The organism is Paenibacillus sp. sgz302190, assembly GCF_059820445.1.
The window spans coordinates 1-53123 of sequence record NZ_JBZYAO010000051.1 but is presented as its reverse complement, the minus strand read 5'-3'; the positions used below and the strand labels follow the sequence as shown (position 1 = coordinate 53123).

At 50.9% G+C, this 53123-nt stretch carries 49 protein-coding genes; 15 read left to right on the top strand and 34 right to left on the bottom strand.

Annotated features, from left to right (window positions below):
* Positions 1–335 precede the first annotated feature (335 nt).
* Positions 336–1085: a YwmB family TATA-box binding protein gene (locus AC6RNO_RS33490; RefSeq protein WP_497108082.1), complete on the bottom strand. Its 750-nt coding sequence runs from the start codon at positions 1083–1085 to the stop codon at positions 336–338.
* A 76-nt stretch (positions 1086–1161) separates the two neighbouring features.
* Entirely contained in the window at positions 1162–1551 is a 390-nt protein-coding gene (locus AC6RNO_RS33485) for a VOC family protein (protein ID WP_474686573.1), read from the bottom strand.
* A 160-nt stretch (positions 1552–1711) separates the two neighbouring features.
* Between AC6RNO_RS33485 and AC6RNO_RS33480 the strand changes: the two genes are divergently transcribed.
* On the top strand, positions 1712–1990 hold the full coding sequence (locus AC6RNO_RS33480; RefSeq protein ID WP_488436927.1) for a hypothetical protein: 279 nt from the start codon (positions 1712–1714) through the stop codon (positions 1988–1990).
* A gap of 124 nt (positions 1991–2114) precedes the next feature.
* Positions 2115–4265, top strand: a complete 2151-nt coding sequence (locus AC6RNO_RS33475) for a 5'-nucleotidase C-terminal domain-containing protein (RefSeq protein ID WP_497108081.1) — start codon at positions 2115–2117, stop codon at positions 4263–4265.
* Positions 4266–4298: 33 nt separating this feature from the next.
* Here AC6RNO_RS33475 and AC6RNO_RS33470 read toward each other — a convergent pair whose 3' ends face one another.
* Together AC6RNO_RS33470 and AC6RNO_RS33465 are read right to left on the bottom strand one after the other, a co-directional pair.
* On the bottom strand, positions 4299–5156 hold the full coding sequence (locus AC6RNO_RS33470) for a CheR family methyltransferase (protein WP_497108080.1): 858 nt from the start codon (positions 5154–5156) through the stop codon (positions 4299–4301).
* 28 nt (positions 5157–5184) lie between these two features.
* Positions 5185–7908: a CHASE3 domain-containing protein gene (locus AC6RNO_RS33465; RefSeq protein WP_497108079.1), complete on the bottom strand. Its 2724-nt coding sequence runs from the start codon at positions 7906–7908 to the stop codon at positions 5185–5187.
* A gap of 151 nt (positions 7909–8059) precedes the next feature.
* On the opposite strand from AC6RNO_RS33465, the gene hisC reads away from it, so the two are divergent.
* Together hisC and AC6RNO_RS33455 are read left to right on the top strand one after the other, a co-directional pair.
* On the top strand, positions 8060–9178 hold the full coding sequence (hisC, locus tag AC6RNO_RS33460; RefSeq protein WP_474686567.1) for a histidinol-phosphate transaminase: 1119 nt from the start codon (positions 8060–8062) through the stop codon (positions 9176–9178).
* A 141-nt stretch (positions 9179–9319) separates the two neighbouring features.
* Complete coding sequence (locus AC6RNO_RS33455; protein WP_497108078.1) at positions 9320–10270, top strand: alpha/beta fold hydrolase; 951 nt, start codon at positions 9320–9322, stop codon at positions 10268–10270.
* Positions 10271–10334: 64 nt separating this feature from the next.
* Here AC6RNO_RS33455 and AC6RNO_RS33450 read toward each other — a convergent pair whose 3' ends face one another.
* Positions 10335–11444, bottom strand: a complete 1110-nt coding sequence (locus AC6RNO_RS33450) for a LacI family DNA-binding transcriptional regulator (protein ID WP_474686563.1) — start codon at positions 11442–11444, stop codon at positions 10335–10337.
* Between the two features lie 127 nt (positions 11445–11571).
* Here AC6RNO_RS33450 and AC6RNO_RS33445 point away from each other — a divergent pair, with 127 nt between their 5' ends.
* Positions 11572–12780: an AGE family epimerase/isomerase gene (locus tag AC6RNO_RS33445; protein WP_497108077.1), complete on the top strand. Its 1209-nt coding sequence runs from the start codon at positions 11572–11574 to the stop codon at positions 12778–12780.
* 798 nt (positions 12781–13578) lie between these two features.
* Positions 13579–14286: a DNA/RNA non-specific endonuclease gene (locus tag AC6RNO_RS33440; RefSeq protein WP_497108076.1), complete on the top strand. Its 708-nt coding sequence runs from the start codon at positions 13579–13581 to the stop codon at positions 14284–14286.
* 126 nt (positions 14287–14412) lie between these two features.
* Here the strand turns inward: AC6RNO_RS33440 and AC6RNO_RS33435 are convergent, their stop codons facing one another.
* From AC6RNO_RS33435 to AC6RNO_RS33410, 6 genes are all read right to left on the bottom strand, one after another.
* The gene (locus tag AC6RNO_RS33435) at positions 14413–15321 is read right to left on the bottom strand and encodes a glycoside hydrolase family 113 (protein ID WP_497108086.1); all 909 of its coding nucleotides are present in this window, start codon (positions 15319–15321) and stop codon (positions 14413–14415) included.
* Positions 15322–15383: 62 nt separating this feature from the next.
* On the bottom strand, positions 15384–16223 hold the full coding sequence (locus tag AC6RNO_RS33430; protein ID WP_488436935.1) for a carbohydrate ABC transporter permease: 840 nt from the start codon (positions 16221–16223) through the stop codon (positions 15384–15386).
* A 3-nt stretch (positions 16224–16226) separates the two neighbouring features.
* The gene (locus AC6RNO_RS33425) at positions 16227–17105 is read right to left on the bottom strand and encodes a carbohydrate ABC transporter permease (RefSeq protein ID WP_474686555.1); all 879 of its coding nucleotides are present in this window, start codon (positions 17103–17105) and stop codon (positions 16227–16229) included.
* A 108-nt stretch (positions 17106–17213) separates the two neighbouring features.
* Positions 17214–18536, bottom strand: coding sequence for an ABC transporter substrate-binding protein (locus AC6RNO_RS33420; protein WP_474686553.1), 1323 nt, complete (start codon positions 18534–18536; stop codon positions 17214–17216).
* Between the two features lie 143 nt (positions 18537–18679).
* Positions 18680–20185, bottom strand: a complete 1506-nt coding sequence (locus AC6RNO_RS33415; protein WP_497108075.1) for a response regulator — start codon at positions 20183–20185, stop codon at positions 18680–18682.
* Positions 20186–20199: 14 nt separating this feature from the next.
* Positions 20200–22065, bottom strand: a complete 1866-nt coding sequence (locus AC6RNO_RS33410; RefSeq protein ID WP_497108074.1) for a histidine kinase — start codon at positions 22063–22065, stop codon at positions 20200–20202.
* A 187-nt stretch (positions 22066–22252) separates the two neighbouring features.
* On the opposite strand from AC6RNO_RS33410, the gene mscL reads away from it, so the two are divergent.
* The 3 genes from mscL to AC6RNO_RS33395 all read left to right on the top strand — a co-directional run bounded on the left by mscL (position 22253) and on the right by AC6RNO_RS33395 (position 23877).
* Positions 22253–22720, top strand: a complete 468-nt coding sequence (gene mscL, locus AC6RNO_RS33405; RefSeq protein WP_474686579.1) for a large conductance mechanosensitive channel protein MscL — start codon at positions 22253–22255, stop codon at positions 22718–22720.
* A gap of 379 nt (positions 22721–23099) precedes the next feature.
* On the top strand, positions 23100–23363 hold the full coding sequence (locus AC6RNO_RS33400) for a hypothetical protein (RefSeq protein ID WP_474686547.1): 264 nt from the start codon (positions 23100–23102) through the stop codon (positions 23361–23363).
* Between the two features lie 40 nt (positions 23364–23403).
* Positions 23404–23877 carry a YjcN family protein gene (locus AC6RNO_RS33395; RefSeq protein WP_497108073.1) on the top strand — a complete coding sequence of 158 codons (474 nt, stop codon included), beginning with the start codon at positions 23404–23406 and terminating at the stop codon, positions 23875–23877.
* 40 nt (positions 23878–23917) lie between these two features.
* Here AC6RNO_RS33395 and AC6RNO_RS33390 read toward each other — a convergent pair whose 3' ends face one another.
* The 4 genes from AC6RNO_RS33390 to AC6RNO_RS33375 form a co-directional block, all read right to left on the bottom strand.
* Positions 23918–24121, bottom strand: a complete 204-nt coding sequence (locus AC6RNO_RS33390) for a copper ion binding protein (protein WP_474686543.1) — start codon at positions 24119–24121, stop codon at positions 23918–23920.
* A 28-nt stretch (positions 24122–24149) separates the two neighbouring features.
* Positions 24150–24482, bottom strand: a complete 333-nt coding sequence (locus tag AC6RNO_RS33385; RefSeq protein ID WP_474686541.1) for a metal-sensitive transcriptional regulator — start codon at positions 24480–24482, stop codon at positions 24150–24152.
* Positions 24483–24624: 142 nt separating this feature from the next.
* The gene (locus tag AC6RNO_RS33380) at positions 24625–27048 is read right to left on the bottom strand and encodes a heavy metal translocating P-type ATPase (protein WP_497108072.1); all 2424 of its coding nucleotides are present in this window, start codon (positions 27046–27048) and stop codon (positions 24625–24627) included.
* 281 nt (positions 27049–27329) lie between these two features.
* Positions 27330–28523: an MFS transporter gene (locus AC6RNO_RS33375; protein ID WP_497108071.1), complete on the bottom strand. Its 1194-nt coding sequence runs from the start codon at positions 28521–28523 to the stop codon at positions 27330–27332.
* A 200-nt stretch (positions 28524–28723) separates the two neighbouring features.
* Here AC6RNO_RS33375 and AC6RNO_RS33370 point away from each other — a divergent pair, with 200 nt between their 5' ends.
* Positions 28724–29332, top strand: a complete 609-nt coding sequence (locus AC6RNO_RS33370) for a transglutaminase-like domain-containing protein (RefSeq protein ID WP_488436939.1) — start codon at positions 28724–28726, stop codon at positions 29330–29332.
* Between the two features lie 52 nt (positions 29333–29384).
* On the opposite strand, the gene add is transcribed toward AC6RNO_RS33370, so the two are convergent.
* Entirely contained in the window at positions 29385–30434 is a 1050-nt protein-coding gene (add, locus tag AC6RNO_RS33365) for an adenosine deaminase (RefSeq protein WP_497108070.1), read from the bottom strand.
* A gap of 650 nt (positions 30435–31084) precedes the next feature.
* Complete coding sequence (locus AC6RNO_RS33360) at positions 31085–31870, bottom strand: DNA alkylation repair protein (RefSeq protein WP_497108069.1); 786 nt, start codon at positions 31868–31870, stop codon at positions 31085–31087.
* Between the two features lie 124 nt (positions 31871–31994).
* Here AC6RNO_RS33360 and AC6RNO_RS33355 point away from each other — a divergent pair, with 124 nt between their 5' ends.
* Complete coding sequence (locus AC6RNO_RS33355) at positions 31995–32792, top strand: Cof-type HAD-IIB family hydrolase (protein WP_497108068.1); 798 nt, start codon at positions 31995–31997, stop codon at positions 32790–32792.
* Positions 32793–32879: 87 nt separating this feature from the next.
* Here the strand turns inward: AC6RNO_RS33355 and mglC are convergent, their stop codons facing one another.
* From mglC to AC6RNO_RS33325, 6 genes are all read right to left on the bottom strand, one after another.
* Positions 32880–33911, bottom strand: coding sequence for a galactose/methyl galactoside ABC transporter permease MglC (mglC, locus tag AC6RNO_RS33350; protein ID WP_474686527.1), 1032 nt, complete (start codon positions 33909–33911; stop codon positions 32880–32882).
* A gap of 25 nt (positions 33912–33936) precedes the next feature.
* Positions 33937–35448 (bottom strand): ATP-binding cassette domain-containing protein, encoded by a 1512-nt coding sequence (locus AC6RNO_RS33345; RefSeq protein ID WP_497108085.1) that lies wholly within the window; start codon positions 35446–35448, stop codon positions 33937–33939.
* Positions 35449–35613: 165 nt separating this feature from the next.
* Entirely contained in the window at positions 35614–36708 is a 1095-nt protein-coding gene (locus tag AC6RNO_RS33340) for a galactose ABC transporter substrate-binding protein (protein ID WP_488436941.1), read from the bottom strand.
* Positions 36709–36813: 105 nt separating this feature from the next.
* Positions 36814–37797 carry a substrate-binding domain-containing protein gene (locus AC6RNO_RS33335; protein WP_497108067.1) on the bottom strand — a complete coding sequence of 328 codons (984 nt, stop codon included), beginning with the start codon at positions 37795–37797 and terminating at the stop codon, positions 36814–36816.
* A gap of 11 nt (positions 37798–37808) precedes the next feature.
* The gene (locus AC6RNO_RS33330; protein ID WP_497108084.1) at positions 37809–39560 is read right to left on the bottom strand and encodes a histidine kinase; all 1752 of its coding nucleotides are present in this window, start codon (positions 39558–39560) and stop codon (positions 37809–37811) included.
* A gap of 36 nt (positions 39561–39596) precedes the next feature.
* A complete protein-coding gene (locus AC6RNO_RS33325) occupies positions 39597–41252 on the bottom strand; it encodes a response regulator (RefSeq protein ID WP_497108066.1) in 1656 nt (551 codons plus the stop codon).
* Between the two features lie 260 nt (positions 41253–41512).
* Between AC6RNO_RS33325 and brnQ the strand changes: the two genes are divergently transcribed.
* Positions 41513–42832 (top strand): branched-chain amino acid transport system II carrier protein, encoded by a 1320-nt coding sequence (gene brnQ, locus AC6RNO_RS33320; RefSeq protein ID WP_488437013.1) that lies wholly within the window; start codon positions 41513–41515, stop codon positions 42830–42832.
* A gap of 10 nt (positions 42833–42842) precedes the next feature.
* On the opposite strand, the gene bluB is transcribed toward brnQ, so the two are convergent.
* Both bluB and AC6RNO_RS33310 read right to left on the bottom strand, forming a co-directional pair.
* Positions 42843–43496 (bottom strand): 5,6-dimethylbenzimidazole synthase, encoded by a 654-nt coding sequence (gene bluB / locus AC6RNO_RS33315; RefSeq protein ID WP_497108065.1) that lies wholly within the window; start codon positions 43494–43496, stop codon positions 42843–42845.
* 40 nt (positions 43497–43536) lie between these two features.
* The gene (locus AC6RNO_RS33310; protein WP_474686517.1) at positions 43537–43665 is read right to left on the bottom strand and encodes a hypothetical protein; all 129 of its coding nucleotides are present in this window, start codon (positions 43663–43665) and stop codon (positions 43537–43539) included.
* A gap of 78 nt (positions 43666–43743) precedes the next feature.
* On the opposite strand from AC6RNO_RS33310, the gene AC6RNO_RS33305 reads away from it, so the two are divergent.
* The 3 genes from AC6RNO_RS33305 to AC6RNO_RS33295 are packed head-to-tail and all read left to right on the top strand — an operon-like array spanning position 43744 to position 47164.
* The gene (locus AC6RNO_RS33305; protein ID WP_497108064.1) at positions 43744–44700 is read left to right on the top strand and encodes an AAA family ATPase; all 957 of its coding nucleotides are present in this window, start codon (positions 43744–43746) and stop codon (positions 44698–44700) included.
* Between the two features lie 3 nt (positions 44701–44703).
* Complete coding sequence (locus AC6RNO_RS33300) at positions 44704–45837, top strand: DUF58 domain-containing protein (RefSeq protein WP_497108063.1); 1134 nt, start codon at positions 44704–44706, stop codon at positions 45835–45837.
* Positions 45824–47164: a DUF4129 domain-containing protein gene (locus AC6RNO_RS33295; RefSeq protein ID WP_497108062.1), complete on the top strand. Its 1341-nt coding sequence runs from the start codon at positions 45824–45826 to the stop codon at positions 47162–47164. Before AC6RNO_RS33300 ends, AC6RNO_RS33295 begins: the two co-directional genes overlap by 14 nt.
* A 530-nt stretch (positions 47165–47694) precedes the next feature.
* Here AC6RNO_RS33295 and AC6RNO_RS33290 read toward each other — a convergent pair.
* The 9 genes from AC6RNO_RS33290 to AC6RNO_RS33250 all read right to left on the bottom strand — a co-directional run bounded on the left by AC6RNO_RS33290 (position 47695) and on the right by AC6RNO_RS33250 (position 52276).
* The gene (locus tag AC6RNO_RS33290) at positions 47695–48195 is read right to left on the bottom strand and encodes a hypothetical protein (RefSeq protein WP_488436949.1); all 501 of its coding nucleotides are present in this window, start codon (positions 48193–48195) and stop codon (positions 47695–47697) included.
* A gap of 118 nt (positions 48196–48313) precedes the next feature.
* Positions 48314–48751 carry an HAD domain-containing protein gene (locus AC6RNO_RS33285; protein WP_497108083.1) on the bottom strand — a complete coding sequence of 146 codons (438 nt, stop codon included), beginning with the start codon at positions 48749–48751 and terminating at the stop codon, positions 48314–48316.
* Positions 48752–48849: 98 nt separating this feature from the next.
* The gene (locus tag AC6RNO_RS33280) at positions 48850–49101 is read right to left on the bottom strand and encodes a hypothetical protein (RefSeq protein ID WP_497108061.1); all 252 of its coding nucleotides are present in this window, start codon (positions 49099–49101) and stop codon (positions 48850–48852) included.
* A 275-nt stretch (positions 49102–49376) separates the two neighbouring features.
* On the bottom strand, positions 49377–49883 hold the full coding sequence (locus tag AC6RNO_RS33275; RefSeq protein ID WP_497108060.1) for a hypothetical protein: 507 nt from the start codon (positions 49881–49883) through the stop codon (positions 49377–49379).
* A gap of 172 nt (positions 49884–50055) precedes the next feature.
* Positions 50056–50550, bottom strand: a complete 495-nt coding sequence (locus AC6RNO_RS33270; RefSeq protein ID WP_497108059.1) for a hypothetical protein — start codon at positions 50548–50550, stop codon at positions 50056–50058.
* Positions 50551–50747: 197 nt separating this feature from the next.
* Positions 50748–51272 carry a hypothetical protein gene (locus tag AC6RNO_RS33265; RefSeq protein ID WP_497108058.1) on the bottom strand — a complete coding sequence of 175 codons (525 nt, stop codon included), beginning with the start codon at positions 51270–51272 and terminating at the stop codon, positions 50748–50750.
* An 84-nt stretch (positions 51273–51356) separates the two neighbouring features.
* Complete coding sequence (locus AC6RNO_RS33260; protein ID WP_497108057.1) at positions 51357–51563, bottom strand: hypothetical protein; 207 nt, start codon at positions 51561–51563, stop codon at positions 51357–51359.
* Between the two features lie 298 nt (positions 51564–51861).
* On the bottom strand, positions 51862–52140 hold the full coding sequence (locus AC6RNO_RS33255) for a hypothetical protein (protein WP_497108056.1): 279 nt from the start codon (positions 52138–52140) through the stop codon (positions 51862–51864).
* A 1-nt stretch (position 52141) separates the two neighbouring features.
* Complete coding sequence (locus tag AC6RNO_RS33250; protein ID WP_497108055.1) at positions 52142–52276, bottom strand: hypothetical protein; 135 nt, start codon at positions 52274–52276, stop codon at positions 52142–52144.
* Positions 52277–53123: the final 847 nt, after the last annotated feature.

The window sequence follows — 53123 nt, the reverse complement described above, 5'->3', positions numbered from 1 at the left end:
TTTCAAAGCTGACGAGATTTTGCAATCTCTTGTTTTGGTTGATTGCTCAACCTTGCTTCTTCACTCGTTGTTCAGTTTTCAAAGAACAATTTCTTTCGTTCGCTGCCGTGTTACCGAAGCAGCGAGATGTAATATACCATGTCTAAATCTCTTTTGCAAGCATTTTTTTTATCCATCCATGAAGATAATCAACAAGTCCAGATCATATTCGTGCTTGTCCGTTTCAGACAGGAATTACAATATAGCACAGATATTTTGATCGCGCAACTATAAATATGAAATCGCCTCTGAAACGAAAAAAAGCCGTCATATCCGACGGCGGGATTCGCTGCTATTTAATATTCCATCGTGATTACCGGCGTGCCGACCGTTAGCCTCCAGCTTCCCGTTGTCGATTCTTGATGAAGGGCGGCTTGCAGATTGATCGTCTTGCTGCCGCTTTTAATAGACGCTTGCAATTGATTGGTCGCCATTGACACGCTTAGCGTATTCGGGTCTTCGTATCGCTCTACTTCTGTCGCTTTAAAAGTTCGCGCCAACCGCGCGGCAAGCTGCTGCGGATCGCCTTGAATCATTTGCTGATCGACATGGCCCTGAATCATTACATTCCATTGGCCTTTGATATTCAGCTCTTTAAGCTTTCCCGACGCTTGCTCCTGCCAAACGAGAAGACTTGCCGGGTCCGTGAGCTTGGCGGATTCAAGACGAAGAACGACATAGCAAGCCGGCTGGTTGGCCGGTGCCGCGACGGTCAGGATGGATTGCGCTTCCTCCGCAACCTCGCTTTTCGAAGAATAGACCGGATGCCCGTTGGATTCTCCGAGAGCGGCCGATTGCGGGAGATCAAAAGCTTGGGACAGCTTTTTCCCCACTTGCAGCTGCTGCTCCTCGCCGCCGAATGTGCAATCTCCATAGTAACCCGTATACTTAAAGGTCATTCGCCCTTCGCTGGCCATGTAAGGGCTGACTGCTTCCAGCAGCCGCTGCGCATCGTTGTCCCCTTGTGCGTTCACATGGCGAACCCATCCAAATATAAAACTGGTAATCGCGATCCATATCATAGAGAACAACCATAATTTTTTCATATAAAAAGGGCACCTCTTTACTGAAATCTAAGATTCTAGTAAATAGAATGCCCAAATCTATCAACTTTTAAACCGGTTATCTCGTAGATTGGAAAAATTCAATGCGCTCCCCGTCGAGCCCGTTGAAGAAAAAGTATCTGGAACCGTTGGGAAGAGTGGTGATTTCCGCATCCACCTGCTCGAGATTAAGACCTTTGATTCTTTCATACTCAGCTTCAACATCATCGACCGAAAAGGCCAAGTGGTGAACTTTGCCTTCTTGAGGCAGTCCCGCATTGTAGCCTTCGACCAGTTCGACTTCCGATTCATTGTGCGCCCCAAAACCGAGGAACGCAAGCTTGACCACGCCATTCGAATGCAGCAGAGTGTCCTTAAGCTTCAATCCTACGACTTCCTCATAGAAGCGGATCGATTTTTCCATATTTGCGACCATGACGCCAACGTGTTCTATTTTCAAAACAGCCATTGTCCTAACCTCCATTTGCAATTTTGTCTCTATTTTAATCATTTTATAGAAAAAGCGCCAGACATGCCGGATAGCCGCCAATGCACGCCGTGCAGTGCACATTTCGCCATTTGAGGCAAGACGGTGTATACTGGAGAAAAGAACAAGGAGGCGAGGGTGCATGAGGTTGTTAAAGCTGCTTCAAATTTATGAAGTCGATGGCGTCACACCCAAACATCGTTCCGACAAGTTCAATTTTGACGAAATTCAAGGCCAGACGTTTACGGAAATCAAGCCGACCGAGATCGGCTCCCCGATGGTTTTATCCGGAATCGACAAATATATACCGTTCAAAACGACCCGCGTGCAGGCGATTGACTGGGACGGGATTGAGTTTCGGGTGCTGACGCGCAATACGATTTATCACTTCGAAATCCATACGGACAAAAGAGCCACTTAACCTTTGGTTAATAAGCGGCTTTTTTTGTGCAATCTTATAATAAAATTTACTTCTCTTATTCTATCAAATTCCCTTATACTAGTGGGTGGATTTCCCATTTTGCAAGAGTATAAGGAGGATATTCATGAAACGTACGTTTAAGACTCGTTTAACTGCTCTGACATTAGCTGCAATTCTATCAAGTTCGATTACCGGAAGTTTGGCATTCGCCGCAGAAACAAACGCATCCAAGGACGTCAAGTTAAAAAGCGATATGCAGCTGGCTGTCGAGCAGGGTGCGATCGAAGGCTACGGCGACGCCGATTACCGCGGCACGCGCACGGCGACAAGAGCCGAAGTAGTGACCATGATCGACCGCGCGGCAAAATTGAGCAAAGCGGACGCCGGAGCGGCATCCTTCTCGGACCTTGCGGGCTGGCAAAAGCAAGCGGTCGCCAACGCCGTCGCCGCCAAGCTGATCAGTGGATTCGCCGACGGAACGTTCCATCCGAACGCGCCTGTCACCCGTCAGGAATTGGCCGAGCTGGTCGTCAAAGTGCTGACCGGCGGCAAAACTCCCCAAGTCAATGAAAATGTATTGAACTATTTTGCGGATCAAGACACCATCGCCAAGCAATCCCGCCCATATGTCGCCTATGCGGTTTTGAGCGGTATTTTTGCGCCTACGCTGGACGGCAAGTTTAACCCGGATGCGGAAATTACGCGCGACGAAGCGGTTAAAGCGCTCAAACCGCTCTTGTTCCAAGTGGTCGATATTTTATCCACGAACGATATTCACGGCAAAATCGAAGTTGGCTTCGATAAAAAACGCAACCAAGGCCAAGGCGGCATCGAAACGCTCGGCGGCATCGTCTCCGATTTCCGGGCCGTCAATTCGAAAGGAACTGTCGTTGTCGACGGCGGGGACGCATGGCAGGGAACGCTGATTTCCAACACGACGAACGGGCAATCCGTTATGGACACGATGGCTGAGGTGGAATACGATGCCGCGGCAATCGGAAATCATGAGTTCGACTTCGGCCGCGATACCCTGATCGGCAATATCAAAAAAGCGAAATTCCCTATTCTCGGCGCCAACATCATCGAAGATTCGACCGGGAAGCGCGTGGATTGGACACAGCCTTACGTCATCGTCGAAAAAGACGGCTTGAAAATCGGCATCATCGGATTCGCTACGCCGCAAACCAAATCGACTACCAAATCGACGAACATTCAGGGGCTGACTTTTGCCGACCCTGTTCCGCTCGCTAAACAGCTGTCCGCCGAGCTTCGCCAAAAAGGCTGCGACATCATTCTCGTGACGTCTCACCTTCCGGGAGAGCAGGACAAAGAATCGGCCAAAATTATGAGCGAGATGGCCGATCTGGCGAACGGTACCGGCAACGGTACGCTGGATGCGATTGTCGGAGGACACTCTCATATGCGCGTAGCCGGAATTGTCAACGGAATTCCGGTCGTCGAGGCTCAAAGCTGGCTGTACGCGGTCGGCCACATCCAACTGTTCGTCGACAAAAAAACGAAGAAAGTCGTTTCCTCCAGTGCGGGTCTGCTTGAAACTTACACCAACCTGACGACCGCAGACGCCGAAATTCAAAAAACGGTCAAAGAATATCAAAGTAAAATTTCCGCGAAATCGGGCGAAGTTGAAGTTGTCGCCGCCGACGCGCTTACCCGCAAATCGTTCCGCTTTGCCGCAAATGGCGGTGTGGAACGCGACGGCACGACCCAGCTCGGCAACAGCATCACGGACGCGATGCGCGCATCCGAACAATCCGACATCGCCTTCACTAATATTGGAGGCATTCGCGCCGACGTTGACAAAGGCAATCTGACTTACGGCAAAATGTTCGAGATTTTGCCCTTCGGCAATTACAACGTTACAGGCACGATGACGGCGGAACAGATCAAAAAAGCGCTGGAAGTGACCGACAAATACTCCAAGCTTCCCGCCATTCAGTTCTCCGGGCTCAAAGTGGAATGGGATAACACCAAGCCAGACGGGCAAAAATATTCGAATATTACCCTCGTAGACGGAACGCCTGTCTATGTAGACGGCAAATTCAATACGGGCCGTAAATTCAAAGTTACGACCAATGATTTTATGGCGACCGGCAGCGGCGACGGCTTTACCGTGTTCGGTGAAGTCAAAGACTGGAAAGACGGAGCGATCATGTTGGACGCCTGGGTGAAATACGCAAACAACCTGAAATCGGCCGGCAAAGAACTGACCGTCCAAGACGACGGACGCGACGTCCGGTTGGATTTGAAGAAGTAAATACATCGAGCCCGCCGGACCAGGCGGGCTTTTTCATCTGATTTTTCGATATATTTTTTCCATAGAGTCGATGATTTCGTAGTTCGGAGCCTTGCCGGTATACAGCAGCGATTCTTTGCTCCCCAGCCCCAAAAAGCCCGATGTGCCCAAACTCTCGTAAAACAACTCCAAGGTCCGGTTTTGCAAGGCCATATCAAAATAAATGAGCACATTGCGGCAGATGATCACATGAAATTCGTTGAAGGAGCAGTCCGTTACAAGATTATGCTGAAAAAAAGTAACCTGCTGCATTAGCGCCGGCGCAAAATAAGCATATTCGTGATCGGCCGAATAGTAAGCGGAAAACTCGCGGTTGCCCCCTGCGTGAAGATAATTTTTGGTATACGCCTGCATGCGCGATAGCGGATACGCCCCTAACCGGGCTTTGTCAATGACAATGCCGTTCATATCCGTCGCATAGATTCGCGCTCTGCCGAGCAGCCCCTCTTCTTCAAGAAGAATCGCCATGGACAGCACTTCTTCCCCTGTCGAGCAGCCGGCATGCCATATTCTTATACCCGGCAGTTCTTTCAAATAAGGTACAACTTTGCTGCGAAAAGCCCGAAAGAAGCCGGGATCGCGAAACATCTCCGTAACATTGATGGAGAAATCTTTGATCAGGCGTTCCCCCATTCGGCGGTCATGGAGCGTTTTTTCCAACAGCGCGGTAACGGTCGGCATTTTTTCCAGGCGCATGCGGTTCTGAATCCGGCGGCGTATGGAGCTTCTCACATAACCTCGAAAATCGTACCCGTAAAACCGGTGAATGCCTTCCAGCAGCAAATCGATTTCTATCGCTTCCCTCTCGTCTTCCATAAAAACATCCCACTCATCCGAATAAAAGTCATCCATCTCTCTAGTTATCACCTGCTGTTCTGTTCTAGTTTGTCAGCCACACCCGCATCAAGGAAAACAACTGGTTTAAATGAAGCGGCTTGCTGATATAATCCGACGCCCCCGCCTCCAGGCAAATGTCCCGATCCTGCTTCATCGCCTTGGCGGTCAGCGCAATAATCGGAGTTTGCTCGTATTTCGGATGCCTTCTGATGGCCCTCATCGCATCGTAGCCATCCATAACCGGCATCATAATGTCCATCAGCACGAGATCGATAGGGATATGCTGCTCCAGAAGCTCCAGACACTCTTGTCCGTCATGCGCGACAGTAACGATCATCCCTTCGTTCTCCAGCGCATTCGTCAGCGCAAAAACGTTGCGCACGTCATCGTCTACGACAAGCACTCTTTTTCCTTGAAAAGAGCTCGTCTCCGACGAGACCGCAGGCGCCGCCTGAATAACGGTCTCCACGGCCGGATGCGGAACGGGCTGGACAACGGTTCGTTCGGTTGCCGCCACTTCTCTGCGCACTGCGGCGAAATCGCGTAATTCCGATCTCAATGAAGGAATATAGACGGTGAATATGCTGCCCTTTCCTTCGACGCTTTCGAGCGCAATGCAGCCGCCCAGCAGATGCACCAGCTCACGGCAAATGGAAAGTCCGAGGCCGGTGCCGCCGTATTGGCGGTTCGTCGTTCCGTCGGCCTGCTGGAACGCTTCGAAGATCAGCTTCCGCTTGTCTTCCGGTATGCCGATCCCCGTATCGGCAACCGAGATCGCGACGACCTCGGTATCCTCGAATGCCGGCAGCAGCAATGCGGCCCGCTCAGGCTCGCATAACCCGATATTCATGCGGATCGAGCCCTGATGCGTGAATTTGATCGCGTTGGAAAGCAAATTTTTGATAATTTGCTGAAGCCTCTGTTCATCCGTGTAAAAGACGCCCGGCACGACCGGGTCCAGCTCCAGGATGAACGCCAAATTTTTCCGTTCGGCCAGCGCGGCAAATTGGGTGTGGATAACGTCCGCAAACACGGCCGGAAGAACGCTGTCGACATGAATATCGAGCATGCCCGCCTCAACCTTGGACAAATCGAGAATGTCGTTGATCAAGACGAGCAGATCCTGGCCGGAGGAATGAATGACGCGGGCGTATTCCTGCTCCTCCGGCGTCAGCCGGCCTTGCCCGTTATCGGCGAGCATTTGCGATAAAATAAGCATGCTGTTCAGCGGTGTCCGAAGCTCATGCGACATATTGGCCAAAAATTCCGACTTGTACTGCGAGCTTTGCTGAAGCTGCTTGGCGTACTCCTCGAGCTCCGACTTGATCTGTTCCAGCTCCATCGTTCTTTCGTCCGCATAGCGGATCTGCTCTTCCAACTGTTCATTCGTAATCCGCAGCTCTTCTTGCTGCGTCTGCAGCTCTTCCGCCTGTGTTTGCAGCTCCTCGGTCAATACTTGCGACTCTCTGAGCAGCCGTTCGATCTCCGCCCGGCTTTCCACGCTATGTACGGTAGTGCCGAATTCCTCCAAAATGTCGTCAAGCAGGCTCAATTGCTCCGTTGTAAACGCCTGAAAAGAAGCCAGTTCGATCACGGCAACGACTTCATTGTTGTATTCCACCGGTGCGATTAAAATGCTCCGCGGCCTGCCCGAACCGAGCCCCGAGGCAATGGATATGTAGCCGTCCGGAACTTGCGTCAGGTGGAAAAAGCGGTTTTCCAGCGCACTTTGGCCGACGAGCCCTTCTCCCAGTTGAATGACCTCCGCCCCGACCGACTCGGCCGCAGCCGCAAAAGAGGCCAATTTGACCATCTGCGCTTTGTTGCCCTTGAAGGACCGAATGTAGAAAACACCGTAGGATGCATCCAACAATCCGGCCGTTTTATTGATGAACAATTGCCCCATCGTCCGCATATCGGAAACGCCCTGCATCATGCTGATCACTTCCGTCAGTCTGATTTGATGCCAGCGGCCCTCTTCCTGATTGTCCAAGAGAAGATTCGTCGCCTCGGCCAAATCCCTGACTTCATCATTGGTGCCCACTTGTATTCTTTGGGAAAAATCCCCTTTGGACCGGGCGATTTTGGCGATCGTTCGAGCCACCTGCCTGATGGTCCCGACAATCGAATGTGAGATCAGCAAAACGATCGTGATGGAAATCAGCACCATGGCTGCAATGATCGCGAATATCCAGAACGTTAAAATCTGGTTTCTCGTATCCAAACGGTTAGCCCGATCTTTGGTCGTTTCTTTCTCCTTGTTGCGAAAATCTTCCAACTGGTCGCGAATTTGCTGCGTATTTTTTTTGCCTGAGTCCTGTTTATAGAAATTAAGCACTTCCTCGTTTTTATCCGCTTTTTTGAGAGCGATCAGCGGTTCCGCCGATTCGCGAATCCAGTGCTCGATCAATATCCGAATGGATGACAGGTGCTGAAGCTGGTTCGGATTGTCGGACACAAGCTTGGCAAGCTTGGCGTAAGATTCCCGCCATCCGCGCGCGCCTTCGCTGTAGAAGTTTAAATAGTCCGCGTCGCCGGTAAGCAAATACCCCTGCTGGCCGGCCTCCATATCCATGACGAATTTCTCGATCCGGTTCGTTTCGTCATGGATGGCAAGATCGTGATCGATGACAAAATTTCTGTCAGACTGCATCGACAGGACCTGATTGTTCACCAAGACAAACGAAACGGATATGCTGGCGATGATAAATATGTATCCGAGAAGTATTTTCAAACGTATACCCAGCCTTATTTTGCTCAACACCATGACATCCCTGCCCTTCCATGTCTATCCAATCAAATTATACTACCATTCCCATTGAATTCGCAGCTTGTTCATCGCCTAACTTTACTTAGGTAACGCGTTGATGTATTATTAAATTGTCGTATTAAAGTATTCTTTACTAAGGAGTGTTCCCATGTCCGAGTCTTTCCTTTCTCAACAAGTACAGCCTCGCAAAGCTTTGCAACGCATGAAACCTTATTCGCCCGGCAAGCCGATCTGGGAAGTGCAGCGGGAATTGGGCATTGAAAAGGTGATCAAGCTGGCATCCAACGAAAATCCGCTGGGCCCTTCGCCCAAGGCCGTGGAGGCGATCCAGGCGTGCCTCGCCGACATTCACCGGTACCCGGACGCGGATGCGGCGGATTTGCGCCAAGCGATCGCCGGCAAACTGAATGTAACGAGCGAGCAGGTCATTGTGACCAATGGCGGCGACGAGCTCATTACCTTGGTTTCCGAAACGTTCCTGGAGCCCGACGATGAGATCGTCATCCCTTCCCCTACTTTCAGCGAATACGAATTCGGCGCCGATCTGATGAATACCCGCGTCGTCTCCGTGCCTTTGCGTGAAAACTATCAATACGATGTTGACGATATCCTTGCCGCGGTGTCGGAGCGCACGAAAATCGTCTACATCTGCTCGCCCAACAATCCGACAGGCACATATATCGCTCAAAAAGATCTCAAGCGTCTGCTGGACGCCCTGCCTGAGCGCGTACTCACCGTGTTTGACGGGGCTTACAGCGATTTTGTCGATGCGGACGATTATACGGACGGCCTGGAGTTTGTAAGCAAAGGATACTCCCTCGTGATCCTGCGGACTTTTTCCAAAATATACGGACTTGCCGGCATTCGCGTCGGATACGGCATTGCCTCCCCCGCCATCATCCGCACGATTCGGCAGGTGAAGGAGCCGTTCAATGTGAACGCGCTCGCTCAAGCGGGTGCGATCGGGGCGGTTGCGGATCAGGCCCATCTGGAAGCAACGCGCGAAGCCAATGCGCGCGGCCGCGAGCAGTTGTACGACGGCTTGCAGCGGCTGGGCGTACATTTTACCCGCAGCATGAGCAATTTCGTCTGGGTTCAGCTTGGCCCCGAAGCGAAAACCATCTACGACAAGCTGATGGCGAGAGGCATCATCGTCCGCTACGGCGGCGCGTGGGGATTTTCGGAGCATGTCCGCATTTCCGTCGGCACTTCCGATGACAATGCCGCTCTTCTCGACAGCCTTGCTGCCGTGCTGAAAGAAGTGTAATCGACGATCTCGGCGAGCGGAAATCAAATAGTTAGCAGTTTGTTATGGATATCAAGATAAATTAGCACAACTATTGCATCAAAACTTCGGGTATGTTAGCATCAGGACAGATCATCTTTTATAGAAAGAAGGTATCTTCCCATGCCTTTGGTTGACATGCCCCTGGAGCAGTTAAAGACGTACCGGGGGACGAATCCCCGCCCTGCCGATTTTGACGCCTATTGGGAGAGGGCCATCGCGGAAATGAAAGCGGTCGATCCCCAGGTTGAGCTTGTAAAAAGCGAATTTCAGGTTCCTTTTGCCGAATGCTTCGATTTATATTTCACGGGTGTGCGCGGAGCCCGCATTCATGCCAAATATGCAAGACCCAAGCAAGCTGCGGGCCCCCATCCCTGCATTCTTCAGTTCCACGGATACTGGGGGGATGCCGGAGATTGGAGCGATAAGCTCGTGTATGCAGCGCTTGGCTATTCGATCGTCGCCATGGATGTCAGAGGGCAAGGAGGCCGTTCCGAAGACTCCGGCAGCGTGCGGGGAAACACCCTTTACGGCCACGTCATTCGCGGCCTGGAGGATCATCCCGACAACCTGTTCTTTCGCCAGGTATTTCTCGACTGCGCGCAAATAGCGGGAATCGCCATGTCCTTCCCGGAGGTCGACCCGCAGCGCGTCGGAGCGTTCGGCTACTCGCAAGGCGGGGCGCTGACGCTGGCCTGCGCCGCTCTGGAGCCGGGCATCAAACGGCTGGCGCCCGTGTACCCTTTCCTCAGCGATTACCAAAGATGCTGGGAAATGGATCTCGCGGTCGACGAGATCACCAAATACTTTCGCTCTTTCGATCCGGAGCATAAGCGGGAGGCCGAAATATTTACCAAGCTGGGCTATATCGATATCCAGCATTTGGCGAACCGCATTCAAGGCGAAGTTCAGCTGACCGTAGGCTTAATGGACCGGGTCTGCCCTCCGTCGACGCAATTCGCCGTTTATAACAAAATCAGGTCCGGCAAGTCGGTGAACGTTTTCCCGGACTTCGGACACGAGCAGCTTCCCGGCGTATCCGACAAGATCATCCAATTTCTGCTCGGACTATAGAAGAAAAAACCTTTCCTAGCCGTCGTACTTCGTACACCGTGCAGGAAAGGTTTTTTTCGTGAAGTTATATGCCCGAAATTCGGTTCTCGTGAGGCAGATCGTGGATGCGCGGGGAAACCGCCGATTTGCGGATCAGGACGTCACCGCGGATCAATATGGTTTCGGCGGGCAGCTCCCGGTTTGCGCTGCGCCAGAACAGCACGTCCGCGCCGCGTTTGCCGAGCGTCTCCTTGGTTACATTCACCGTCGTAAGCTCCGGCATGTTCGGGTAATCGGGATCGATGTTGTCGAATCCCGTGACGGACACCTCTTCCGGGACGGATACGCCGAGCGAGCGAAGCGCCGAGATCGCCGCGAACGCGATCCGGTCGTTAGCGCAGACCAACGCGGACGGCAGCGTGCTTTGTCCGAGGTGCGGCCGAAGCGCTTCGCGGATCTGCTCCTCCTGCAGCTGGCTTTCCAGTTCTTCGAGATGCAGCAGCTGTTGGAACGGCTCCGGCCGGTACGGAACCCCGGCCTCCTCAAGCGCTTCCCGGAAACCGTGCCAGCGTTCGCGGAAGCTTTTGGAAAACGTCGTATTGCCGACGAACTGCAGGCTGCGGTGATCGAGACCGAGCAAATACTGGACGATGCGATAGGCGCTTTCGCGGTTGTTGGCAAAAACCTGATCCGCGGAAATAAAAGGATCGTCATGATCCAGCAGCACGAGCGGCAAGCCGAGCCGGTGCACCTCAAGCAGCAAAGCGCGCGATATTTCACCGACGCCGATAACCCCCGCCAGACTTTGCGGGCGCAGGCTGCCGTTAAGCCCTTCCGCCGAATTGAGCGTCAGCGTCAGCATGTCCGCGCCGCGGTTTTCCAGCTCCTTGGAAATGCCGTCCAATATTTTGCCCCAATAGTTCGAATCTCTCGTCTGGTGGCGAATATTGGGCATAAGCACGAGCACAGTGCTCCGCCCTTCCTCGATCCCTTTGAATCCCCCTCTTCTCTCCTGATCCGCCTCAAGCGCGGCCGGCTTCTTCTGCGCCAAATAACCGAGCTGCCCCGCCATGACCAGCACTCTCTGACGTGTGGCCGCACTGACGCCGGACTTTCCGGAAAGCGCTTTGGAAACGACATATTTGGACACGCCGAGCCGGTCGGCTATATCTTGCATCGTAATTTTTTCCGACAAATTCGTTCACCCATTCTACACGGTCTGCAACTATTGCAAGTTGACTCCCTTTTATTTGTTAGCATAATATTATCATAACACAATAAATTGTGACTACTTATTTTCAAAAAGATTGGAGAACCGATCGATGACAACTTCTACCATGACAAAATCCGACCTAGCGGACAGCATGCGGAAAGAGGTGCAGAACCTGCTGGCTTTTTGGGCCGACAATACCGTAGATTCGGAAAACGGCGGCTTTTTCGGCGAGATCGACAACGACATGACGGTTCGGAACCGGGCGGCAAAAGGGCTTGTCCTCAACACCCGCATTCTTTGGACTTTTTCCAAGGCATACCGCCTTTTTCATACCGAACGTTATTTGCAGTTAGCACAGCGCGCTTACGATTACATAACAACCTATTTCTACGATGCGGCATATGGCGGCTATTATTGGACCGTCGATTACAAAGGGCGTCCGCTGGAGACCCGCAAGCATATTTACGGACAAGCGTTCACGCTGTACGCGTTATCGGAGTTCTACCTGGCCTCCGGCGCCAAGGACGCTCTGGAGCGTGCCCAAAAGCTTTATGCGGAATTGGAAGCCTACTGCTACGATAGCGCAAATAAGGGCTATTTTGAAGCTTTTTCGCAAAATTGGTCGCTTCAACGCGGCGAAGCGAAGCTCGACATCTACTCCAGCGGCGACGACAAATCGATGAACTCCCACCTGCATATCATGGAAGCTTATACGAACTTGCTGCGGGCGTGGGATTTCCCCCATCTGCGCGGCAAGCTGAAGGAACTGATCGAAGTGACCGTCGAACGGATCGTCGACCGTTCCAAGGGGGCATTTTCCCTCTTTTTTGATGAAAAATGGAACGCCGCCTGCGGCGAAATCTCCTATGGCCACGACATCGAGGGCAGCTGGCTGCTGGATGAAGCCGCCCATGCCACCGGAGATGACAAGCTTATCGCGACCGTCAGGGAGGTCGCTCTGGAGATGGCGGAGGCCGTGTACAGCCGCGGCCGCGATACGGACGGCGCCGTATGGAACGAGGCGGACGGCGAGGGCCGCATCATCGATGCGGACAAAGACTGGTGGCCGCAAGCGGAAGCCGTCGTCGGCTTCGCGAACGCCTTCGGCGCGTCCGGCGACGAGAAGTACTTGGCGGCAGCCGCAAAAACATGGGACTTCATCGAAGCCCATGTCATCGACCGCGCCAACGGGGAGTGGCACGGCAAGCTGTCCAGGGACGGCGTCCCCTATGCCGGCCAGCAGAAGGTGAACGCCTGGAAATGTCCTTACCATAACAGCCGGGCGTGTTTTGAAATCATCGAGAGATTTCAGGAGTGAGGGGCTGAGGAAGCGGAGTGCCGAGAAAATCTTGGCACTCCGTCATTTTTTGCCAGGGAGGCAGGTGGGGCTTGGACGAAGCAGCCAAGGCGGGCAGGCCGTCGGTGGGTTACACGCGCCGGGAGTGTTATGGGGCGTGACCGCGCTGGTTCCCTTTTGGTGGGCTACTGGATCTAACGCACCCGCCGCCGGTTTCGTCGCTAGTGCGCAAAAAAACTGCGAAAGTGCAGGAATTTTCTGTGGAAATGGTTCATTTTGACGAAAAGCCTGCGAATGTGCAGGATTTTTCAATGAAAATGAGTCTGAGCCCGTGTTCGCGGCGAAAAGCCTGCACAATTGCAGGAGTTTTTCCGTAGCCAGCGCATCCATCGAGCAAAAACTGTACTTTTGCAGGTTTTCTTCGCGCAACCAGGCAGTTTAGTTCGGCCGGCTCTGGCGTATGTGTTTCTGAGCAGCCTGGTAAGTGAAGGTTTTTCTGCAGGATGCGTTGCCAGTAAGTGCACCAGTTCCACCTTGGAATGTGATCGACCGACCGCCGTCATGCAGCGCAACACCGCGCACTGCGCGCGGTGTGAAAAGGAAGACAACTTTCATCCTCTATGGTGCCACGCAGCGCTTGTAAATATATTTTATTAACACTCACCAGCGACAAGAGGCCCGAGGGATTTTTTATTTTTGAATGTATGATTGAGATTTTTAACCCAATTTTTTCTAATATTTACATGGTAAAATACTATTTCTTGGAATTAAAAAATAGTATGATTAGGGAAAAATCATGGTAGTGAGGGGGCTTAAACAATGTTTACCCACGGACAGAGGAATCAAAAGGATTCCAGGGTTACATCTATATCTATGCCTAGAATCACCACGCCTACCCTCGGCACAGTTGCTCAACTTCAACGGCAATATGGCAATCGTGCTGTAGGTAAAATGCTTATGACGTCTTCCCCAATTATTCAACGTGAACTCGAAGTCCACCACTCTGCTCATACTGAAAACAATGGCCGGTCATCTCATGTTGAAGCAATCGTTTCTGGAAATACATTGGGTCCTGGCTCGAATGCGCCATCCGTCGATCCTGCTGGTTGGGATCTACTCAACGAAAGATTTGAAATGGGGGATCAGGTACGAGGGCATCTTTGGAATGGAAGATTGGGAGGACCTGGGGATAAGAGTTGGAATTTAACTCCACTTGAGAACTCATTCAATGTCAACGATATGGGGGCTGAGGAAGGAAAGGCTCAAACGGCATTAAACCATGTAAACACTGATCAAATGTATCTAGAAACAAACGTTGCGTATGGCTATAGTAATGACAATACGAATGCAGCGTATTATTATCCGTCAAATGTTACATTCAATTGGACGGCATACGAAGATGATAATGGTACAGTTCGGGATCAAGGAGCATTCAATTCAGAAACAGCTTTGCCAGATGAACAGGATCCTGATTATGATCCTGATGACCCTGACAACATAGGACTTGACGAAACAGAAGATGTCTAAAAACCTCCCCCACCTGCATATGCGAGTGGGGGATTCTTCTGTTTATACTGCTAAATCAGTCATTCCAAGGGTCGTAAGATTGCCGGGTTCGGCACCGCGCCGACCCCGACACCGGTGCCGAAAGCCCTACCGGCGGCGGTAGAAAGCTTCGATGGTCTCGCTCGCCGGCTTTTTGTACATGCAATAGTCGTCATTGCCTGCAGCTTCTCCCTCGCCGTACAGCGCGGCGGGCCAGTCCCACAGCATGAAGCCGTGGAACCACGGCTTGCTGCCGATCTTCTCGAACATGACGCGGTAGTACTCGTCCTGTTCTTGCAGGCTGACGGGGCCGGCGAGGCCCCAGTCGTTCGGCAGGTCGGCCGAACCTTGGCGGCTGGGGCAGCCGGCTTCCATGAAGAAGAACGGCTTGTCGTGCTTCGCGGCGAAAGCCTCCAGCGCGGCGACGCGCTCGTCCCAGGAGCCGATCGGGTAGTACCCGCTGGACGAAATGACATCGACGGCGTCCCACCAGGTCACGCGTTCTTCCTGGTACTTGTCGCAGTTGTAGGTGATGATGCCGCTGTAGACTTCCCTTACTTTGGCGATGAGCGCTCTCCACTCCTCCGCCCTGCGGTCCGTCTGCACCATCTCGCAGCCCACGCAAAACATTTCGCAGCCGGTGTCCTGCGCGATCCGCGCGTAATGCAAAATAAACTCGTTGTAGCTGACAAACCAGTCGCTCCACTTCGGCTCACAGGGCACGTCGTAGTCGAAAAAGTTGATGTGCGCCCGCCACACGCCGTTGGCGCAGTTCACGACAGGCTTCAGGCATACCTTCAGCCCTAAGCGATGCGCCTTTTCAATAGCCCATACCACTTCCTCATCGGTCACGGTAGGCTCGTTTTTATAATGAATGCTCGTCGCCTGAGGATTATCCTGAAGGGCGGAAAGTGCGATCGCCGTCCAGTTCACGCCAAGCTTGGCCATCTGTTCCAGCGAAAAGTCAGCGGTTTCGTTTGCCCATGTGCCGCGTGTCCCCACCCAGCCCCATGTCATTCCCTTGATGTAGTCCAAATCCCACACACCCAATCCGTATTTTTTATCTGTTTAAATGAACTTTATTCTTTCACCGATCCGCTGACGATGCCGGAGAAAATAAACCGCTGCAAAATCAAATAAATGATGATAGTCGGAATCATGATGATCAAAATCGCTGCGCAAATCAGCTCCCAGTGGGCGCTGTTCGGGCCCGCGAAGCGCATGAGCGATGTCGAGACGACGCCCAGCTTTTGCGAAGGCATATACAGCCACGGAATATACATGTCGTTGTAAATTTGAATCGTTTTGAGGATCACCGCGGTAGCCGTAGCCGGTCCCAGCAGCGGGAAAATGATCGTACGGTAAATACGGAACAGCGACGCCCCTTCCATCATCGCGCTTTCGTCCAGCGAATAAGGGATTTTGCTGATGAATTGCAGGTACAAGTAAATTTGCACGGCGTCGGTGCTGGCGTATAGCAGGATGGCCGCTCTTTTCGTATTAAACAGGTCCAGACCTTGAATGATGCTGAAAGTAGCCACTTGCGTCGTAATAAGCGGGATAAACGTAGCTACCAGGTAAGCGGCCAAAATCAAGCCTCTTCCTTTAAATTGAAACCGGCCCAGGGCGTAGGCGACCATCGTGCCCAAAATAATATTGATCGCAAGCGACGAAACGATAATAATTCCCGTGTTCATAAAGGCGCTGCCCAGTTTGCCGACCTCGATCACTTTGATGAAATTGGCGAAGTTGAAAAAGCTTTCCGGGAAGCTGAACGGGCTTGTTGCGGCATATTCTTTGCCGGTTTTAAAAGCGTTCACGACAATGACATAGGGCGGAACCAGCACGCAGAGCACCCCGATGACAAGCGTCAAATATTTCAACGCGTCCAGCAGAACGGCAGAGGGTTTCCGATTCATTGTTTATTCCTCCCCGCGCAAAATGAATTTACGTTGAACGGTAATGACGACGAAAACAATAATGAGCAGCACGATCGCCATGGCCGAGCCGAGCCCGAAATTATTGAATTTGAACGCAACATCGTTCACTTTGGTGACGAATGTATCGCTGCCTGCCGCCGCGCCGGTGATGACATAAGGAATATCGAACACTTCCAGCGCCCCCGATACGGTTAGCAGCATGTTGAGCTCGATGATTTTGCGGATGTTGGGCAGAGTGATGTAGAGCAGGCTTTGAAACGAATTGGCCCCGTCGATTTTGCCGGCCTCGTACAAGTCCCCGGGAATCGACTGCAAAACGCCCAAGTAAATGACCATGTTGAAACCCATATATTTCCACAATGAAATCGAGGCCAGCGAAACGTTGACGAGCGACATGTTGCCGAGCCAGCTTTGCTTGTAAGCGCCAAGACCGACCCATTCAAGCAGCGTATTCAGCGTGCCGTGATCGGAATTGAAGATAAACTGGAACATGTAGGCCGTCGCCACGCTGTTCAAAATGTAAGGCAGAAAGAGCAGCACTCTGAACACATTGCGGCCCTTCAGCTTCGTATTCAGGACGATGGCAAAATACAAGGCGATCATATTTTGAATAATGCCGCCGATAAAATAATAAAGGTTGTGGCTGAAAACGCCGAAAATTTCCTTATTCGAAAAAATTTCCTTGTAGTTGGCAAAGCCGACCCACTTGTAATTCAAGCTGAATCCGTCCCAGTCGGTAAAGCTTAATTGAATTAATCTCAATGCAGGGTAAAACGTAAATGTAGCAAGCAAAATGAGCGGAATCGTCAAAAACGATACCAAAATGACCCGGCGCTGCGCTTTATAGCTGAGGTTGATCATAGCAATCCCTTCTTTACCCGAATGATAGAAAGCCAAACCGGCAACAAAAATAGATCATCATGGAGCGCATGACAATCTATTTTTGTTATTTACCCGAAGCTAACCGAATTATTGTCCGACCGCTTTTCTTGCGTCGGCCCATTTTTTGTTAAGCTCGTCAAGACCGGCTTTGAAGTCTTTGCCCAGAATCAATTTTTGCACGTAAGCTCCGCCCATGAAGTCGATTTGCGCTTTGTTGGCGATGTTGCCGTAAGCGTCAGGATCCGGCTTGCCTTGCAGGGAGTTCGGTTTCAGAGCCATAAATTGCTGCAATTGAGGCAGTTTAGGCTGCTTCGACTTGTCGGGAGGGATCATGCCCGCAAAGTCGGCGTAATCGGATTCTTCCACCATGAATTTGACGAAAGCTTTGGCTGTTTCGATGTTTTTGCTGTTTTTCGCTACGCCATACATGTAGTCGGGACCCATGTTAGCGTTGTATTTGCCGCTGTTATCGTACGGCAGCGGGAAGAAGCCGATATCTTCGGATTTGGCGCCGTTCTCGATAATTTGCGGCACGACCCAGTTGCCAAGGAAATACATCGCCGTTTTGCCGCTGGCTACGTCCTTCTTGGACGATTCCCAATCGGTGGACATCAAATCTTTTTCGGTGTAGCCTTTGTCAACGAAAGTTTTCAGGATCGTCAGCGATTTTTCATACGGCGTTCCCGGACCGAAAGGAGCGTCCGTCTTGGTCATGGAGCCGCGGAATTCAGGGTCGCCGGAAATTTCAAAGGCGATGACGTCCCATTCGCTTAGAGGCCATTTGTCTTTGAAGTTCGTCGCCAGCGGCGTAATGCCCGCAGCTTTCAGCTTTTCGGCGTCGGCGTACAACTCGTCCAGCGTTTTCGGAACGTCGGTGATGCCCGCTTTGGCGAAAGCCTGCTTGTTGTAAGCGACACCGTTCGTGTTCACGCCGCTCGGAAGTCCGTACGTATTGCCGCCCGACGCTTTAATATCCGAGAAGTACACTTTGTCGTTGAGGCCAAGGTCGTTGAGCGACGCATAATAATCGCCCAGTTTGCCGTTGGGAACGCCGTCGGGAATCATGTTCACGTCGCCAAGCTCGCCGGTGGACAATCTGACTTTCATCGTCGGGCCGTAGTCTTTGATCGCTTCGACTTCAACCGCTTCCACTTTCGGATATTTCTTTTTAAAAGCCGCCTCCCACTCTTTGAACTTGGTGTCCACCAAATCCGTGCGGTGGGTGACCACTGTAATTTTGCCTTTGATATTATCGGTTGCGCCGCCTGCGCCAGGAGCTGCGGTTGCCGCCGCATTGCCGGTTGCCGCAGGAGAAGTCGAAGCCGCGCCGTCTCCCTGGGATTTGCCGCATGCCGCCGCCACGGATACGGTCAATACTAACGCCATTCCGGTTGTGAGCCACTTTTTCAATTTGAATACCCCCTTGAAATAATGAAATTCTCATTTGTTATCGCTTTCATGTTAATTATATTTCTGAGCAGGGCAGATTGATATGTAGTTTTTTTGTTTTTATTGTATTATTTTTGCGTATTTCAGAAATTTTATGCTAACAATTAGCTAACAACATCCCGGTACTCTTTGGGCGTCAGGCCGACGACTTTTTTGAACTGTTTGTTGAAATAAGCCGGATCGCGGTAGCCGACGAGCTCGCCGATCTGGTACGTTTTCAAATGAATCTGATCTTTCAGCAGTTCTTTCGCTTTGTTCATCCGCACGGAAATGATGTACTCGATGATCGTCGTCCCCGTCTCCTGGCTGAACAATTTGCTCAAATAGCTCGGAGTCAAAAACACCCGCTTCGCCAAACTGTTCAAATCCAGCGCCTCCGCGTACTCCTGCTCGATAATTTTTTTGATTTGAAAAACGGTCATGCTTCCCTGACTGCTTCTTTCGTTCATCAACGAGTTCAGCCCGCTCAGCAGCCGCAGCTCGATTAACGCTTTTGCCTCGTTGTAGGTAAAGCATTTTTTCAGCTCCATCCCCCAGTCTATGGAAAGCTCCGGCTGAGTCGCGGTTTCCCGGCGTTTGCCGGCTTCTTTGTTCAGCGCATAAAACAGCGTCTCCACAAGCTCGATCAAGTGGTGCATGCGAATTTTGATGTTGGCAATTTCCCGCAGCATGTCCCGCAAATGGATTTCGACGCTGGGCAGATCGAAAATTTCCATACTCTCCAGCACTCTTTTCCGGTACGACTCCACCTTGTGCAGATTGCCGAACGCGACCTGCTCCGCCCGGGTGACCGTGGACCGGCCTGTACCGTAAAAATTGTACTCCGTAGCTTCCAGCGCTTCCCGGTAGCTTTCGGCCCATTCGCTCCAGTGCGCGCACAGCCTGCCGATGCCGACCGAAGCGGAAAAAGCCCGCTCCTTCGTTAATATGCTGCCGAGCTGGGCTTCCCATGCTTCAATTGCATGATCCGCATCCTCGAATGCGGCGATCAAAGCCGTGGTGCGGTCATCCATCGTCACGATTTCATATTTGGCGGCGAGCTCCGGCTGAAAGCCGCTGCGAAAAGCCGTTTTCGGCGGGGCGGAATCTGTCACAACCGCGGCAACGGCAAATGCCGGCATATGAACAAGCTCCGGATACGAGTCCTTGAGCGTGAGCGCAGCCGCCTGCTTGTCTCCCGTTCCGAGCAGCGCCTGCCGCAAAAGCGTATCGTCTTTGCCGGAAAGCATGGCCGGTTTCGCCTGAATGCTTTGGTGCAGCCCCGCCAGCAGCTCGTACAGCTCCTGCTTGTCTACGGGCTTCAGCAAATAAGCGGACACCCCGGACGAGATGGCCGAACGGGCATACTCAAATTCGCCGAACCCGCTCAAAATGACGCATTTGATGTCCTGGTCCCTTTGCTTGATCAATTTGGCGAGCTCCAGCCCCGTCATGCCCGGCATTTTGATGTCGGTGATAACTACATCCGGCTTATTGGTTTCCAGGGCGGCCAGGCAATCCGAAGCGCCGGTGTACAAGCCGGCAATTTCGTAATGAGGCGACGCTTTTTCGATCAGCTTGGACAAGCCGAGCCTGATTTTTTCCTCGTCATCCACGATCATGATTTTCATGCCGGTCCCTCCCTTCAGATCTGTATGTTATAGGGCAGCGAAATAACGACGGTCGTCCCCTCTCCCGGCCGACTGAACAGTTCCAGGCCGTACGAGGCGCCGTAATGCAGCTTGATCCGCTCGTCCACGTTCAACAGGCCGATCCCTCTGGCCGGAGACGGGGACGGAGACGGAGACGGTGGCGGTAGTGGAGACGGAGTCAGTAGCGGTAGCGGAGACTGGGGCGCAGCTTCATGCAAGAAGCCTTGCTTCAGCTTCTCGTTCAGACGCCGCAGCTTGTCGGCCTCGATGCCGCTGCCGTTATCCTCAATTCGCAAGGTCAGCAGGTGGCCCGCGATTTCATAAGAAACATGAATGTCGATCGGCTCGTCATCCTCGGTCTGCCCGTGGACAATGGCGTTCTCCACAATCGGCTGAAAAAGCAGCGGAATGACGGGATAATACCGAATCGCCTGGAAATCGTCCAAAGCGAGACGGAACTTGTCGCGGTACCTGTAATTGATCATTTGAATATAGGTTTGCAGGTGCTCGAACTCCTGGTGCAGCGCGACCGTTCCTTTCATCGGGTTGATGCTGTACCGGAACAGCTTGCCCAGCGCGGCGATCATTTCAGCGGCTTCCTCATCGTCATTGATTTCCGCCGTCATCCGGATCGTCTCAAGCGTATTGTACAAAAAATGCGGATTGATCTGGTTTTGCAGCGCCGCCAGTTCCGCTTCCTTTTTGCGGCCCTCGATCACGTACACTTGTCCGATGAGCTCTTTGATCCGCGCAAGCATGCTGTTAAAATGCAGCCCGAGCCGCCCCGCCTCGTCCCTGCTCTGCACCTGGAAGCTGACGTCCAGATCGCCGTTCTCGGCTTTTTTCATTAACCGCATTAACCGTTTCATCGGCTTTGTAAGCGCATAAGAGATCAAAATCGAAATAAACAGAGCGAACGCCATAATGATGCAGGTGACCAGCAGCGTTATGTTTTGCGTATACACGGCATCTTTCGTAATTTCGGCAAGCGGGATGCGGATGATCGTTTTCCAGCCGGTTTTCAGCGATTGCGAATAAATGCATAAATATTTAATGCCATCAATTTCTTTTATAAAATCGCCCGATGTGCCGACAGCCAGATTCACGACCGGATCGTCTTTGATTTTTTCCGTAATCCGCTTTTGCTCGGTATCGTAAATGACGCTGTTGTCCGCATCGATAATAAGCACCTTGCCGTGCGCGGCGTTTTCCAAATCGCTGACGACATTTTGAATGACGCTGATGCTGGCGTCGACGGCGATCGTTCCGATCGATTCCTGGGTATAAAAATCGCGGATTTCCCGGAGCACCGTGAAAGCAAATTTGCCGGTCTGCCAGTTCGCCAACTGCTGCGTGCTCAAAAACACGGATTTACCCCCGGCGCTCTGGGCCAGCCGCCGCCACTCGCCGGATCGTTCGTCCAGGTCCGTCCTGACGCCGCCGGTCATAATGTTGTAGTATTTGTTATTATCGTTATCGAAAATGTATATGGAATTCGTGCCGCGCTTGATGTTGTTCATAATGCGGATGTAATTTTCCATCTCGACCTGCTTCTGGGTCAGCGTTTCCGTCTTGTCCTCCAGCAGCTGCTGGAAGGAGGTCAAATAGAGCGGAATTTGCGAGATTTGCTCCATATCCCCGATATAATCGTCCAGCCGCTTCGTAATATTGTCCGTTAATTGCGACGCGTAGAGGCTCGTATTTTTTTTGATCGACGTGGAATAGTTCTGATAGGAAATATACCCCGTCAGTGTAATCGGCAAAATAATGAGGAATACGAAGACGACAATCAGCTTCTTCTCCATCGACAAATTCGACAGCAGCAGCGTCTCCTTCCATCGCAAGCGGCGAGCAGACATAAGGCCTCTCTCCTGTTCCATTCAAGCTGGGAGTCAGCAGTTTCGCCCGCCGGACCCCTGAGTGTAGTATTACATTCATTATAGACAGATATGGCCGGTAAATGAAAATACCCGCCGCAATTGTGCTTTGAAGGCCGTCCAAGTTTGTGCTACAATGCATTCAACACCAGTGATACGGAGGTTTATGATGCTAAAGGAATTTAAAGATTTTGCTTTTAAAGGTAATATGGTCGATTTGGCGGTCGGGGTCATTATCGGGGGCGCTTTCGGCAAAGTTATCACTTCAATCGTGAACGACTTGATCATGCCGCCGATCGGACTGCTGCTGGGCAAGGTGAAGTTCAACGATTTGTTCATCCCTCTCGACGGCAAACATTACGCTACGCTGGCGGACGCCGCGGCAAAAAGCGCGCCTACCTTTAACTACGGGCAATTTATTTCTACTTTTCTTGATTTTCTGATTGTCGCTTTTGTCATTTTCATGGTCGTGAAGCAGCTGAGCAAATTCCGCAAAAAAGAAGAACCGAAGGAAAAAGCGCCGGCTACCAAACAGTGCCCGCACTGCTTGTCCGACATTCCGGCCCAAGCGTCGCGCTGCAAATATTGCACGTCGGAACTCGCATCCGGGGGCTCTGTTTCCGGAAGCATTCAATAGGCGGACGCCGCGGCTGGCGCAGCACGGGCGGGTGGCGAGCCCGGATGCGGGAAGCCCGCTAGGGCTAAGGGGCACGCGGGGGACCGGGAAACCCGCGCAGAGCTAGCATCCTGCTGGGGCAAGGAAACCTGCACAGAGCTAGCAACCTGCGGGGACCGGGAAACCCGTACAGAGCTTAGCAACCTCCAGGGGCCGAGAAACCCGTACAGAACTTAGCAACCTCCAGGGGCCGAGAAACCCGTACAGAACTTAGCAACCTCCAGGGGCCGAGAAACCCGTACAGAACTTAGCAACCTCCAGGGGCCGGGAAACCCTACAGAGCTTAGTAGCCTCCAGGGCCGAGAAACCCGAAAAGCCTGCAAAAGTGCAGGCTTTTTCGGTGAAAGTGACCCATTTTGGGGAAAAGCCTGCAATTGTGCAGGAATTCCCGGTGAAAATGGATCTAAGGCCGTGCGCGAGCCGAAAAACCTGCATTTTTGCAGGAATTTTTCGTTTCAAGCTTGCCAGTGGGCAAAAAGATGCACTTTTGCAGGCTTTCTCCATGTTACCCGTTAAATGCGGCGGATCGGTTCATTACAACAAACACAAAAGCACGCACCGCATGAGGACAAGCCCTCTGGCGATTCGTGCTTTTTTCGATTAGGGACTCGGCAGCGGCGGAACTGCGAGCGTTCCAGTCACGGATGACCGCCAAATGCGCACCGCGGCAGAACGGCTATCGTCCCCCGCTGCCGTCGGCACCGCTTGGCGCTAATTACCGCCGACACGCAGCGAAACGCCGCGCATTGCGCGAAGAATGGGAACTGCGCACTGAAAGCTGCGCGCGGTGCGAAGATTTGGAGGTCAACATGCTAAATACCATGGTTAAGGTTCTTTATAAAACCATTCTCGCTGCCGGTATACTTTTTCTTATCGTGTATATCCTTTTATATTTTTTCGTATATTCCAGGTCGCCGAAACAAGCTATACAGAAAAAACTTGGCGGCACAGCGGTACAATATACGGTAAACAACGATGGCTATGTGGATAAAGATGGAAGTCGGCGTTTTGTTTTACATGAATGGGACGGTAAATTTACAGACAGCTTGCCTCATATTTTTTACTTGAAACAAACTAGTGCGGGCTGGCTCGTTGTCAACTATGGGAACGCTCCTTAGTTCGGTATTACGGCAATAAAGAGCGCGCCGGTTTTATTGCTCATTGAACTACGTCGTATCCTTGTTCTTCGATCGCTTCCTTAATTGCCGCAAGCGTCAGCTTGCTGTCGTCATACTGTACGGCGACTTCTTTGCTGGCAAGGTTCACTTTGCCTTCGGCGCCGATCTCTTTCATCGCTTTTTCTATCGAGTTCACGCAGTGGTTGCAGGACATTCCTTCTACTTTCAATGTAACGTTAGACATAGTTATCGCTCCTTCGCGCAAATGTTTTTTATTTCATTAAAGTATTCATCGTCTTGAGCAGCTCATCCACAACGTCCATGTCGCCTTCTTGAATTCTTTCGACGACACAGCTTTTGAGGTGTCCTGCGAGCAGCAGCTTGCCTACTCCGTTCAACGCCGACTGAATCGCCGCGATTTGGTGCAGCACATCATCGCAATAGGTATCTTTTTCGATAAGCCCCTTTACGCCGCGCACCTGGCCTTCGATCCGGTTCAACCGTTTGATCAGATCGGATTTCAGTTTGTCGGAGTGATGGCTCTTGCGGGCCTGATCGTCGTGGCAGCTGCTTGCTCCGTTGTTTTGTTCCAGCTCCGTTTCCATAGAAGGCACCTCCCTCCCGGGTATTCTCTTTATCATACCCCCATACGGTATATTGTCAAGCGCCAATGGGCCGGGGCGGGGGACCTTATTGTCAAACGCCAAGGCCGGGACCGGGGGCGTTTTTGTCAAGCTTCGAGGGCCGTTACAGTTTCACCCGCTGCAGCCGGAGGGCGTTGAGCACGACGGAAACGGAGCTTAGCGCCATGGCCGCGCCGGCCACCCAAGGGGCGAGCAGGCCGATTGCGGCAATCGGGATGCCGAGCGTGTTGTAGCCAAGCGCCCAGAACAGATTTTGCTTGATGTTGCCCATTGTGCGGCGGCTCATTTCAATCGCATCGGGGATGCTGTTCAAATCCCCCCGCATAAGCGTAACGTCGGCGGCTTCCATCGCCACATCGGTGCCCGTGCCGATCGCCATGCCGATATCGGCCATCGCGAGTGCAGGCGCATCGTTGATGCCGTCGCCGACCATCGCCACGCGGAGTCCTTGCGCCTGGAGCTTTTTCACTTCCTCGGCCTTGCCTTCGGGAAGCACTTCGGCCAGCACGCGCTCAATGCCGACCTGCCCCGCAATCGCCTCCGCGGTGCGCTGGTTGTCACCGGTGATCATGATGACTTGTATGCCCAGCCCCTTCAAGCGGGATACGGCTTCTTTGGACGTCTCTTTAATCGTGTCGGCCACCGCCACCATTCCGGCGTAAACGCCGTCCACGGCTGCCAGCATGGCGGTTTTGCCCGCCTGCTCAAGCTGCGTCATGACGGGAAGCGCGGCGGCTGCGTCGATGTTATGCCGGGCCATCAGCTTCCGCGTGCCGATCATCACCTCCCTTCCGTCAACGGTTGCCCGGATGCCAAAACCGGGAATCGCCTCGAATTCCGAGGCATCGGGCAGATCAACGCCCTTGCCGCGAATCCCCTGGACGATTGCTTCGGCCAGAGGGTGCTCCGAGCTTTTTTCGGCTGCGCCTACCAACCGGAGAAATTCGGACTCTTCCAGTTTCGTAAGAACGTCGGTCAATTCGGGCTTACCTTTGGTCACCGTGCCTGTTTTATCCAAAATCACGGCATCGATGCGGTGGGTCGACTCCAGGTGCTCGCCGCCTTTGAACAAAATACCGAGCTCGGCCGCCCGGCCGGAACCGGCCATAATGGACGTCGGCGTTGCCAGTCCGAGCGCACAAGGGCACGCAATGACGAGAATGGCTATCGCTTTTTCCAGCGCTCCGGCAAAATCGCCCGGGACGATCCACAGGTACCAAACCGCAAACGCGATGACGGCTATGGCTACGACGATAGGAACGAACACGCCGGAGATGACGTCGGCAATCCGCTGAATCGGAGCTTTGGAGCCCTGCGCCTCTTCGACGACTTTGATGATCTGGGCGAGAGCCGTGTCTCTGCCGACTTTGGCCGCGCGCACTTTCAGCATGCCGTTTTTGTTGATCGTTGCACCGATGACGGTATCGCCCGCCCGTTTGCCGACAGGCATGCTTTCACCGGTCAGCATCGATTCGTCCACCGATGAGGAGCCCTCCAGCACGACTCCGTCGACCGGAACTTTTTCGCCCGGCTTGACGATGACGGCATCGCCCACGATGACTTCCTCAACCGGAATGCTCAGTTCTTTTCCGTCGCGAATGACCAGCGCCGTTTTGGCCTGCAGGCCCATCAGCGTTTTGATCGCTTCGGACGTGCGTCCTTTGGCGAGGGCTTCGAACAATTTGCCCAAAATAACAAGTGTGATCAGCACCGCGCTCGTTTCAAAATACATCTCCGGCGCATGCCGGTGTGCATCCGTGCTCAACGCCCATTCGAGAGTTAGATACAAGCTGTAAAAGTAAGCGGCGGAGGTGCCGAGGGAAACGAGCACGTCCATGTTGGCGCTTTTGTTGCGCAGCGCTTTGTACGCGGCCACATAAAACTGTCTGCCGATGTAAAATTGAACCGGCGTCGCGAGCGCAAGCTGCGCCCACGGATTCATCAAAATGTCCGGCAGCCAGATCCAGGACGTGAACGAGAAGTGGCTGACCATCGCCCACAGCAGCGGAAAAGAGAGCACGGCGGAAATCCACAGCTTGCGCTTCTGCTTCCTGATCTCGGCCGCGCGATGCTCGCCGGCCTCCTCTTTGGCCTGCTTGAGGATCGCCTCGTAGCCGAGCTTGGCTACCCTCTGCTGCATGTCGGCCGGAGATACCTCCGCAGGGCTGTACTCCACGCGCGCCGTCTCCATGGCGAAGTTGACTGCGGCTTTCGACACGCCGGGCATTTTGTTCAGCGCCTTCTCGATCTTCGCGGCGCAGGCCGCGCAAGTCATGCCGGTAATGTCGAAGTCTACCGCCTCCTTGACGACCCCATAGCCCAGCTTGGCGATCGTCTGCTCCATGCCGGCGGCGTCCACCTTGCCGGGATCGAACGTCACCGCCGCCTTCTCCATCGCAAAATTCACGTTAGCCTCGCTGACTCCGTCTATTCGTTGAAGCCCTTTTTCAATCCGGTTGGCGCATGCCGCGCAGGTCATGCCTGTTATCTGAAAAGATGCCTGTTTCAACTCCGCATTGGCGTCCATCGTTTCGCACCTCATTTGCAATATTGTTCTTCGTGTATTTATAGTATACCCCCCATAGGTATATTGTCAACACTAAAAATCATCCCGCATTGAAAATGGGCGTTGGCCCGACGCTTGGGCTAGCGGCAGCAGGCTGGGGCAATCACAGCTTTCGTAACCAACTCGGCTAACCTGGCCGCAGCTTCTTTAAGCTCAATGGGGCGGCGGCTAACCGGTGCGCAAAAAAGCCACTACTGGACACAGCGGCTGCCGTGCTTAGTAATGGCTTGTTTATCTTTATTTTATTCGAGAGCAGGTGCGGGCTCTTTGACGGACGACTGTTTGCGGTGAAAGAGGCCGTAATAGAAAATCGCGGCGCAAACGACGACCAGGCCTGTAAAGAAATACATCGCATGGTATCCGGAGCTTGCGGCTATTGTGCCGAGCACGGAAGAACCGATGCCGTAGCCGGAGTCGAACAGCAGGAAGTACGTGCCGGTTGCCAGTCCCCGCCGGTGCGCCGGGGCAGATTGGATGGCGATCGTCTGGAAGCTTGGCAGCAATGCTCCGAACCCGAGCCCGAGCATCCCCGCCGCGCCCAAAAAGGCGAGCGGCCCATTCGCCACGCTCAGCACAATCATGCCAACCGCGAACAGAGCTACGCCGGGGTATACGAGAATATGCGGGCCCGAACGGTCAAACAGCCTGCCTGTAAACGGCCTGGAAATAACGATCATCAGGGCAAAAACCATGAAAAAATAGCTGGCATAAACGCCAAGGCCGATATCTTTCGCATAAACCGAGAGAAACGTTGTAATGGCCCCATAGGAAAAAGCCAGTACACTGCCCGTCAACGAGATCGGCAGGGCGCGCGGCTCGATGAACTTTTTCCAGCCCGTTGCGAGTCCCGCCCTTCCCGCTATGGCCGGAGCAGGGATGCGAAGGCTAATGCCGCACAACAAGGACAAAGCGACGAACAAGATGCATACGCCAAACAAAATCGCATTGTTATGCGTCTGCATAATCGTCAGCCCCAGGAAAGGTCCCACGACCATAGCGAGGCTCATAAACAGGCTGAAATAGCCGACTCCCTCTCCTTTGCGGTGTTCCGGGACAAGATCGACCGCCACTGCGCTGGTAGCCGTCGCCGCCATACCGAAGCCGATGCCGTGCAAAAACCGCAAGCCCAGCAAAAGTTTGTACTCGGAAATAAACGGATAGATGACCGTACAGCCGGCAAATATAGCCAGCGAAACGATCACAAGCTTACGCCTGTCCCATTCATCCAGCCATTTGCCCGTCAGCGACCGGCAGATGACCGCGGAAACAATAAATACCGTCATCACCAGCCCGATTTCCTTTTGCCCTTTGTGCAGCGTATCGGTGACTATGATCGGGAGCGTAACGGCCAGTATGTAAAACGTCATAAACAAAAAAAAGCTGCTGAAACACACAGCAACAAAATCGCGATTCCATAGTTTCGGCTGACCTTCCATTTTGCGATTCTCCTCTGCCAACTAATTGCTATAGCAATTATATTAGAGACGGGCTCTTTTCGTCAACAAAAAACTACAAGAAAATATAGTTATACAGATACACAGAACTATATATCTGTTGAATAAATTTCCATCATCATGCATAATAATACAATCTAGCAAATGAACAACTATACTTTCAGCAGGAAGGCAGATACGAGATGAATTTGATATTCGAATCGAACGATTTGGAAGACTTTTTGGCCGAAACCGAGGAAGTTGATTACAGCCATCCTTCCATTAAAGAAAAAGCATCCGAGCTTTATTCACAAGCGTTAAACGAAGATGATTTTGTGAAAAAGGCTTATGAATTTGTCCGGGATGAAATATTTCATTCATGGGACATTCAAAGTTCGCGAATCACGTGTAAAGCATCAGAAGCGCTTTATTTTAAAGAAGGTATCTGTTACGCCAAGTCAAATTTGCTAGGTGCTATTTTAAGGAGTAAAAAGATTCCTGCCGGGTTTTGTTATCAGCGGCTTACCATTGGCGATACGCCGGATACGGGGTACTGCCTCCATGCGCTTAATGCCGTTTTCCTTCATTCCAGAAAGAAATGGGTCCGCTTGGATGCACGGGGGAACAAAATTGGCGTACATGCCGAATTCTCCCCGGACTATGAACAACTTGCTTTTCCAATCAGGGAAGCGTACAACGAAATCGATTATCCGACTATTTATAAATCGCCAAACCCGAAAACAATATCCGTGCTAAAGCAAAACACAGATTGTATAAATATGTATCTCAACGGCTTGCCAAGCGAGCTTTAACCCATAAAAAGAACCTGCCCGCCGACCGGTGAGCAAGTTCACGTTCTTCTATTCATTTGACAAACACGCCCAATTCGTGCAATTCACCCTCAATTTCCCGCTTCAGCGCAAGTTTCTCGCCGTCTTCAAGAAATGCCGCTTCCACGCCGTTCATAATAATGACGCCCAACTCGGAGCCGGTAAATGCGAATTTTTCGGAAAGCACCCGGTATTCCTTCGTAATATCCGTCCCCGATACGCTCGGATTGTCGGTATTGACGGTCACCTTGATCCCCTTGTCAAAATACTCCCGGATCGGATAAGCGTCCCATCCCGTTACAGCCTTCGTCTGAATGTTGCTGATCGGGCACATTTCGAGTGGAACGCGGCGGTCCACGACCATGTCGAAAATCGAAGAGCTCTCCTTCAACCTGACCCCGTGGCCGATTCTGGCTGCGCCCAAATGCGTGACCGCTTCGTAAATGTTGCTCGCCCCGGCCGCTTCCCCGGCGTGTATCGTGATCGGAATTCCTTTTTTATGGGAAACCGCGAACACCTCGCGGAAAAATTCCGGCGGATACGACGCCTCGTCCCCTGCCAAATCGACGGCCGCTACCCCTTTTCCGATGTAAGGAACCGCGGCTTCTATCACTTCCAGGTTTTGCTCGCGCGCATGATTTCTCATGCAAATGGCGATGCCCCGGGTCTTGATGCCGAACTGCTTCTCGCCGCGCTTCAAGCCTTGGGCTGCATAATGGATCACCTCTTCGGCGGACATTCCGTTCTTCCGGTGAAGCTGCGGCGCAAACCGGACCTCCACATATTTGCAATTATGCTCGGAGCACTGCTCCACCACCTCGTAAGCAACCCGTTCCAACGCATCCGAAGACTGCAAAAAGCGCGTAGTAAAATCAAATTTGCTCAAATAATCCTTGAGGCTCGAACAATCGTCCCCGACACGCATATAAGGCAGGAGCCCTTCTGAGTCGTGCGCCGGCAGCTCGATTCCTTCCTTCGCGGCAATGTCCAAAATCGTCTCCGGCTTTACGCTTCCGTCCAGGTGCAAATGGAGATCAACTTTCGGCAAAAGAGCTACCAGATCCGTATTCGTTGTGCTAGCCATCCTTCGTCTCCTCCTTTTAATTTTCAATAATCTTAATATAATGTCACGTTAATGTAAATATAAATAACAATAAAATCTCAAAAACGGAATTAATGTTATATTATATTACATAAATTTTCCTTTTGCTCATGTAGAAAGTGCGTTCCCAATTACATTGTTTCACCAAATGACTCCTTATAACTTCGCAACTTCACCAGATGCCCTCCTTGACCCGCAGCACTACCGCCCCCTTAAATCCGACTTACGAGTGTCGAAACAATTCTTGGCAAGACACTGCCGGCCGCGCGTACTACGTAGTGCGCAACACGTAGTACGCAATGCGCAATGAACATTGCGCAGAAAAGCCTGCAAAAATACAGGCTTTTGCACGTCAAAAGCCTTGCTTCGGAAAATTCCTGCAAATCTGCAGTTTTTCCGCTGAAATTTAGGGCTTAGCCCCGTTCCGGGCAAAAATTCCTGCACAATCGCAGGTATTTCCTCCAAACGAGGCGTATCCATCGAAAAAGCCTGCACTTTTGCAGGCTTTGTCCGCCGGCATGCAAAAAAAGCCCGTCTCATCTCCTATCGAGACAAAACGGACTTGACTGCACAGCCGGAGCAATCCCCCACCCCCACCGGGCAAAACGGCCTTGACCGCACGGCCGGAACAATTACTCGTTCCTCCGGATGACCTTCAACGCCTCTCTGACGCTTAACGGAGAAAGCTCCGTCCGGTCCACAAAAGCTTGCACCGCCGCGGCGTCGGTTTTTGAATATTCGCGCAGCGCCCAGCCGATCGCCTTGCGGATGAAAAACTCCTGCGAATCCGCCAGCCTGCGGATGCATGCAAACAGCAGCCCGGTATCCGTGCGCTGCTTGTATTTCAACTGGAACAGGATCGCAGTTCGTTGCAGCCAGATGTTGCCGGAGTCAAGCCACTTGTCCACATAGGCGGGTATCAACTCCGGAAATCTTTGAAAATGGGCGCCGACCAAATGGTCCGCGATCATATCGACCGTATCCCACCAGGATCGGGTCACGATCAGCCGTTCCAGCATGTCAATATGCGTAGAGGGCGTTTCCTTGCGCACTTTGGCGAGCAGTTCCATCGCCGTGTAGGCGAACTCTCTTTCCGGCAGCTCCCACAATTGCTCGGCGACCCGGACTCCCTCCGCTCCTACTGGAACCCCGTGCTCTTTCCAAAACTGCTTGACGAGCGCTGCCCGCTGCGGTTTCCTGATCCCGAGAAACGGGAACTGATTGCGCATATAAGCTGCCATTTCCAGCGCGTCCGCCGGATTGGCGTGCATCCGCAGCCAAGCTTCCAGCTTGTCGGTGTAGGTTTCTAACTCGTCCGTGTAGACTTCCAGCTTGTCCATGTATGTTTCCAACTTGTCTGTGTTAGCTTCTAGCCCGTCTGTATAGCCTTCCAACTTCTCCGCATAGCCGGGTGACATCGCGCGATCCCCTCCTTTTTCATGCTTATTGTATCAAAAAAATGATGCCAAACTGAGCAGATTCCGGTATGCTTATAGAAGATTTTCAAGATAGAGAATACGGATCGGAACGGAGAGAACAGTTATGAGCTATAAATTAATTGCTACAGACCTGGACGACACGCTGCTGCGGGATGATTTGACGATTTCCCCCGAGACCGTCGAAGCGATGCATCAAGCCGTCGCACAGGGCGTAACGGTAACGATCGCGACGGGAAGAAGCTTTCCTTCCGCGGCCAAAATCGCCAATCGCATCGGGCTCAACGTCCCCATTATTACGTACCAAGGCGCCCTGATCAAAAACCTGCTGGACGAGCAAGTGCTCTACGAACGGACGGTTCTCGTGGAAAGCGCCCGGTTCTTGCTCGATTTTTGTGAAAAACGCAACCTTCACCTTCAACTGTACCATGGCGACCAACTTTATGCAGGAGAAGACAACGATAAAATTAAAAACTACGTCAAATTGTCCAAAACGCCGTACATCATCGGGGACTTGCGGCAGTGGATCGATATTCCCCAGCCCAAGCTGCTCATCGTCGACGAGCCCGAAGTATGCGATCGGCTGCGCGAAGAGCTCCTGCCGCTGATCGGCGATCAGGTGCATATCACGAAATCGAAGCCGAATTACCTGGAATTCATGCACAAGGAAGGCACCAAAGGCCATGCCATCGAATTCCTGGCGCAGCACATCGGCTGCGGGATGGATCAGGTCATCGCGCTCGGCGACGCCTGGAACGACCGGGAGATGCTGCAAGTCGCCGGCCTCGGCGTAGCGATGGACAATGCGCTGCCCGAGCTGAAAGCACTCGCGAACTATGTCACGCGGAGCAACAACGACGACGGAGTCAGACACGTGATCGAAAAATTTGTGCTCGCGCAATAATTAAAAAGACCGCTCCCGCGGGTTCGTTTCGGCAAGCCGAGACGCCCGGGGAGTCGGTCTTTTTTCATAGTGCCTGGAATCTCTCTGTCATTTGGCGTTCATATATTTCCGCATGTCGAACGCGACGGCCGCGACGATGATCAAGCCTTTGATAATAAGCTGCCAGTAAGGGCTGATGCCGATAAAAGTGAGGCCGTAGTTGATTACGCTGAAAATCAATACGCCTGCCAGCACGCCAGGGACAGTACCGATTCCCCCGGAGGTGGATACGCCGCCGACTACGCAGGCCGCGATCGCGTCAAGCTCGTACATGTTGCCGTAGTTGTTCGTCGCTCCGCCGGTTCTGGCTGCTTCAAGCACGCCTGCCAAACCGTACAAAGCGCCCGCGATGGCGTACAAATAAATGAGGTAGCGGCCTACGTTGATGCCCGAAACCTTTGCCGCGTGAATGTTGCCTCCGATGGCGTACATGTATTTGCCCAGCTTGGTTTTGTTGAACACAACCCAGACGATGATGGAAACGATAACGGCGATAATGACAATATACGGTATCGAATAGGGACCGCTGCTGCCTATAAAGCCCGTCCCCAGCTTGCTGAAGTCGGCCCGCAGACCGCCGATCGGCTGGGACTGGTTGGGCTCCATGTCGAAGTAAAGCGAGTTGGCCCCGTACACCGCGACCATCGTGCCGAGCGTTGCGATAAAAGGCGGCACGTTAAACTTGGCGACGATAATCCCGTTCAGCAGTCCGATGATCAAACCTACCGCAACGGCGATCAAAATCGGAACGATAAGCGGCAGCTCCGGCAAATTCGGGAAAAACTTCCGCGCATAATCCGGCATCTGCAGCATCGAGGCGGAAATGACTGCCGTTATCCCGACGATGCGCCCGGCGGATAGATCGGTTCCTCCGGTAATCAGGATGAAGGCGATGCCCAACGCAATAATGACGCGCGTCGACGATTGAAGCAGAATGTCCCGGAAAATATCCACGGACAAAAAGCGCGGGTCATAAATCGCAATCGCTGCGACAAGGACGGCGAGTACGATATAAATCACATATTTCGTAATAAATGCACTGACTTTTTTATTGGCTGACGTTTCGGTGATGGAACTCATGACAGCTCGGCCTCCTTCATTATGCCTATTGCTGTGCAGCAAGGCGCATGATCTCTTGTTCTGTTGCCTGTTTTCCGTCGACAATGCCGGTAAGGCGTCCTTCGCTCATGACCATGATTCGGTCTGACATCCCGAGCAGCTCGGGCATTTCAGAAGAGATCATGATAATGCTTTTCCCCTGTTTGGCGAGGTCCGCAATGATCGAATAAATTTCGAACTTCGCGCCTACGTCAATACCCCGGGTCGGCTCATCCAGCAGCAGCACGTCCGGCTCGGTGAGCAGCCATCTGGCCAGCAGCACCTTTTGCTGATTGCCCCCCGACAAATTTTTGATCAAAGCATACATATTCGGAGTTTTCACTCTGAGCATTTCAATGCTCTGCTTGACCTCTTCTCTTCGCTTCCTGTCGTCAATCAGTCCCAGTGGCGACATGTATCTGGAAAGGTTGGCAATGACCGTATTTTCGAGCACGGACAGCACCGGGAAAATGCCGGTTACGCGCCGCTCCTCGGTCAGCAGGGCGATTTTGTGCCTGATCGCGTCGATCGGCGATTTCAGTTTTACCGGCTTGCCGTGGATGGAAATCGTCCCCGAGGCAACGGACCGGAGGCCGAACAACGCTTCGATTAGCTCCGTACGCTGGGAGCCGACAAGGCCGCCGACACCGAGAATTTCACCTTTGCGCAGCTCGAAGGAAACGTCGCGGAACGACTTGGCAATCGGAGACGTCAGCCGGTCCACCTTCAACAATACGCCGTTCGGCACATTGCTGCGTTCCGGGAATCTCTCTTTGAGGTCGCGTCCGACCATCCGCGATATAATCAAATCGGTCGTCAGCTCGGAAGACGGCCATGTGCCGATCTTCTTGCCGTCGCGCATAATCGTGACTTCATCTGAAATGGTCAATATTTCTTCCATTTTATGGGATATATATATGATCGAAACGCCGCGGCTCTTCAAATCGCGTATGATGCGGAAAAGCTGCTCCACTTCGTTTCCTGTCAATGATGAAGTTGGCTCATCCATAACGATAACTTTGGAGTGAAACGAAACCGCCTTTGCTATTTCCAGAGATTGAATCTTGGATACCGACAACGTGCCTACGATCGTTTCCGGATGAATATCCATTTGCAACTGCTCGAACAAAGCTTCCGTATCTTTGCGCATCTTTTTGTGATCGATAAACCGAAAAGGTCCGATTCCTTTGTAAGGAAATCTGCCCAGCCAAATATTTTCCATAACATTGCGGTACGGTACCGGATGCAGCTCTTGGTGGATCATCGAGATTCCGTTTTGCAGCGCGTCCTTGGAATTGTGAATGCCGACGGTTTCCCCGTTCAGCTTGATCTCCCCGCCGTCCGGCGAATAGATCCCGAACAAGCACTTCATGAGCGTGGACTTGCCCGCTCCGTTCTCGCCCATCAAGGCATGCACGCTGCCCGGGCGAACCTGCAAAGTTACCCCATCGAGCGCCTTCACACCCGGAAATTCCTTGGAGATATTGTTCATTTCAAGCAAGTATTGATTCTCAGTCATGGCAATTCCCCCTACCATCTCCCAAATAGTCCCCACAAAGCGATGCCTCCTTTGAAAAGCCTGTTTCGGCTGCTTTGCAGGGAGCCCCAAATCAGGTTTTGCAGCAAAGCAAAAGCAAGGGCGCAACGTAAGCATACATTGCTCCCTTGCCCGCTAAGATGAAGCTTATTTCGCTTCGTTCATGTTGTCTTTCGTAATTTTTTTGTAAGGAATCCAGACGTATTTGCCGTCCGTAATGTCGTAGCCCGTATTTTCCTTGCTTGGCGTTTGCCCGTTAGCGAGAACGGTGGCCACTTTGGTCGTTGCCGCGCCCTGGTTTTTGGCATCGTTCAGCACGGTGCCGAGCAGTGTGCCGTCGCCGAGCGCCTGCAGAGCGGGAGCCGTCGCATCGACGCCGACGACCGGCATGGTTTTGCCGTCCTTGAAGTAGCCTTTGGCTTTCAAGGCTTCGATGGCGCCCAGAGCCATATCGTCGTTGTTGGCGATTACCGCTTCGATCTTGTCGCCGTTCGCCGCCAGGAATGCCGCCATTTTCTCAGTCGCTTTGACGCGGTCCCACATAGCTGTGTCTTCGGCGATTTTTTCTACGCCCATGCCTGCGTCCGTGATCGCCTGAACGGAGAACTTCGTGCGCAGTTCGGCATCCTGATGGCCCGGCTCGCCTTTGAGCATGACGTACTGGATTTTGCCGTCCTTGTTTTTATCCGCTTCCGGATGCGCTTTGAAGTAGTCGACCAGCAGTTGTCCTTCCATCGTTCCGGATTGCTCCGCTTTGGCGCCTACGTAGTACACTTTATCCCATTTTTTCATATCGTCGGCGAGCGGCTCGCGGTTCAGGAATACGACCGGAATGTTCGCCGTTTTCGCCTTGTCGATAATAACGCCTGCCGCCGTGCGGTCAACCGCATTGATGGCAAGAGCGTTTACCTTTTTTGTGATAAAAAGATCCACTTTATCGTTTTGCGTCGGTTGGGAATTCTGGCTGTCCACGATTTCTACATTCGCCTTATCTTTGGCAGCGTCAGAGATCGCAGCGCGAACGCCCGACATGAACGTATCGTCAAATTTATAGATGGCCACGCCGATGTTAGGCTTTTTGCCGGTATCCGCTTTCGCCGGAGCCGCCGATGCCGTTGCCGCCGCACCGCCGGATGCAGCCGGAGTTGTCGCTGCCGGAGACGGCGCCGCCGATTTGCCGCCGCATCCTGCCGCGGTTACGGCCAGAGCGCCCGCTACCGCAAGGGTAATCATTTTTTTCAAGGTAAGAGCCTCCCTTAAACTATGTTTTTTATTTACATTCTCACTATACGGGATCGCTCCCCTGAAACAAATGCAATATCCTCACATTTTCTATCGAAATCCTCATCACTTTACGAAGGGAAACAGCAGCTTCTGATTGTCCGACCAGAACATATTGTCCAGATCGATCGCCTTAAGCGCGGTCGGCACATGGCTCGGGACTTTCATGCCCGAGGCTGCTTCAGCGGCGTTTTTCACACCCAAATATCCGATGCTGAACGGGTTTTGAACGATCGTCGCTTGAATGACGCCCTCCTGCAGCAGCTCCAAATCCTCCGATGTGCTGTCGAACGCAATCATTTTCACCTTGCCCTGCAGGCCAAGCTTCTGAATTTCGTCAGCCACTCCGATGGATGAGCTTTCATTCAGCGCCACGATGCCGTCGATACGGCTGTTCCGCTGGATAATGTCGCGGGTCTGGTTGGCAGCCAGATCCCGGTTTGAAAGGCTGTACACCTTCTCCAGCACCTTGATCTCCGGGTATTTGGATATTTCGTCCAGAAGGCCGCGCTCCCGCTGCTCGACATTTTGCTCGCCCTGCTTCAAGCTCACGATGGCGATTTGGCAGCTCGTTCCGGCGAGCTTGACGAGCTGCCGCCCGGCCATTTGCCCGGCCTCATAGTTGTCTGCGCCGATGAAGCTCTTGACGCGGCTGGAATCGACGCCGGAATCGATCGTCACGACCGGAATGCTCTGCCCCGCCGCACGGTCGACGACATCAACCAAGCCCCTAAAATCATTGGCCGCCAGTACGATCGCATCGGGCTTCGACTCGATCGACTGCTCCACCAGGGCAATCTGTCCGAGCACGTCGGTCTCGTCCCCCGGAGCGCGGAAATCCAGCGTGACTTCAAACTCCTTGGCGGCCACCTCCGCCCCCATTTTGACCGTTTTCCAATAATCGCCTTCCTGGCTTCTCAACACAACCTCCAAATGCTTCTTATACTGGACGGGCGCAATGTCGATCTGCTTGTCGCAGGAAGCGGTAGAAGCTGCAGCCAGCATGAGTGCAAGCATCGCGAGGCGTCCGACTTTTAAAGTTTTATCCATAAAGGAGCCCCCTATTCATCTTCCAGCACCATCGGAATCCATATATTCACCGTCGTCCCCTCTTCCAGCTCGCTCTCCACCGTAATACCGTAGTCCGGGCCAAAATAGAGTTTGATCCGCTCGTGCACATTGCGCAGGCCGACGCCGGAGCCTTGATCGCTTTTCGCATGCCCGCTCAAAATATGCTTGAGCTTCGCCTCGGGAATGCCGACTCCGTTATCGCGAATTCTGAACCAAACTTTACCGTCCTCCAGACGTACCGATATATCGATAAAACCCTCGTCCGCCATATACTCGATGCCGTGATAGAGCGCATTTTCCACAATCGGCTGCAAAATCAGCTTCAGCGTCTTATAAGGCAGCGCTTCCTCCTGAACCTCGATGCTGTAGTCGAATTTGTCCTTGTAGCGCATCTTCTGGATGATCAAATAGTTGCGGACATGCTCGATTTCCTCCTGCACCGTAATGATCGCCTTCCCTTTGCTCAGGCTGATGCGAAAAAACTTGGAGAGCGACGTAATCGTCGTCACCACCTCCTCGTTCTTGCCGCTGCCGACCATCCGCACGACCGAGTTCAGCGTGTTGTACAAAAAGTGCGGATTGATCTGCGACTGCAGCACATCCAGCTCGTTCTTCCGCTTCGCCTCCTGCTCGCGGATGCTTTGGTCCATCAGCTCCCGGACCCGGCTGACCATCAGATTGAAGCGGCGCGACAGATGCTCGACCTCGGCGGCGCCCCGGACGTGAATATACGTGTCGAAATCGCCCTTCTCCACCATTTCCATCGATCTCCGAAGCCGTTTGATCGGCTGTGTAATACGCGCGGACATAAACGCGGAAATGAGCAGCACGAACACCATCACGATGAGCAGCAGCCAAATCATGAACGTGCTGATCTCCTTGCGCGTCGTGATGATTTCATCCAGATAGGATACCCCGATAATTTTCCAGCCGATATTGTTCACGGTCCTGACGACGTTAAGCCGCTTCTCCCCGTCCGCTTCGTCCATATATTTGCCGTAAGAAAATTTCAGCGCCTGCTCGACATTCTCGTATTTCAAACCGATATAAATCAGCTGCTGCTGAGGATGATACACGATGCTTCCCGCGGATTCGTCGATGATGTAAACGTAACCTTTTTTGCCCAGGCTTACCGTGCGGAACACGTCGTCGAGCGTCTTGAAGTTCACATCGACCAGCAGGACAGCGTCGGTCATTTGCCCGTTTCTGCTGATCTTCACCCCTTTGCTCATGGAAACCACCCATTTATACGGCCCTTTAAAAAGGTTCTGAATATGCGGCAGCGAAAAAGTCAAATGGTTCGGATTCTCCAAAGCCGACCTGAACCAGCCCTGCTCGGTCAGCCGCGTATTGCTGCGCATGTCCGTCCCGCGAATTCCGGTCACGAGCTGCCCGTCCGCCGCGAACAAATCGATGGAGACAATGTCCGCTCGCGTGCTCGCAATCGTATTCAGCGCGTCAAGCAGCTTGTCCGAAGGGATGCCCCGGCTTTGGGCGATTTTATCATCGACGACCTCGAACGTATCGGCCATGCCCTTAATGTAATTTTCCAGATTAAGCTGAACCTGCTCGATAATTTGCTGCGTGTTCAGAAAAGCGTTCTCCTCCGCAGTCTTCGAAAATTTGTTGTACAGCACCAAAGAAACGGTCAGCATCACCAGCACCGTCATACAAATAAAAGACAATGTAATCGTAAACTGGATGCTCCTGACCCTCATGGTGTCAAGCAGTACGGTATACATTGCCTTCAAGAAAAATTGCATTCGTTTGATCAAAAATTAACCCCCTCTGGAACTGTTTCTATACTCTTTCGGGGAAACGCCCACATGCTTGCGGAAGCTGAAGCTGAAATAGTTCGCATCGGCATAGCCGACCTTCTCCGCGATTTCCAGCGCCTTCATATCGGTCGTCCGCAGCAGTTCCTTCGCGGCTTCCATGCGGATATGGTTCAAGTAATGGACAAAAGTCATCTTCGTTTCTTTCTTGAAAATGCTGCTGAAATAACCCGCGCTGATATGCAAATAGCCGCACACCTTTTGGATCGAAATATCCCCTTCGTGATAATGATTCTTCGTGTATTCCTTGGCTTTGTCCACGAGATGCCTGTAGGTGTACTGGCGGTCATTCGCGATATGGCTCATCATGCCGGAGCACAGCTCGACAAGCCAATGCTTGGCCTCTTCCAGCGAAGTGAATTTGTTGATTTCCGTAAACGGCACAAAATTTCCCCCGAACACCTCGTCGACGTCAAGATTCGAATCTTTCGCCGCTTTCAAAATGCACGTCAAAATTTCCAGCAAATAGATCTGGTAATCTTTCACCGAAAATCCGGCTTCCACACCGTGAAAAAGCTCGTCGATCGTCTCCTTGATCTCCCGGCTCGTCCCGACTTTGATGCAGCGGATCAACGCATGTTCTTTGAGATCGTCAAAACGCATCTTCTCCACGTTCCGCGCCTCCACATCGTCGATTGAGATGATGCGGTTGGTGCCGAGAATAATTCTGTAATCGAGCGCCTGCACGGCATCCTTATAAGAATAGCTCAATTTGGCGGCATCGTTCATTACCGTGCCGACTCCGGACGTTACCGAGAACTTCAGGTACTTTTCCACGTTCTGGCGAATTTCATCCAGCACTTTCAAAGTTTGCTGCAGCGCGGCGGCGCGGTCCGCCGTCCGGTGGACGGCCAGTACGGTCACCTGGTCGTTATGCATGAACACGAGGCCAAGCCCCCGCTTCGCGGCAATTTCTTCCGATATGTTCAGCAGCGCAAAATATTTCAGCGCCTGGTCCTCGGAATATTGCAGCGATACCGATTTCGCAAGCTCGTCGCGGTCCACGGCATCGTCTTCGCCGATCGGCGCCCCGTCGATGCTGACGACGGCTGCGACGAAGCTGCCGCCCTCCAGGCTGACAGCGTAGGTGCTCGCCTTCTCGTAGATTTCGCCGCGCGGCAGCTTGCGGCTCATCAGCGAGGCCAGGAAGTTTTCCCTGAGCACCGGCATGCTTTTGCGGTAGTGCTCTTTGAGCAGCTGCACGTCCTCGCGGTGCGCCACCTCCTCCTGAATTTGCCCCTTCACCTTCAGCAGCGTGCCAACCAGCTCCTGCGCGGAAAAAGGCTTCAGCACATATTCGTCGATATGGAGCTTGACCGCCTTTTGAGCGTATTCAAACTCGTCGTGCCCGGTCAAAATAATGATTTTAATCGTCGGAAACCGCTCCCGGACAATCTCCGCAAACTGCAGCCCGTTCATAAAGGGCATCTGTATATCCGTCACAACGACGTCAGGCTGCAGCCGCTCGACCATTTCCAGCGCCTCGCGCCCGTTCTCCGCTTTGTCGACGACCTCAAAACCGATGGACGCCCAATCCACTTCCTGGACAACGCCCTCTCTGACATCCTCTTCATCGTCCGCCAAAATCAATTTGTACATGATCGTCGTCCTCCCAAAAGCTTTCGCGGGAAAGCCCGCTTCCCAAGCATAAAGACCTAGGCCTTTCTCACCATCATTGTACTCACTGACCTGCGAATTCACAACATCTTCCATGTTTGAATCCACAAGATGCATCCGGCTGCAATGTGGTATATACTGTTCAACAGTATAGACAGAAGTCCCGCCTCAAAGTTATGACTAATTAAGGGACAAGCAGGAGGATTAGCAGCGTGTCACAAAAAATTCCATTTTCTTTCGTCATGATCATTGGATTAATGTTATTTGCCTTGTTTTTCGGAGCAGGCAATTTAATTTTTCCACCTATGCTTGGCCAATTATCCGGAAAGTATGTTTGGATTGCCAACACAGGCTTTTTAGTTACCGGGGTCGGATTGCCCTTGCTGGCTGTCACAGCATTTGTTTATTCAGGCAAAGACAACTTGCAGTCTTTAGCCAGTCGTGTACACCCGTTATTCGGCATCGTTTTCACAACGATTCTTTACCTTGCGATCGGCCCTTTTTTTGCCATTCCCAGAGCCGGCAATGTATCGTTCGAGATTGGGGTCAAACCTTTTTTATCAGGTCAGGCAACTACCATTCCTTTGGCTATCTTCACCATCCTGTTTTTTACGGTGGCATGTTTGTTATCGCTGAATCCTTTAAAAATTGTCCATGTAGTCGGGAAAATCTTAACCCCTATTAAATTGACTTTTATCGGAATTATCGTAGTAACAGCAATTATTCATCCAATCGGCGCCCTTCAAGCGCCTGTTCAAGAGTACGCATCCAACGTATTTTATAAAGGGTTCCAGGAAGGTTATTTAACGCTGGACGCCCTTGTGTCATTTGTGTTCGGGATCATCATTGTAAATGCGATTAAAGAAAAAGGAGCCGCCTCCAAAAAACAAATTTTAGCTACTTGCGTAAAAGCAACGGTTATTGCGGGTTTACTTTTAATCCTTATCTATACCGCACTTTCCTACATGGGGGCCTCCAGTGTTGAAAAATTGGGACATTTAAGTAACGGAGCTGAAATTTTGGCAAAAGTTTCGAGCTATTACTTTGGTTCTTATGGTGCAGTTTTGTTAGGATTAATGATTACAGTGGCATGTTTGACTACATGTGTAGGATTGATCACTGCATGCTCTTCCTTTTTCCATGCCTTGTTTCCGAAGGTCTCTTACAAAAAATTGGCTGTTATTTTGTCCGTTTTCAGCACATTAGTCGCCAATATCGGATTAACGGAATTAATTAAGATTTCAGTCCCTGTTCTAATGACCCTGTATCCGATTGCGATCTCATTAATATTCCTGACGTTCCTGCACCAAATATTCAACGGCAAGCCGGAAGTATATCAAGGTACCTTGCTATTCACCTTTATCATTAGTTTATTTGACGGTCTGAGTGCTGCCGGAGCACGAATCGAAGTCATGAATCATTACTTCACTCAGTATCTCCCCATGTATAACGTAGGTTTAGGCTGGGTGCTTCCGGCGTGCATTGGTGGTTTAAGCGGGTACATTGCCAGTGTATTGCGAAAAAAATATAGCCTGGCTTCTCGTGCGGAAGAGCGCACTTAAGCGGCTTATTTTATTTGAAAGCATGAGGGGTTCCCCATGTATCTTTATAGATCAAGTCGGTTAACTCCCTTCTGTTTTCCCAATTTGCCGTTTCCAGAATAGGCTTATCCGGATAATTGTCCGTATAACCGATTGAAATTAAAGCAACCGGGTCGATGTGATAAGGGATGTTCAATATATCCCGGATATCGTTCTTTTTATAAAAGCTGACCCATCCCATAGCCAAGCCTTCCACGCAAGCGGCCAGCCACATATTTTGAATGGCGCACGCTGTGGACATGATATCCGTTTCCGGAATGGAATTGCGGCCGAGCACGTGGGAGCCGCCCCGCGTAGGATCGCAAGTCACGCATATTGTCAGCGGCGCTTGTTTGATTCCCTCGATTTTCAGGCTCAGGAATTGGTCTTGCCGTTCGCCTTCGTAGTGGATGGCCAAGGCCCTTCTTTCTTTATCCGCCGCCCAAGCCAACCGCTCCTTCATGCTGTCGGAGGTAACCAGAATAAAATTCCAAGGCTGCATAAAGCCTACGGACGGACCGTGATGAGCCGCATCCAAGAGCTTCAGAATGACTTCGTCGGGAATACTGTGGGTTAAAAAAGTCCGTACATCCCGCCGCGTGTAAATCGCTTTATATAACGCCTGCTTCTCAAGTTCGGAAAACATGGACATTCCTCCATTATCAAAGTTCGGTTACATTTCATGATCAAACTTGCGGCTCATCAGCGAGGCCAGAAAGTCTTCCCTGAGCACCGGCAATCCCACCATCATTGTACTCACTGGCCTGCGAATTCACAACTTCCCCCATGATTTCATCCAACTTTTTCTGGAACATCTCCCGTACTCTTTTGCCTGATTTTGTGCGAAACTAGAAACTGGAATGATTTTCTTTATACAGAGGTGACTGTCACTCATGGATATCGGAACAATCGGGCGCACGGCCGCGCGGATCAAGGAAAACATCGGCAAAGTCATCGTCGGAAAAGAGGACACGATCGAGCTCATGCTGATCGCCCTCATCTCTTCAGGGCATATTTTGCTGGAGGATGTCCCCGGCACCGGGAAAACGCAGCTGGCTAAAGCGATGGCGCGTTCTCTCGACTGCACGTTCAAAAGAATTCAGTTTACGCCGGATTTGCTCCCCTCCGATGTAAGCGGCATCAACTTCTATAATCAAAAGCTCGGCGAGTTCGAATTCCGCCCGGGCCCGCTGTTCGCCCATATCGTGCTGGCCGATGAGATCAACCGGGCTACGCCGAGAACGCAGTCCAGCCTGCTGGAATGCATGGAGGAGCGGCAGGTAAGCATCGACGGCGAAACGCGGGCGCTGGAAGCTCCGTTCCTCGTTATCGCTACGCAAAACCCTGTCGAGAACCAGGGGACGTTCCCGCTTCCCGAGGCGCAGCTCGACCGCTTCCTGATGAAAATATCGCTGGGCTATCCTTCCCTGGACGAGCAGCTGCGCATTTTGAAGCTGTATCAGCAGCACGATCCGCTGGAACAGCTGTCGCCCGTCGTCAGCCGCGCGGAGCTTGCGGAAGCCCAGCGTTTCTACGCGCAGGTACGGATAAGCGACGAGCTGCTGCAGTACATGGTGCAGCTCGCCGAGCAAACCCGCTCGCACCCGGACGTGGCGCTCGGCGTCAGCCCGCGGGGCGTCCGCGCCATGTTCAAGTCCGTACAGGCGTTCGCCATGCTTCGCGGGCGCGACTACGTGCTGCCGGACGATATCAAAACGCTGGCCGAACCGGTATGGTCGCACCGAATTTTGCTGAAAGCCAGAACCCGCCAGCAGGACAATCCGGCTGCAGACATTTTGCGCAAAATTATGGCGCAAACGCCGGTGCCGACGGAAGTCAAGCTGGGGTAGCCGATGGGGATCAGCTGGATCATCGTCATCGCCGCCGCCCTTTGCCTTTTGCAGCACCGTTTGTTCAGCCGTTTCGGCTTTGCCGGGCTGCGCGTGGAACGAACGTTCAACAAGACCCATTGCCATGTCGGCGATGAAGTCGAAATGATCGAGACCATCGTCAACCGCAAGCCGCTCCCCGTGCCATGGCTCCGGCTGGAATCGATGATCCATGCGGGGCTGCATTTTGGCAAGCAGACGAACTTCGCGGTCAGCAGCGGCGCGATTTTTCAAAATCACCGCAGCCTGTTCAGCATGATGCCGTACACGAAAATCGTCCGCCGCCACCATATTCGCTGCGCCCGGCGCGGCTGGTACAAGCTGGAATCCGCCGCTATATCCGTCGGCGACATCATGGGCCTTGAAGCTGCGGCGAAGACGCAAAAAATAAACCTGGAGCTGCTCGTATATCCGCAGCTTCTTGATTACCGCGACATCCCGCTCCCCTCCAGCAGGTGGCAGGGTGACGTGATCGTCAAAAGATGGATCATCCAGGATCCGTTCCTGTCCTCCGGCGTCCGCGAATACCGCTACGGCGATACGATGAGCAGCATCCACTGGAAAGCGACGGCGCGAAGCGGCCGGCTTCAGGTGTACAACCGCGAGTTCACGGCCGACCCGCGTCTTTTGATCATCGTCAACACGCAGATTACAGAGACGATGTGGGACGCCGTAACTGATCCCGAGCTGGTGGAAAAAGGCATTTCCTACGCCGCCACCCTCGCCCGGCATGCCGCGCTTCAGGGAGTTCCCGTCGGCTTCGGCTGCAACAGCTACACGCCGGATCAGCCGGGAACGCCCGTCTTTATAGCTCCGGAAGGCGGCGCCTCGCAGCTGGAGTACATATACGAGACGATGGCGAAGCTTGCCGTCGCCTGCTGCCGGGCTTTTCACGACTTCCTGGAGAACGGACTCGGACTCGAATTGGGCGGGACGGCGACGGATGTGGTGCTGATCACCCCCTTCGTCTCCGACAAAATCGCGGAACAGATCGGCATGCTGGAGGCGGCGGGACACAGCGTCTTTGTTGTGCCTCTGGAACATGGCATTATCGATTCGGACGCGGAGGAGGTGGCCGGCAATCATGCAGCAAGCTAAACGGATCTTGATCGGGCTCGGTATGGCCGCCCTCCTCGGCTCGGTCGAATTGACCGTCTTTTTTCCGGCCGTGCTGCTCCTGCAAGTCTATATCGCCGGCACGCCGCTTGCCGCAACGCTGCTAATGCTCGTCGCCTTCTACGCGGCCGGCTGGGCGGGAGGCATGACGAAACTATTATCGCGGCGCATTTACGAATATATGTTCTGTGTGGCGGCGGGCTGTTCCATCGCCGTTGCCATGCAAGGCACAGGCTGGCACGGCTGGGCTTGCTCTGCTGCCGGGCTGCTGCTCGCCTACCGGGGCAGCCAATTGCCAAAAACGGCATGGAGCCGGTTGTTCCCATACGGCGCCTTTCTTAGCGGATTCATCGTCTACTTTATCGGCGTGCCGTTGATGAGCCGTTTTCCATTAACGGAACCCTATACAGGCTGGGCGAACGGAACGGGGTTTGTCTCGCTCGTCATTTTTCTGTTTTACATCAACCGTTCCCAACTCCTGCGGGCGACGCTCGCCGGCTCCGATCAAGCCCAGTCGGCGCTTTCGGGCTCCGTGCGGCGCCTGAACCGGATATGGCTTATTTTGCTCATCGCGGCTATCGTGGGGATCGCTTATTTTCAGCAGGTGGGGCATGCTTTGCTCGGCGCTGCGCGGGCTTTCCTCGGCTGGCTGCTTCGCTTGATACCAGGTGATACGACGCCGCAGCCCCTCCCCGCCGAAGAGCGGCAGCTGCCGCAGCTCCCTCCGGCTCCGCCCGCAAGCGAGCCGACATGGCTGGACACGCTGATGCACTACGTGCAGCTTATCGGCGGCTATATCATCATCGCGGCCGTTATCGGGCTCGCGCTGTATCTCATCGCGAGCAGACTCGTGCCCGCAGCAGTACGCTTGATCCGCAGGCTGCTGGGGCGGAGCCTTTTCGACAAAGCGGCGGGCGCCGCGGACGGATACACCGACGAGAAAGAAAGCCTGTTCGAGTGGAAAGAAATTTCGCGGCAGTGGTGGAACGGCGTGACCGGCCGCTTGCACCGCGACAGGCGCGACGGCCCGAAATGGGCGCAGCTGCAAAGCAACCGGGAACGGGTGCGGTACTTGTACGCCCTGCTCATCCGCGAAGCCGCGAGCCAAGGGTACCCGTTCGACAAGGCGCTGACGCCGAACGAGACCGGATCGGAACTACGGCAGAGAAATACACTGCCCGAGCAAGCGGTCCGCGCGGTAACCGAGGCGTACAACCGGGTCCGCTACGGGGAAAACGACGTCTCCGACGAGGAAATCGGCGAGGTGCTGCGCGCCACCGAGTTCGTGACGCGGAAGGGATTGAAGTGAGGGCGAGGACGTAGAGGTTGGCGAAACGTAAGCTTCAACTTTTCAAAATTAGGAACTCCAACCAATAAATACACAACATCTAGCAAACTATGATATAATTCTAGCATGATAACGAACGGTGGAAAAAATGACCACGGCGCAGCCTCTTTGCAAAGGAGGTGATCGCCCTGGTCACACTTGTGACACTGCTTGATATCCTGAAATGGACAGCTACTTTGCTAAGCCTGTGGTTTAGTTCCCGGAAGCTTGCCAAATGGATAAAAAGAAAAGTGAACAAGCGAAAAAACCACCGTAATTAGGTTGGCTCCTGATCGGTGGTTTTTCGCTTAGGTTGTAAACTATGCGCGCCGTGGGTGTCCACAGCTTCGTTGTCTGACCGTTTAAGTGTTCACGCACTTAAACGGTCTTTTTTAGTATTAACAAAAATGATCTAATAAAACATTACCATATCCTTTAGCGGATAGCAATGGATGATGTTTGTCTTACGTTTAAATAACTTTTCCAATGTTAGTTACAATGTGTCATGAAAATCAGTTTTTTTGCAGCAGTTCGATTTTTTGTAACTGTCTAGAGTAAGTTTTGATATTGAAGTATTGGTGCATCGACGTGAAAAATATGTTAGCGGAGTCTAATAACTTCTCTAAAAAAACCGAGCTTTCCACTGTATATTTAAATTCCCCCAAGGAAACCAACATTAGCTTTGAATTAATCCTTTTAAATTCTAATTTGATGGGTTGGTCAGGGAAATAAGCTTCTGCGTTTCCAAGTGATTCGAATCCCTCTACCATATCAACAATGTATGACCATAACTGGTCGACTAAATCCCAATGGGAAAAGTCAAGTATTGTACTATGATTATATTTTATGCATATAACACCACTTACATAATGTAAATCTACTTGATTTTCAATTTCTTCTATTTCTTGATGGTTCTCAATATTAATAAAGTACTTGTGCGGATTATTTATGGCATCGGTCAGGTCCGTAATCTTAGCAAACGGCCGTAGTAAATATGTTTGTATTACCATCAATATCTTACACTCCATTTTTGCATAAAATTGTTCAACTCTACCGATGTTCAATCCTAATGTACATTGTATCAGCTCATTAAACTCTGTTCCCATATTATGCGAGTAAAATGTTTAATTATTATGTGATAAGTTGTTTCACAATTTCATCTTTAATTTGTGAAGTCACTCCACTTCTAAAATCTGTTTCAATTAAAAATTCTTCCAATTCTCCCATTTCCTCTTCATCATCTAAAACAACAAATTTCTGCACTTCCAATTCCGTACCTGCTGCATTTAATAAGTATTCCTTTATCTCTCTTCCACGGATCGCACCTTCGATAATTGGCGTCATTCCTACAACTCTATGAATTCCATTTATTTCAAAAATGGATTTTAGTTGTTTTAAACTTCTCCCCTCTCTCCAAGAAGAGGTTACGACGATATTGGCTCCTGTAATATCTAAAACTTCTTTTAAGTTAGCGACACATTCAGGATCAAATTCATGCCCAAAATATTTTTTACTTTGGATTAAATGCCTCGAAGTTACCATAACACCATCAATATCTAAAAAAATCACCTTCAATGCATCAACCCCACTTACAAATTGTATTGAATATCCCAAGACAGCTATCTATCTTAAGATATGTTAATGGATGTAACAATGATTTCCGGATGTTAATTAACATTACTCATTCCTGCAAAATCATAAATGTCTTCAGAAGAATATACTTCGCCATTGGCAATATCCTGTTTCGCTTGCATAATTAAAGCTTTCAGTTCCCCGTCGCTCTCAATTTCCTCTTGGACAATATTTTTCAACGGTTTGACCAAATAGTGCTTACCTTCAATATCTACAATCGTATCCTCATTGTCGTCAGTCCACGCCTTAAACAATTCTGCATGATTACCCTCAAGCTTTTTCAGCATTTTGGGAGATCCCCCTTAAAATGGTCTTATTAAATTATTTTATCACCCTGTATTCAGTTTCGAAACAGGCAAGATATATGCCGTCCTCTTCTTCATCATCTTATATACGATATTGATCAACTTTCGCATCATACAAACGATGGCCTGCCCTTGATAAGTCTATTGAAAGAACGACTCATACTAACCGATTCATCTGTACTTGAAATATGTTAGCGATGCCGCGGCAGAAAAAAGAAAACCTTGCGGGGGTTAGTCGAAAGGTCGTTAAAAATAGATCATAAATTATGATTGTACTTACTTACATCTTGGAGATAATCGTTTAAAGTAACTAACTTTATATCCGTTAAATCTATTTCAAATTCATTTAACCCTTTTAATTGAATCTCACAAAAACCAAATGGCCAATTCATGACACAAGAAATGTAATAATCTGCATGAACATCTGAGGTTAGTTCATTTTTGTAAAGAAACTTTTTTTCTAATTTCAGATTACTGTTTTCTTTATTTAGAAAGCGACTTCCTTTCTCATCTTCGTATAAACTTACCCGAATCTCTAGGGTAGTTAAGTTCTTAAATTTGAATTTTGTCCATCCATGAAGATAATAATCAGAACCATGATCAACTAAGTACCCTAATTCCTCAAGAGACTTCCAAGAAATATCAATACCCCAAACTAATATTTCAAGTGTGTTACTGCTAGGATGCGGTAAGATAGGCCAGACTTCCGCTTCCGCAAATCCAAATTCACCAAATTGGTTAGCATTTAGTTTAAACCATTTCATCAATCGCCAATCACCCTTATTAATATTATCTCCCTTAACACACTTGAATCTACTTGATATGACATTATGTACGCCGCTAGTATCGTTCTATCGGTTTTTATGTTGTTAATAATAACCCAGCAGGAAAAGAAACAGCCTTGTGAGGACTAGTCGCAAAGTACTTAGGGCTAATCTATACATGTCGGATAATATAGCATACATTGAATAAAAGTTTATCCTCCGAGTGTAAAGATATAAACTCATCTAAAGAAAGAACACCGCATATTATTTCTTTATCTCCTCCTTGATACCGAGACATAAGCATTATAGAATTTATTGGAGATTGTTGTATTAAGTGCTGAATAAGTTTGATCAAATCATCTTCATAAGCATCCAAGAATTTAAGTGTAGTTAGATTTGATCTAGATTCCTCACTTTTTACCCAATAAGGAACGTTGTTATCATCTACTTGTTCAAAATCTGTATCAATAATAGGCATTGCACTGAATAAGCCACCTTCCTCAATACCCACAATATACCATATCCCCTTATTTAGACTCATAAAAGGCCAGTGAATTGCATGTGAAAGAACCTCTTTTGATTCGATGTTCAACATGAATGGTGTGTTAAATGGTAAAGGTTCCGGGACTTCTAAATGTAATACTAAAATATTTAATTCAAATGACACAGGTTACACCTCTCTCATTCGGGCACAAAATCTTTAAAGTATCAAACCTGACAAAAAGGATGATGATTATTTACAATCGCCGCCCGACTTCATTTGGATTTAGAATTAGATAGAAGTAGATGTTATCTTTTTCTTTAACTTGTTATATTCTTGCTCATGCGATGGGTCTAACAAAACTAATTCTTTAAAGATTTCGATTAGAAAATTAATAATAGCTGTTTTAAAACCAGCAAAATGCCTGTATGTGGGCTAGTGAAGCTCACACCTTCATTTTTATAAACACTTGTATTATCCCAACATATCTCAATGTGGTCTCCTTTTCTTCTAAAATAGACGTTGGGAAGATACGAACCTGCTCTGTGAGAAAACCATGAATGTATGAATGTCCAATCTTGTTTTCTTTCAAAGTCAAGACTTTCCTCATCACTATCAATAAGACGTTCCACTGCTAAAAGCATTTCCAGGGTGTTATCACTTTGTATTTCAAAGGCGAAATTAGTATCATGCAAAATCGAGTCAAGGTGTTCGCAGAAATATTCAATTAAATAAATCAGATTCCAAATATAGGGGGTCTCGATATCATTTTTACGAAACCTGCATAAATCTTTGCCATTAACCCAGAATTCAAATGCCCCCCACGAATGGTTAAGAATACCTGTCCCGTGAAACGGATTTTCTTTGAGGGTATATTTAATGTCAATACTCTCCTTATCGTCAAGCACCCGCTATTCCCCCTAATTATTTTTAATATACTTTTTATACTCAGCTTTGATATTAGGCCAGCGTCCACCATTTGACGCAATACATCAGTAGGGTTTTATTCTGCTCTTCAATTCGCCACTTACATATTTATCCCAGTTTATTGCTTTAACTTCTTCTTCCTCAGGTTCAGTAATCCTTCCAATATTAAAAAGCGTACTTTCCTCATTCTTGAAATAACTTTCAGGATGAGTCCATTCAGATTCACATTCATTGCAATACACAAGGAATTTATCTGAAGAGATTTCCTTCACAATTACTACCCATCCTTGACGACATATGTGACAAGTATCGATTGGATGCTTTTTTAGAAACATTTTGACTCTCCTTCCCAATTAGCAGGATAATTTCTTCCTTCTGGTGGCAATCTTTTATTACTTGGGCTATTAATTTTATTGTAGTTTCCGTTACTAACACCGGGCCCTCCCATACGATTAATTCGCCTAGCCTCTTCGAGGAAGGCCGCTGCTCTATCTACAGCAGGTGTAAAAACTTTATTAACTACAGGATTGTTCCATGAATTGTTAGCTCTGCTCGGGGAATCTTTAATTATTACTGATTTTTATACAGCATATTAATTTCCTTCAAGATATGAAAGTCCTTTTGAGCTAACAAAGTTAACGCTCCTGTCAACCCTGAATTTAATTCGGGGATACTTTTTTTATAAGCCATAATGGTTTCGACTTTCAATAGTATTCTCTCTCCGTTTGGAAGCTCACAAGCGAGTAATTCGCCTATCTTAATATCTTCATACGCTCTCCCTTTGGCAACCCATTTTAGAGGCTCAACTTCTTCAAACTCTGCTACACTAAATGCTTGTACGCTTTCCATTTTAGTCACTCTCCATTAATTTTTTTGCGGCCTCTATAAATTTTTTGATTTGTTCCGAGGTCATTCTTTGAGTGGAACGAAGCGCAGATTCTAAAGCATCTTTTCCTTTCATTACCAAAGGAACATCAAAACCCATATGTCTGACTCCGTAGCGAAAAGAATAGATACAATTGTCTAAATCGTGGACACAGAGTCTACAACCTTAAAATCTGGCTGCTAACCGATTGTGTGACGGCTATCTGGACAGAGAGTCCGCTGAAATAACAACTCTCCATTTTCACCCGTTGACATCTGCCGAAATCGCTTGGCAAACACCGTTGTAAGATACTGAGCACAGCTGTCCAGTATTTCCTTCTCAGCGAATTTGTCCATCGGCAATCGTCTTTCATGCTTCCTTTTCGATTGTAATATCGCCGCACGGCTGCTGTGAAGTCAGGAAGGCGGCTAGCCTAATCGTTTCCTTACCTGTTCTATATCAACTGGTCGTCACCAGACTGTCTTTCTGATATAACCATCGCTTCAAATGGCTAAATAGTTGCGGAGGATTGTTGAATTGCTCTTACTATTTTTAGTCGGTGTATGCCTGAGGGCAGTTGCAAAAGACATTTCATCTGAAAAAACCGCCAGAAAGCGAGGGTAGGGTTTTTGGAATGAAACATGGAGATAACTGGGGATTTTGAAGGTGTTAAGAAGGAAAGCGGCAATGCAAATAGGTTATAAAATTCAGGCATCTTTGCTGTACGCACACGATTTTGGCAGAAAGTTGATACGGGGCTGATGAGGATTAAGTTCTTTCGAGACTTGCCGCCCGATTCATTCGCCACTGGGTAAGGTAAAAAAAAGACCTTGAAGAAGTAATCTCCTCAAGGTCTTTTAACAAGGCTCTTCGCTCTACTGGATGGGTAAAGCCACATAAAATAGGGTCATAGTTACCCCAGCAATTAAGAGTTTCCTAAAAAAATGGTATAAAGGGTGACGGGTTA

Coding starts and splice junctions, on each gene's coding strand:
- AC6RNO_RS33305 (WP_497108064.1), top strand. CDS start 43,744: ATGGATATCGGAACAATCGGGCGCACGGCCGCGCGGATCAAGGAAAAC.
- AC6RNO_RS33430 (WP_488436935.1), bottom strand. CDS start 16,223: ATGAATCGGAAACCCTCTGCCGTTCTGCTGGACGCGTTGAAATATTTG.
- AC6RNO_RS33275 (WP_497108060.1), bottom strand. CDS start 49,883: ATGAAATGGTTTAAACTAAATGCTAACCAATTTGGTGAATTTGGATTT.
- AC6RNO_RS33370 (WP_488436939.1), top strand. CDS start 28,724: ATGAATTTGATATTCGAATCGAACGATTTGGAAGACTTTTTGGCCGAA.
- AC6RNO_RS33360 (WP_497108069.1), bottom strand. CDS start 31,870: ATGTCACCCGGCTATGCGGAGAAGTTGGAAGGCTATACAGACGGGCTA.
- AC6RNO_RS33300 (WP_497108063.1), top strand. CDS start 44,704: ATGGGGATCAGCTGGATCATCGTCATCGCCGCCGCCCTTTGCCTTTTG.
- bluB (WP_497108065.1), bottom strand. CDS start 43,496: ATGTTTTCCGAACTTGAGAAGCAGGCGTTATATAAAGCGATTTACACG.
- AC6RNO_RS33310 (WP_474686517.1), bottom strand. CDS start 43,665: ATGTTCCAGAAAAAGTTGGATGAAATCATGGGGGAAGTTGTGAATTCG.
- AC6RNO_RS33415 (WP_497108075.1), bottom strand. CDS start 20,185: ATGAAAATCATGATCGTGGATGACGAGGAAAAAATCAGGCTCGGCTTG.
- AC6RNO_RS33355 (WP_497108068.1), top strand. CDS start 31,995: ATGAGCTATAAATTAATTGCTACAGACCTGGACGACACGCTGCTGCGG.
- AC6RNO_RS33385 (WP_474686541.1), bottom strand. CDS start 24,482: ATGGAAACGGAGCTGGAACAAAACAACGGAGCAAGCAGCTGCCACGAC.
- AC6RNO_RS33445 (WP_497108077.1), top strand. CDS start 11,572: ATGACAACTTCTACCATGACAAAATCCGACCTAGCGGACAGCATGCGG.
- AC6RNO_RS33435 (WP_497108086.1), bottom strand. CDS start 15,321: ATGACATGGGGCTGGGTGGGGACACGCGGCACATGGGCAAACGAAACC.
- AC6RNO_RS33375 (WP_497108071.1), bottom strand. CDS start 28,523: ATGGAAGGTCAGCCGAAACTATGGAATCGCGATTTTGTTGCTGTGTGT.
- AC6RNO_RS33480 (WP_488436927.1), top strand. CDS start 1,712: ATGAGGTTGTTAAAGCTGCTTCAAATTTATGAAGTCGATGGCGTCACA.
- AC6RNO_RS33465 (WP_497108079.1), bottom strand. CDS start 7,908: ATGGTGTTGAGCAAAATAAGGCTGGGTATACGTTTGAAAATACTTCTC.
- AC6RNO_RS33280 (WP_497108061.1), bottom strand. CDS start 49,101: ATGCTGAAAAAGCTTGAGGGTAATCATGCAGAATTGTTTAAGGCGTGG.
- hisC (WP_474686567.1), top strand. CDS start 8,060: ATGTCCGAGTCTTTCCTTTCTCAACAAGTACAGCCTCGCAAAGCTTTG.
- brnQ (WP_488437013.1), top strand. CDS start 41,513: ATGATCATTGGATTAATGTTATTTGCCTTGTTTTTCGGAGCAGGCAAT.
- mscL (WP_474686579.1), top strand. CDS start 22,253: ATGCTAAAGGAATTTAAAGATTTTGCTTTTAAAGGTAATATGGTCGAT.
- add (WP_497108070.1), bottom strand. CDS start 30,434: ATGGCTAGCACAACGAATACGGATCTGGTAGCTCTTTTGCCGAAAGTT.
- AC6RNO_RS33255 (WP_497108056.1), bottom strand. CDS start 52,140: ATGGAAAGCGTACAAGCATTTAGTGTAGCAGAGTTTGAAGAAGTTGAG.
- AC6RNO_RS33440 (WP_497108076.1), top strand. CDS start 13,579: ATGTTTACCCACGGACAGAGGAATCAAAAGGATTCCAGGGTTACATCT.
- AC6RNO_RS33330 (WP_497108084.1), bottom strand. CDS start 39,560: ATGTATACCGTACTGCTTGACACCATGAGGGTCAGGAGCATCCAGTTT.
- AC6RNO_RS33485 (WP_474686573.1), bottom strand. CDS start 1,551: ATGGCTGTTTTGAAAATAGAACACGTTGGCGTCATGGTCGCAAATATG.
- AC6RNO_RS33295 (WP_497108062.1), top strand. CDS start 45,824: ATGCAGCAAGCTAAACGGATCTTGATCGGGCTCGGTATGGCCGCCCTC.
- AC6RNO_RS33470 (WP_497108080.1), bottom strand. CDS start 5,156: ATGGATGACTTTTATTCGGATGAGTGGGATGTTTTTATGGAAGACGAG.
- AC6RNO_RS33395 (WP_497108073.1), top strand. CDS start 23,404: ATGACCGCCAAATGCGCACCGCGGCAGAACGGCTATCGTCCCCCGCTG.
- mglC (WP_474686527.1), bottom strand. CDS start 33,911: ATGAGTTCCATCACCGAAACGTCAGCCAATAAAAAAGTCAGTGCATTT.
- AC6RNO_RS33490 (WP_497108082.1), bottom strand. CDS start 1,085: ATGAAAAAATTATGGTTGTTCTCTATGATATGGATCGCGATTACCAGT.
- AC6RNO_RS33335 (WP_497108067.1), bottom strand. CDS start 37,797: ATGGATAAAACTTTAAAAGTCGGACGCCTCGCGATGCTTGCACTCATG.
- AC6RNO_RS33345 (WP_497108085.1), bottom strand. CDS start 35,448: ATGACTGAGAATCAATACTTGCTTGAAATGAACAATATCTCCAAGGAA.
- AC6RNO_RS33475 (WP_497108081.1), top strand. CDS start 2,115: ATGAAACGTACGTTTAAGACTCGTTTAACTGCTCTGACATTAGCTGCA.
- AC6RNO_RS33425 (WP_474686555.1), bottom strand. CDS start 17,105: ATGATCAACCTCAGCTATAAAGCGCAGCGCCGGGTCATTTTGGTATCG.
- AC6RNO_RS33380 (WP_497108072.1), bottom strand. CDS start 27,048: ATGGACGCCAATGCGGAGTTGAAACAGGCATCTTTTCAGATAACAGGC.
- AC6RNO_RS33390 (WP_474686543.1), bottom strand. CDS start 24,121: ATGTCTAACGTTACATTGAAAGTAGAAGGAATGTCCTGCAACCACTGC.
- AC6RNO_RS33250 (WP_497108055.1), bottom strand. CDS start 52,276: ATGGGTTTTGATGTTCCTTTGGTAATGAAAGGAAAAGATGCTTTAGAA.
- AC6RNO_RS33455 (WP_497108078.1), top strand. CDS start 9,320: ATGCCTTTGGTTGACATGCCCCTGGAGCAGTTAAAGACGTACCGGGGG.
- AC6RNO_RS33325 (WP_497108066.1), bottom strand. CDS start 41,252: ATGTACAAATTGATTTTGGCGGACGATGAAGAGGATGTCAGAGAGGGC.
- AC6RNO_RS33410 (WP_497108074.1), bottom strand. CDS start 22,065: ATGTCTGCTCGCCGCTTGCGATGGAAGGAGACGCTGCTGCTGTCGAAT.